The sequence below is a fragment of the Leclercia sp. LSNIH8 genome (assembly GCF_002920195.1).
GTDB lineage: Bacteria > Pseudomonadota > Gammaproteobacteria > Enterobacterales > Enterobacteriaceae > Enterobacter.
Genome location: NZ_PQJY01000007.1, coordinates 173,015 through 230,685, shown reverse-complemented (window position 1 = coordinate 230,685; position 57,671 = coordinate 173,015). Strand labels below are relative to the sequence as shown.

Genomic DNA, 57,671 nt, shown 5'->3' with positions numbered 1-57,671 from the left:
CTTTGTTGCGTTTGAAGTAGTGCCAGAACTCCTGCATCGGCGTCATTGGCACCGGTGCAGCTTTATTTACAGTAACTTGTGACATGATGGCCCCTTACTTCTTATGACGAATACGCGGGTTCACCACGCCGTACAGCAAATCGACCAGCAGGTTGACGAGGATAATCATCGTCGCCACCAGCAACACACCGCCCTGCACCACCGGATAGTCACGGCGCTGCAGCGCGTCAATCAACCAGCGGCCCAGGCCCGGCCAGGAGAAGATGGTTTCGGTCAGAATCGCCCCTGCCAGCAGCGTTCCCACTTGCAGGCCGATAACCGTGACCACCGGCAGCATGGCGTTGCGCAGGGCATGAATGATGATCACCCGCATACGGGTCAGTCCTTTGGCGCGGGCAGTACGGATATAGTCCTCGCCCAGCACTTCCAACATCGACGAACGGGTCATACGCACGATGACCGCCAGCGGGATTGTCCCGAGCACCATCGCAGGCAGGATCATGTGCGCCAGCGCATCAATAAAGTTGCCCTCTTCACCCCAGATAGCCGTGTCGATCAGCATAAAGCCGGTCAGCGGATTGGTGTCATCGAGGAAGACCATATCGCTGACGCGCCCTGAGACAGGCGTCAGGTTCAGCTGCACCGAAACCAGCATAATCAGCATCATGCCCCACCAGAAGATAGGCATGGAGTAGCCGGTCAGCGCCAGGCCAACGGCAGTATGATCAAAGATGGAGCCACGTTTCACCGCAGCCAGCACGCCCACCGGAATACCAACGGCGACAGCAAAAATCATGGCGCAGACACCGAGCTCCAGCGTCGCTTTAAAACGTGGTACGAACTCTTCCCACACCGGAAGACGGCTTTTCAGCGAAATGCCCAAATCACCATGCATCACACCCCAGATATAGTGGAGATACTGCTGCCACATCGGCTTATCCAGCCCCAGTTCGGCCAACAGCTGTGCATGACGTTCAGGAGAAATGCCACGCTCGCCCGCCATAATCATTACCGGGTCACCGGGGATCATATGGACAAAAGCGAAGGTGAGAAGGGTGATACCGATAAACGTGGGGATAACAAGTCCCAGACGTCGGAGGATGAACTGCAACATAACCCGGATTCTCTCTAATGACGTACGCCTGGAGGCGCGACGTCTGTATTGCTCACAAAACTACTGCCGGGTGGCGCTGCGCTTACCCGGCCTACATTTGTAGGCCCGCGCAAGCGCAGCGCCGCCGGGCATGGGGTGCTGTCGCACCCCTTACGCTTTTAATTATTCAACAGAGACGTTTTCGAAGTGGTGTTTGCCCAGTGGATCAACCACATAGCCTTTAACTTCTTTACGCACTGGTTCGTACACGGTTGAGTGAGCCACGATCAGCGCTGGCGCCTGCTCATGCATGACAACCTGAGCCTGTTTGTACAGTTCGATACGCTTGTTGTGATCTTCTGCAGCACGCGCCGGCTGAATCAGATCTTCAAACGGCTTGTAGCACCAGCGAGAGTAGTTAGAACCATCTTTCGCCGCGGCGCAGCTGAACAGGGTCGCGAAGAAGTTATCTGGATCCCCGTTGTCGCCGGTCCAGCCCATCATCACAGCCTGGTGCTCACCCGCTTTAGCACGCTTCAGGTACTCGCCCCACTCGTAAGTCACGATCTTGGCCTGAACGCCAATCTTAGCCCAGTCAGCCTGAACCATTTCGGCCATACGGCGCGCGTTCGGGTTGTAAGGACGCTGTACTGGCATCGCCCACAGCTCAACGGTAAAGCCTTTATCCTGGCCCGCTTCTTTCAGCAGTGCTTTCGCTTTCTCAACGTCATAGGTGTAATCCTTAACGTCGTCGTTGTAGCCCCACATGGTTGGTGGGATCAGGTTCTTGGCAGCAACGCCAGCGCCCTGATAAACGGCCTTGATGATCGCTTCTTTGTTCACCGCGTAGGTCAGCGCCTGACGCACTTTCACGTCATCAAATGGTTTCTTCTCGGTGTTGAAGGAGAGATAGCCGACGTTCAGACCCGCCTGCTCCATCAGGTTGATGTTTTTATCCTGCTTCATGCGCGCGATGTCAGCCGGGTTCGGGTACGGCATCACCTGGCACTCGTTCTTCTGCAGCTTGGCGTAACGCACGGAGGCGTCAGGCGTGATGGAGAAGACCAGACGGTCGATCTGCGGCTTGGTGCCCCAGTAACCTTCAAACGCTTTGTACAGGATGCGGGAGTCTTTCTGATACTGCAGCAGCTGGAACGGACCGGTACCGATTGGGTTCAGGTCAACTTTCTCCGGGGTGCCAGCTTTCAGCATGTTATCCGCATACTCTTTAGAGAGAATAGAGGCGAAGTCCATAGCCAGGTCAGCCAGGAATGGCGCTTCCGGACGGGTCAGCACGAACTGAACGGTGTTGTCGTCCACTTTCTTGATTTCGCTGATCAGATCCGGCAGACCCATCCCTTCAAAGTATTCATAGCTGCCGCCGGATACTTTGTGATACGGGTTCTGGGCATTTTTCTGACGGTCAAAGGAGAACACCACGTCGTCGGCATTAAAGTCGCGCGTAGGTTTAAATTCTTTGCTGTCCTGCCACTTCACGCCCGGGCGCAGGTGGAAGGTGTAGGTCTTGCCGTCTTCGCTGATGTCCCACTTCTCTGCCAGACCCGGAATAACTTCCGTAGTACCGGTTTTGAATTCAACCAGACGGTTATAGATAGGTACAGAGCTTGCGTCGTACGTTGTACCAGAGGTAAAGAGCTGTGGGTTAAAGCCTTCCGGCGAGCCTTCAGAACAGTAGACCAGGGTTTTTGCCTGTACGCTTGCTGCGACAGTCATGGCTACCAGGCTCAGACCAAGCTTCAGCATCCCTGACTTCTTCAAGGAAATACTCATTGTTATTCTGCTCCAATGTGATGTTTTTGTTGTGTTACTCCGCCTGACCTTTAATTTTTTTTTACCCGGTCTGGTCGGTGTTGCCCTAAGGCGTGATAAGGGATGGAGATTCCTTTCAGAAGAGCGACTGAGTTGCAGCGCAGATCCTCCCTGAAATGCCCCTCGTGCCCTACAATCTGTCAACAGAATGTGAAAACGTCAATACAGGTGACGGGGATTTACGCTAAGTGTGAGAATTGGCAAACAAAGATTAAAAAAACCACCGGGGCCTATTTTCAGCAGGGAAATTTATGCTACCCGCCATGATGCAGCACAACTCTCTATGCATTCTGCTACAACCAGTGATTAACATTTATTCAACCGGGGTAAATTTTCTTACGGAATGGCGATTATCTGCGCACTAAATGCCGTGAACGTTAAAACGCACAGGGGAAAATGCTGAGGTTATGTATAAGCAACGCGAAAAAAGATCATTCCATATATAAAAAAATACAATGGAATATGTCACATAATCGTTAACAGGCAGGGGGAAAGCGCGGTAACCGCTATTTTGATTACTTTTGAATAATAACGTTCTGATGGGGCGTATTACTGTAACCCGTAAAAGCAAAAAACCCCGCTCAAAGAGCGGGGTTTTCGAATGTGGTCGGCGAGAGAGGATTCGAACCTCCGACCCACTGGTCCCAAACCAGTTGCGCTACCAAGCTGCGCTACTCGCCGAATGCGGAGCGCATCTTACTGCTACGCTCTGCCTCCGTCAATCCCTTATTTTGCAAAAGCCTTTCGATCGGCTATAAAGTCGCCAGACCTGTTACTTTGCGGCTTTCGCCGTGCTGTCCGGCACTTTACACCAGTTGTTATTCTCGTTAATTCCACCGTCCGGCGAGGTATAACCGAGGCAACCGAGAATGGTGTCGTACAGCTCAACATGACGACGCGCCACTTTCATATCCGCCTGCGCTTTAAGATGCGCAAACATTTTGGCTTTCTCCGGGTTCTCCAGATACTTATCAGACATCCACACCATCATCGGTACGCGGAACTGCTCCGGCGGGGCCATCTTGCGCGGCGTACCGTGCAGGTGCTCTTTCTCGTTAATCGACTCACCGTGGTCGGCGGCATAGAAAACAATGGCTTTCTTATCGCGCACCTGGTCAATCACGCTGTCGATAAAGTGATCCACATAGGTCACCGAGTTGTCGTAGGAATTGATCAACTGCTGTTTACTGCAGTCTTTATCCACGCCTTTACACTCCGGCGTCCATTTCGCAAAGCTGCGTGGATAACGCTGGGTATAGTTAAAGTGCGACCCTTTGGTATGCAGGATGATCATATGCTTACCGTCCTGGTTGCCCTCCAGCGAGCGTTGCATCTCGTCGATCAGCAGCATGTCGTCCACGCTCTTACCGCGGTTACGCGGCTCAGCGCCGATCTGCTCACGGTAGGCGATGTTATTGGCCATGGTGTTGCTGTAGAACCACATCTCGCTCTGCATCGCATAGAGATCGGAGGTAAAGCCCAGCTGACGCAGCACTGAGAAAACGTTCTGCTCTTTCAGCGTCCGCTGTGGGTTATCGCTCGCCCCGCCCTCACGCACAAACATGCAGCGCAACGAGAGTTTGGTCGCGGTATCGCATGAGTAACCGCGGAAGGCGACAAGGTTTTTCTCCTGCGCCAGCTTCGGCGTGGTATCCCGCTCATAGCCCAGAAGACCCATGTGATCCCAGCGCGTGGTTTCACCGATAATGAAGACAACGTAGGTGTCATCAAGATCTGCAGGCGCCTGATAGGTGAATTTCTTCGCCGGATTCATCAGCGATTTATTGTCGGAAGACTCATCCACCTGCGCCCAGGCGTATAACCCCAGCGCGGAGATCCAGTTGGAAGGCAGATAGGAGTTCGCCACCACGCCGCCATAGCTCGGCATATCCACGCCGGAGGTACGCTCAACATTCTTCTGCTGTAAATCCAGCAGGCGGATAGGTCCCCAGACCATTAAGCCTGCCAGCACCACCACCGCGGCGCTTCTGGTGCGCTGTCCGGGAGTACGCAGCTGGCGCAACAACGTATAGCGGCAGCGGTTGTTCCAGATAAGCAGCAGCGGCAGGATGCTCACGCAAACCAGCCAGAGAATAAAGTGTAAACCGACCACCTCTTTCGAGAGGTCGATATCTGTGGTCATCACCGAGGCAATAATGCCGTAGCCGATCACCACGTTCATAAAGGTCATGTAATAGCTGGCACCCGCCGAGCACAGCACCACCAGCGTGGCGAGTACCCGCCAGACACGGCGGCCAAACAGCGACAGCAAACGCAGTAAAAAGAAGGTAACCAGTACCGTGGCAACCAGTTCAACGACCGCAGCGATTCCTTTCCAGGCGGTAAAGTCTTGCGCATAACCATCAAACCGACGGAAAAAAACTGCGCCATTCATAAACAGGCCGATGTACAACGCAAGTAAAAAGCTGAGCTTTTGTTGCGTCATCGCTTTGATATATTTCATTAATGCAACCTGGAAAAAGGTAAAGTAGAGCCGCTTCACTCTTGGTCAAAAAAGTGAACAGGTTATTTCATTGCCTGGGAGTACGTTGTCAGAAACGTCTTTAAGCGCGGTAAGTAGACCACAGGGAAAAGAAAAAGTGGCAGCAGAGAATGTGATCCCTGCAAATATTTACAAAAAAACAAGTCCGATGGCATACCAACGGCCTGTTCTTTACACTCTACAAAAACAAAAAAGGCCGGAATATCCGGCCCTTAGAGGAAGTTTCAATCAAGCATGCGCTTGTTGCAATGCTTCACGCTGCGGCTGACGAATAGTGGTGGACAGGGCCAGCGAAATGATAAGTAAGGCGAATATTACGCAGAAAGTCACATAAAAACCGCCGAACAGCGAAGCAATAAGCGAACCGCAAATACTGCCGATACCAAAACCTAAATAAATGACGCCGTAGTTTTTCGCCAGATTATTCAGGCCGAAGAACTCACTGACCAGCGACGGGAAGACGGTGATGGTGCCGCCGAAGTTAAACGCGACGCAGGCGATAGCCGCAAAGAAGGTCACTTCGTTGAGCGGGGCGAAAAGCAGAGCCGCCATTCCCACCAGTGAAACCACCTGGCCGAGGGTAATGACACGGATACGGGCAATTTTATCGGAGAGGATCCCCAGCACCAGGCGACCAGAGAGGTTAGCAATAGAGATAATGGTTACCGCGTTGGCCGCTGTTGCCGCATCCAGTTTCACCATCCCCTGGGCGATATCTTTCGCCACGCCAATCACATACAGACCGCTCATACAGGCCGTCAGGAACATCACAGCCAGCATCCAGTACTGCGGCTTACGCATCGACTGGGCCAGCGTAAAGTCATTCTCGACTACGCCATTGACCGTCTGCACCTCCTGCTGCGGCGCATCTTTCATCAGGGTAGCACCAAACAGGATCATCACCAGCACGATTGCGCCCCAGATCATAAAGGTCTTTTCAAGGCCGACGGTGGCGAGTAACTGGCTGTCGATAAATTTGAAGCCCAGGCTGCCAAGGCCATAAGAACCGATGGCAAAGGCGGAGATCAGCCCTTTACGCTCCGGGAACCATTTCACACAGTTCGACAGGGTTAAGAGATAACCTGCGCCATCTGCCAACCCGACCAGCACCCCGGCGCTCAGCCACAGCATCATCAGATTGTTGGAATATGCGGTCAGGAAGAAGCCCAGCCCCAGCAACACACCGGAAGCCATCGTGACGCGCTTCACGCCGAAGCGTTCCTGCAATTTACCGGCGATGGACGAAGAGAGCGCCAGGCCCAGGCTCAGCAAACCAAAGGAGAAAGCCACCTGGCTTATCGGGGCATTGAGTTTGTCGGAAAGGGCGCTGTTAAACAGGCTCCAGGTATAGACCGACCCCAGAGCGAACTGGGTCACGATAGTACCGAAGAGGGTCAGCCAGCGGGTGCGGTTGTAAGTTGAAGTGTTCATGGCAGTTGTCCTGCAGCAGAAAAAAGGGAAATTCACTGCTGACAACGATATCCAAAACCTTACCTTACCAGGGGTAAAACGGCATGAAATGCAGAGGGCGCGGAATGAAATGCCGAAAATCAGGAATGAATGGCCTGGACAACCGTCTGAACCGCACCGGAGAAGGCTCGCTTCCGGTGCTGCACAGGCGATTTACGTGGCTAATTCAGAATCTGGCGCTGACGCCGAGGGTATAGAGATAATCCTCGCCGGCGGTCATATTTTCAGCCTGCGACATCGAGGCATAGGCCGCCATATAAGGATTGATCAGCATATCGGCCCCGACGGTGACATCCATCCAGTTACCGTATTGGGTGGACGGCATCAGGCGTCCCAGGCCGGACTGCATTTTCCACTGGTTATCACCGAACTGCTGGTTATAGCTGATTTGCGCCCACGGTCGCACATCGCCGACGCGCGTGTCCACGCGCCAGCCGAGCGTACTTACGCTGGCGTGCCACAGCGGGTCGATCAACGACTGCGTGTTCACGCTATCGCCAAACTCGTTGTACATATTGGGCGTGGAGCCGTCATAGTGCCAGGCGGCAACCGGTCCGGTCGTGAAACGGCGGGCCACGGGAATACTCCAGCCCACACTCATTGAGCTGGTCGCCTCCACAGGAGAAGAATCAGGTAAATTCAGCGCTAAACCGGGCGTATTCTGCGAGGAGAGGATCCGCTCTTTGAGAATGTCCTCATAACGCGGTTGGTGATCGTCGTCCCATGTATAACGCTCGGTGGTATTACTTTTTGTATCCGAAACGATATATTCCTGTTGCCAGGCGTTTGCTGTGTTGCCTGAAATCAGACAGGCCAACAAGCTCGCCATACCTGTCACGGCATGGCGGCCACTGATATTTTTTATCATCATCAAAGCGACTCCAGAGAAGAGCCGAGTTCGGCGACATTTGTGTTTGTTTAATTGAGGCCAGGTTGCAACATGAGGGATGTTGCGTATCAACCTGTATTAACTATTGTCTCTTTAGGTGACACGTCAAGCCGGGTCGATTGAAATTTTTGTAATTTCAGGAGCAAATAGGGAGAGAAACGATGCAACGTTGTGGCTGGGTTAGCCAGGATCCGCTTTATATCGCCTATCACGATCAAGAGTGGGGTGTACCGGAAACTGACGGAAAGCATTTATTCGAGATGATCTGTCTCGAAGGTCAGCAGGCCGGTTTATCCTGGATCACCGTGCTTAAAAAACGGGAAAACTATCGTCAGGCCTTTCACCAGTTTGATCCGGTCCTTGTCGCCGGGATGACTTCCGCCGATGTCGACAGGTTAGTACTGGACGCGGGGATTATCCGCCATCGCGGCAAAATCGAAGCTATTATCGGCAACGCCCGGGCCTATCTGGCGATGGAAGAGAACGGCGAGCGCTTTTCCGATTTCGTCTGGTCTTTTGTCGATAACACCCCGCAGGTGACCCAGGCGACGACGCTTGCAGAGATCCCCACCTCTACGCCAGCCTCAGATGCCCTGTCGAAGGCGCTGAAAAAGCGCGGCTTTAAATTCGTTGGCACCACCATCTGTTACTCCTTTATGCAGGCCTGCGGACTGGTCAACGATCACGTCACCGCCTGCCACTGTCACCCCGGAGGTCAACATGATCCGCAAATGGCTCAATGACGATGTCGAGCCCCTGCTGGCACTCTGGCTGGAGAGCACCACCGTCGCCCATCCGTTTATCGATGCGCAATACTGGCTGGAGAGCAAAGCGGTGGTGCGAGAGGTTTACCTGCCGTCGGCCGAGACATGGGTATGGGAAGAGAAAGGCCAGCTTCGCGGGTTTATCAGCGTGATGGAATTGCGGTTTATCGGCGCGCTGTTTGTCGATCCGGCCTTTGCGGGTAAAGGGATCGGGCATGCGCTGATAAAACATGTTCAGCAGCGCTACCCCTCTTTAAGTCTTGAGGTCTACCAGAAGAACAATCGGGCGGTGAATTTCTATCACGCTCAGGGCTTTCGCATTGAAGACAGCGCCTGGCAGGAAGATACCCAACACCCGACCTGGCTTATGAGCTGGCAGGCGGATCAAACGCCGTCAGCGTAAGCGCTGGCCCCTGATATTTTTCCAGCCACGCCAGCGCGGTATTTCCCGCGCAGCCATTCCCCAGCTTCGAGCTGGGGAGATCTTTGGTCAGCACATTGACCGCCCCGTTCTTACAAATCCCGTCGTTATCAGGATCCAGATCCGGCCATGCCCCCTGATGAATGCAGATCACCCCCGGCTTAATGCCCTCGCTGACCACCGCGCCTGCCAGCACCTGGCCGCGATGGTTCCAGACGCGGACCACGTCGCCATCGGCAATGCCGCGCGCTTTCGCATCATCCGGATGCAGCGTCACCGGCTCGCGTCCGGCCACCGCATACTGCTCGCGCAGGGCAGAGTAGTTCAACTGGCTGTGCAGACGATGCGCCGGATGGGCAGAGAGAATTTGTAACTGCCCCGGCTCAGCATTGCCATGCCACTCGTCCGGCGCCAGCCACATCGGGTGAGGTGGACAGTCGGCATAGCCAAAGCTGGCGATGCGCTCTGAGTAAATCACGATTTTGCCGCTTTCGGTTTTAAGCGGATGGCCCTCGGGATCACGACGGAAATCCGCAAAGCGCACGAACCTGGCGTTCTCCTCAGATTCCGGCATTTCAACGATAGCATTGGCTTCCCAGAACTCGGCAAAGGGTGCCAGGGTCACTCCCTGTGCCGCGCCGCGCTGCCCGGCAATCTCATAAAACGTCTCCAGCCACTCCAGATCGGTTTTACCTTCGGTGAAACGCTCGCCGCCGCCCTGCTCCCAGCGCTCGCTCAGCTCGGCAAACACATCAAGATCGTCACGCGCTTCATCGCGCGGCGGTACGACCCGCTTCATCGGCACCATATGCTGGTTGCTGTAGTCGCCGGTCATGGTCATGTCGTTACGTTCAAACGAGGTGGTCGCCGGCAGCACGATATCGGCATGCTTCGCCGCCGCGGTCCAGAAGCACTCGGAGATCACCACCAGCTCCGGTTTTTGCCAGGCGCGGATCAGGCGGTTGGTATCCTGATGATGGGTAAAGTTGGCCCCGCCTGCCCACCAGACAAAGCGAATATCCGGAAAGTGGCGATCCAGGCCGTTGTGCTGATAAAAACCGCCGGGGTTTTCCAGGGCTTCCACAATGCGGGCGACCGGGATCTTATCCACCGCGTCGGTACCGCCCTTGACCGAGCCCTGCATTGAGGCCAGCACCGCCGCCCGACGCGTCGGGTTACCGCCATTGGCAAAGTGATACGACAGGCCAAAGCCGCCACCCGGCGTACCAATCTGGCCGAGCATCGCCGCGAGGGTGACCAGCATCCAGTGTTTTTGCTCACCAAACTGCTGGCGCTGCATCCCCCACCCCGCCATCAACATGGTGGTGTTATTGTGGAACAACGCCGCCAGTTCACGAATTTTATCTGCCGGAACGCCACAAATATCGGCGGCCCACTCGGCGGTTTTGGCGATACCGTCCGTCGTTCCGAGCAGGTAGTCAGCAAACTTTTCATACCCGGAGGTACAGCGGGCAAGAAACGCTTCATCCTGCCAGCCGTTCTCAACCAGCGTATGGGCGATGCCGAGCATCATCGCCACATCGGTGCCCATATGCGGGGCGATCCACTCGGCGCGCTCGCCAAAGAAATCCATGGTTTCGGAGCGCATCGGATCGATGCAGATCAGGCGCTTGCCGCTTTTACGCAGCGCGTCGAAATAGGAGATGCCCTGCTCGTCGCTGGCGTTCCAGGCGATCTTAAGGGTGTTGAGCGGGTTGGCGCTCCAGAGCACCACCACCTCGCTGTGCTCCAGCACCAGCGGCCAACTGGTCTGCTGCTGATACACTTCGTTACCGCCCACCACATACGGCATGATGGCCTGCGCCGCACCGGTGGAGTAGTCCCCCAGATGGCCGGTATAGCCACCCGCCAGGCTCATATAGCGCTGGAGCAGGGTTGCGGCTTTGTGCAGCACGCCATTGGAACGCCAGCCGTACGAACCGGCGAAAATCGACGACGGGCCATAATTTTTACGAATACGTTTATGCTGCGCATCGATAAGCGTCAGCGCCTCATCCCAGCTTACGCGCACAAACTCATCCTGCCCGCGCACCCCCTGCGGATTATCCGGCGAGGCGAGAAAGCCCTTACGCACCATCGGCCAGCGCACACGCGTTTTGCTGTGCACCTGGTCGCGCACCGCGGTCTGCAAGGAGTTGGGATACGTTGTCGGCAACGCGCCGCGGGATGACAGCACCGTCTCGCCGTCGGTCTCGACCAGCATCGGCCCCCAGTGGGCTGCAGTCAGAATGGTTTTCGTTGAAGTGGTCACAGCGTGTGCTCCTGGATTGCCTGTTGCAGGTTTTCTCAGCCTTCATTGAGGCTGTTTATGATTAGACACAAATTTAAGAGTTATCCCCGGAATTTTCTCCGTAACTGCACGTCATAATCAACCGCCACGCCCGTCGTGGCAAAGAATAAAAAAGCTTAAGGAAAGAAGATGAAAAAAAGCGCACTTATGATTGCCGCCGTGGTGAGCGGCGCACTGGTTGTTTCAGGCTGCACCACCAACCCTTACACCGGCGAACGCGAAGCGGGTAAATCAGGCATTGGCGCAGGCCTCGGCTCCCTGGTAGGCGCAGGTGTTGGCGCACTCTCCTCCTCAAAGAAAGATCGCGGCAAAGGCGCGCTGATTGGCGCCGCAGCAGGCGCAGCCCTGGGCGGCGGTGTCGGTTATTACATGGACGTGCAGGAAGCGAAGCTGCGCGACAAAATGCAGGGCACCGGCGTGAGCGTAACCCGCAGCGGCGATAACATTATTCTGAACATGCCAAACAACGTCACCTTCGACAGTAACAGCGCAACGCTGAAACCAGCTGGGGCTAATACCCTGACCGGCGTGGCGATGGTGCTCAAGGAGTACGAAAAAACCGCGGTGAACGTGCTGGGCTATACCGACAGCACCGGCAGCCAGGATCTGAATATGCGTCTCTCCCAGCAACGTGCTGACGCGGTGGCCAGCTCGCTGATCACCCAGGGCGTAGCGGCGACCCGTATTCGCACCAGCGGTATGGGCCCGGCGAATCCGATCGCCAGCAACAGCACGGCGGAAGGCAAAGCCCAGAACCGTCGCGTTGAGATCACCTTAAGCCCGATTCAGTAAGGGGTGTGCCGGGTGGCGGCATCGCCCTGCCCGGCCAGTCGTCCCGGTAAGCGTAGCGCCACCGGGCATTTTCGCGCTAAGGTATGCTCACCCAAGGCAAGGAAACCAGCGATGAGCAAATCAACACGGCCCACCATCAGCGATGTGGCGAAAGCCGCAAAAACCGGTAAGACCAGCATCTCCCGTTACCTCAACGGCGAAAAACACCTGCTGTCCGACGCGCTGTTAGCCCGCATTGAACAGGCCATCGCCGAACTCGACTATCGCCCCAGCCTGATGGCCAGGGGACTGAAGCGCGGGCGAACCCGCCTGATCGGGCTTATCCTCGCCGATATCACCAACCCCTACTCTGTGAACGTCCTCAGCGGCATCGAAGCCGCCTGCCGGGAAAAAGGCTTTACCCCGCTGGTGTGTAACACCAACAACGAACTTGACCAGGAGCTGCACTACCTCGATCTGCTGCGCAGCTATCAGGTAGAGGGCATTGTGGTGAACGCCGTGGGAATGCGTGAAGAGGGGCTGAACCGTTTGCAACAGTCCGCCCTGCCGATGGTGCTAATTGACCGCAAAATCCCGGATTTCGCCTGTGATGTGGTAGGGCTGGACAACACCCAGGCCGCCACCACCGCCACGGAACATCTGATAGAACAAGGCTTTGAAGCGATTCTGTTTCTGAGCGAACCGCTGGGGATGGTCAACACCCGTCGCGAGCGCCTCAGCGCGTTTCGCGCGACCCTCGCCCGTTATACTGGCGTGATCGCCGAGAACGTCGAAATCCCCCTCCATGAAGCCGGGCAGATGGATAATGCCCTGCGCCAGTTCCATACCCGTCATCGCGGCATGCGCAAGGCGGTCATCTCCGCTAACGGCGCTTTAACGCTACAGGTCGCCCGATCGCTTAAGCGCATCGGCCTGCACTGGGGCAGTGATATCGGTCTGCTGGGCTTTGACGAACTGGAGTGGGCCGAGCTGGCCGGCGTCGGCATCACCACCCTTAAACAGCCCACCTGGCAGATTGGCTTCGCCGCCGTCGAGCAGGTGGTTCGCCGGATCAACGGCGCCGATGAAGCGGTCCGGGAGCAGGTCTTCTCCGGGGAGCTGATCGTGCGCGGTTCCACGGCGCGTTAATCCCCCTTCGTGATGGCGATCATAAATCCGGCATCCTGAACTTTTCTTTGGAACCGGTTCCATCTAGCGTAAAGAGTATCAGCTACGTGATGGAGTCCGCCAATGGGCAGAAAAATTATTGTTGTCACCGCCGCGTATGGCGCTGACCAGGTACGGCAAGCGGGTGGGCAGCGCGCCATGCTGCCGGTTATCGCCGGGGCAGGCGCGGATGGCGTCGAGATCCGCCGGGAGTTATTCAGCGATGCCGAACTGGCAACCTTACCCACCCTTGCCGAGTCCATTGAACTGCTCGGCCTGTTGGCCTGCTACTCCGCTCCCGATGCGCTGTTTAGCACGGATGGCACCCTCAACCCTATGCTGCCCGGCTACCTTGCCGAGGCCGCGACGCTCAACGCCCTGTGGCTGAAGGTCTCCCTCGGCAACTTCAGCGATAAGCAGCAGCTCGATGCGCTGCGCGCCCTGCTCGATGAAACCGGCATGACGCTGGTGGTGGAAAACGACCAGACGCGTTGCGGCCAGCTGGCGCCGATGCAGCGTTTCAAGGCGGCCTGCCGGGTAATGAGCCTGCCGGTCACGCTGACATTCGATATGGGCAACTGGCTGTGGGTGGGTGAATCACCGGAAGAAGCCGCGAAGCATCTGGCGCCCGCGGTGAGCTATATCCACGTTAAGGCCGCCGTTCCTCATCAGCAGCAGTATCGCGCCGTGCCGCCGGACCAGGACAGCACCCGCTGGCAGGCCCTGCTGGAGCAACTGCCCGGCGATGTCCCACGCGGGATCGAGTTTCCGCTTGAAGGGCCCGATCTGACGGCGGTCACCCGTCATTACGTCAATTTACTGCGGGAGGCGTAAGCGATGCCGAATACTCTGGATGTCATCACCATTGGTGAAGCGATGGCTATGTTTGTGGCTACCCACACCGGTGACTTAAGCGAAGTCGATCACTTTATGAAGCGCGTCGCGGGTGCCGAGCTGAACGTTGCCACCGGGCTGGCACGCCTTGGCCTGAAGGTGGGCTGGGTGAGCCGCGTCGGCAATGACAGCTTCGGCCAGTTTGTGCTCGACACCCTGAAAAAAGAGGGGATCGAGACCGCAGGCGTGACCATAGACGACCGTTATCCGACGGGCTTCCAGCTTAAATCAAAAGTCACCGATGGAACCGATCCCATTGTGGAGTATTTCCGCAAAGGCTCGGCGGCCAGCCACCTCTCCGTTGAAGATTTCAATCCGATCGGGTTTACCGCAGCAAGGCATCTGCACCTGAGCGGCGTGGCAGCAGCGCTGTCCGCCAGCTCTTACGCCCTGCTCGATCACGCGGCGGGTGCCATGAAAGCCGCGGGGAAAACCATTTCGTTCGATCCCAATCTGCGCCCGGTGCTGTGGAAAAGCGAAGCGGAGATGGTGGAGAAGCTGAACCACCTCGCCTTCCAGGCCGACTGGGTATTACCCGGCCTGAAAGAGGGCCTCATCCTGACCGGGGAAAACACCCCGGAAGGGATCGCCGATTTTTACCTGAACCGGGGCGTGAAGGCCGTGATCCTGAAAACCGGTGCCGACGGCGCCTGGTATAAAACCGCCGATGGCGAGCAGGGTGCCGTGGCGGCAGTGAAGGTCGAGAACGTCGTCGATACCGTCGGCGCGGGAGACGGCTTTGCTGTTGGTGTGGTCAGCGCCCTGCTGGAAGGCAAAACGCTGCATCAGGCCGTCACGCGCGGCAATGTTATCGGCTCGCTGGCGATCCAGGTTCAGGGCGACAGCGAAGGATTACCCACCCGGGCGCAACTGGACGCATAAATTCCCTCTCCCTACAGGGGAGAGTGGGCTAACGATTAAACCACCGTGTACCCTACAGACAACGGCGGTAACCCCCTCAACGACAGAGGCAAGCCTATGAACAATGCAACAAACGCAGTAAAACGCTGGTGGTACATCATGCCTGTCGTGTTTATCACGTACAGCCTGGCGTACCTTGATCGTGCGAACTTTAGCTTCGCGTCTGCCGCAGGCATTACGGAAGACCTGGGGATCACCAAAGGCGTCTCCTCGCTGCTGGGCGCTCTCTTCTTCCTCGGTTACTTCTTTTTCCAGATCCCTGGCGCCATCTATGCCGAACGCCGCAGCGTCCGCAAACTGATCTTCATCTGCCTGATCCTCTGGGGTGCCTGCGCCTCCCTCACTGGGGTGGTGAATAACATCCCGGCGCTGGCGGCCATTCGTTTTATTCTCGGCGTAGTGGAAGCGGCGGTCATGCCCGCGATGCTGATCTACATCAGCAACTGGTTTACCAAATCCGAACGCTCGCGCGCCAATACCTTCCTTATTCTCGGCAACCCGGTCACGGTACTGTGGATGTCGGTGGTCTCCGGGTATCTGATCCAGTCCTTCGGCTGGCGTGAGATGTTCATTATTGAAGGTGTGCCGGCCATTATCTGGGCCTTCTGCTGGTGGGTGCTGGTAAAAGACAAACCGGCCCAGGCCAAATGGCTCTCTGAAGATGAAAAAGCGGCCCTGCAGGCGCAGCTGGATAAAGAGCAGCAGGGACTGAAAGCGGTGCGTAACTACGGCGAAGCCTTCCGCTCCCGCAACGTGGTACTGCTGTGCATGCAATATTTCACCTGGAGTATCGGTGTTTACGGTTTCGTTCTGTGGCTGCCGTCTATCATCCGCAGCGCGGGCGATAACCTCGGCATGGTTGAAGTGGGCTGGCTCTCCTCCGTGCCTTATCTGGCAGCAACCATCGCCATGATTGTGGTCTCCTGGGCGTCGGACAAACTGCAAAACCGTAAGCTGTTCGTCTGGCCGCTGCTGTTGATTGCTGCATGCGCCTTTATCGGCTCGTGGGCAGTGGGCGCGAACCACTTCTGGGTTTCCTATACGCTGCTGGTGATTGCCGGTGCGGCGATGTATGCCCCGTATGGTCCGTTCTTTGCCATTATCCCGGAAATGCTGCCGCGTAACGTGGCGGGCGGCGCGATGGCGCTGATCAACAGCATGGGTGCGCTGGGTTCCTTCTTTGGTTCATGGTTCGTGGGCTATCTGAACGGTGTGACCGGCGGCCCGTCAGCCTCGTACATCTTTATGGGGGTGGCGCTTTTTGCCTCGGTGTGGCTTACTTTAATTGTTAAGCCTGCTAATAATCAGAACCTTCCCGTCGGCGCACGCCACGCCTGAACCCTTTTAAAATCAACGGAGATTAGCATGAAGCCGTCCGTCATTTTGTATAAAGCCCTGCCTGATGCCCTGCAGCAGCGCCTTGAAGATCATTTCACCGTTACCCGGGTTAACAACCTGAGCCCGGAGACGGTGGAGCAGCATGCTGAGGCGTTCGCCGGTGCCGTCGGGCTGCTGGGCTCCAGCGAAAAGGTGGATGCCGCACTGCTGGAAAAAATGCCTGCGCTGCGTGCAACCTCGACCATATCGGTAGGCTATGACAACTTTGACGTCGATGCGCTGAATGCCCGCAATATCCTGCTGATGCACACGCCAACCGTACTCACCGAAACCGTGGCAGATACGCTGATGGCGCTGGTGCTCAGCAGCGCGCGTCGCGTGGTGGAAGTGGCCGAGCGCGTTAAAGCCGGAGAGTGGACCAAAAGCATCGGTCCGGACTGGTTTGGTGTCGATGTGCATGGCAAAACGCTGGGTATTGTCGGGATGGGCCGCATCGGCATGGCGCTGGCCCAGCGCGCCCACTTCGGTTTCAACATGCCGATTCTGTATAACGCGCGCCGCCAGCATAAAGAGGCTGAAGAACGCTTTAACGCCCGCCCCTGTGATCTGGATACCCTGTTGCAGGAAGCGGATTTCGTCTGCCTGATCCTGCCGCTGACCGATGAAACTCACCATATGTTCGGCAAAGCGCAGTTTGAGAAGATGAAGAAATCCGCCATCTTTATTAATGCAGGACGCGGTCCGGTGGTGGATGAACAGGCGCTGATTGCAGCGTTGAAAAACGGTGAGATCCACGCCGCGGGGCTGGACGTATTTGAGCAGGAGCCACTACCGGTGAGCTCGGAACTGCTGAAAATGCCAAACGTGGTCGCGCTGCCGCATATTGGCTCCGCCACCCACGAAACGCGCTATAACATGGCGGCCTGTGCGGTGGAAAACCTGATCGACGCCCTGCAGGGCAAGGTGGATAAAAACTGCGTCAATCCGCAAGTTAAACCTTAAACGAAAAAAACCCGCCAGAGGCGGGTTTTTAAATTCTTTCGCTGAGTTGGAAGCTTACAGGCTTACAACGTTACCAGCTGCTGGGCCTTTAGCGCCGCTTTCGATGGTGAAGGAAACTTTCTGACCTTCGTCCAGAGATTTGTAGCCATCGTTCTGGATAGCAGAGAAGTGTACGAACACGTCTTTAGAGCCATCGTCAGGAGTGATGAAGCCGAAACCTTTATCAGCGTTGAACCATTTTACCAGACCAGTCATTTTACCAGACATAGATATTACCTTTTAAAAATTTGTTTTGCCTTCCGGCGCGATGATGGAATGTGTTACAGATTTTTAAGCGATGAAGGAAGGGTCACTACGAAGGGTATCTAAGATAACGCATCTGGACTGCTTAACTAAACTGCTCTAGGTCTGTGTAACAAACCGACGAGGTGTATTAAGACATAGTTCGCGGATCAAAGACAAGCTTTATTTTCTGAGAAGATAAAAAACCCCGCTTTGCAGCGGGGTTTTTTATTCTGGAATGTGCCCGGCAGCGTTTCGCTTGCGCGGGCCTACAGGTTTACGCAGCATTGCCCGGCAAAATGCGAGTACGCTTTCAGACGTTATTCCGTTGCGGCCATCGCCGCGCTCCACGCCTGGCTGAACGCCTGATGCTGCGCGGCCAGCGGCCCAATCAGCGCATTGTACTGGCTGGCCTGCTGCGAGGTCGGGAACTGAATACCGTTGGAGACAAAGCTCACCTGGGTACCCTGCTGGGAAATATAATCCGCTACCTGCACCAGCTGCTGTGTAAAGATCTGGGCTGCTGGAATAAGCGGCTGCAGAGCTTCGGCTGGTTTGGTCACCACTTTTTCATACACTTTGTCGAACACAGGCTTCAGATCTTCGCCCTGCTTCAGCGCAGAGCGCGCGCCATCGGCCTGCATTTTGGCGTTCTGCAGCTGCTGGCCCAGCACACCCAGTGCACCGTTTGACTGGCTCAGCGGTTCACGCTGGGTCACGTAATCCTGCGGTACGCGAATCGCATTCACGCTATCCACCACCGGACGCAGTCCGGCGTCCATCGCCTGATTCACCTGCTGTGAATAACCATACAAAATGGCATAGTCAGAAACGAAGGGACCAAACTGTTTTTTCTGATCCGCAGTCAGCGTTGGCAAACGCTCGCCACTACGCATCGCAGTATTTTGCAGGAAGTCGATAAACGCTTTGCGCTGATCCCCTTCCTTATCGAAACACCCACTCAGGCTAACTATCATTAATAACGCCGCAAGCGGCGCAAACCAGCGAGAGCAGGGCTTTCCTGTCGCCATTGTTATTACTCCTTTCACCCAAAAAAGCGCACACCGGCACACGCGTGCCCAACGGTGACAGAATAGTCTAGGTCAGGCCCGCAAGATACCCTTTTCATGTAAAACGATTATTGCCATATAAATTCTTACTATTTACAAAAAAATACCTGGTGCTATGGCGCTACTGAATAATCAAGTCATTAGCATACTCAGTCGGTTTGAAAAGCGAGCCAGCGAAACGTATCTCTAACAATTAATCACGCACGTTACGATCTGTTCTCAGTTTTAGCGACTATTCTTAAATTGCTCTCTAATGTTCACGATCCCGCAGTGTGATTTATGAGGAGTTCTCAATGGAATTAAAAGATCCTATGTTTGATCTGCTAAGCAGTCTGGAACAGATTGTTTTTAAGGATGCACCGCAGACGGTGACCCGTTCGCAAAAGTCTAACCCCTTTACGGAATTTGAGCGCTTACGCAAAGGGACAGGGATGAAAACCGATGATTTCGCACGAGCAATGGGTGTCAGCGTAGCGATGGTTCAGGAGTGGGAATCAAAAAGAGTGAAGCCCTCCATGACCGAGCTGAAGCTGATGAGCCTAATTCAGGCTAACCCGGCACTCCGCAAGCAGTTGACTGAGTAGTAATGTTTAGCCCCCGCATTTGCGGGGGTTTGTGTTTTTATTACCGCCTTTCACCGCGCCACTCCCCCTCCAGCCATGCCAGTTCATGGGTCAGCTTCAGACCATCCAAAAAAGCGTCGTCATGCGATACCACCAGCAGTGCGCCTGTAAAGCCAGCCAGCGCCGCCTCGATAGCACGTGTCGAAGCCAGATCCAGATGGTTAGTCGGTTCATCGAGCAGCAAGAGCTGCGTCGCCTCTTCCCGCCACAGCACACAGGCCAGCGCCGCTTTTAAGCGTTCGCCGCCGCTGAGCGCTGAAAGCGGGAGCGTCACCCGATCGGCGCCCAGCTGCAACTGGGCCAGACGGCTGCGCAGTATCCCCTCTTCCAGCGGCGTGTTATGCAAATTGAGGTGGGAGATAACGGATTGCGACAAATCCAGCTGCGATAAGTGCTGATCGAGATACGCCACCGTGACCGACGTCCGGCAATGCCCCGAAACAGGCAGGCACTGGCCGAGGATGGCTTTCAGCAAGGTGGATTTCCCGCAGCCATTCGGCCCCCGCAACGCCACCCGCATCGGCCCATCCATGCGCCAGTTAAGCGGCGCCATCGTGACGTGCGGCAGCACCAGATCTTCCAGCACCAGCACCTGTTTTCCCTCCGCAATCTGGCTGCCTGGCAGGGTAAACATCACCGGGTTTTCCTCTTCCACCCGCTCCCGCGCCTGATTGACCGCCGCGTTCATCGCATCCTGTTGCTCATGATGCTGTTTGCGCCACGCGCCCGGACGCTCCTTTGCTGCCCCTTTATACTTAACGCGCTCAAACGAGGCGATATTAAGGCTATCCACCGTGCGCAGGGTTTTCGCCGACCGGCGCAGGCTGTCGTCATGCTCCTTTTGCTGACGCGCGCGGGTGCGTTTGCGCTCGTTCGCTGCATGCTCCAGCGCCGCACGGGCGGCCTGCTGTTCCGCATCCCGCTGACGCTGATAGTCAGCGTAATTGCCGCCATAACTGTGCAACCCCGACGCGCTGAGTTCCAGAATGCGCGGCACCTGTGCCAGCAGCTCACGATCGTGTGAAGCGACCAGCACGCAACCGGCATGCCGGGCAAGTTGCTCGTAAAACCACGCCCGCCCCTGCCTGTCGAGGTGGTTGGTGGGTTCGTCCAGTAGCAGAGAGTCCGCATTCGCCGTAAACGCGCCGCACAGCAGAGCGCGAACTCGCTGGCCGCCGCTCAGTTCAGCGGCCAGCCTGTTGGGATCAAACGGCGCAAGCCCGGCGCCGATAAACGCCTCGCTCAGTCGTTCCGTTAAATCCCAGTAACCGTCGAGACGCTCCAGATCCTCAGGCAGATAATCACCACTGTCGATACGCTCGCGGGCTGCGAAAAGATTTTCATAGCCAAGCAGCTGGGCCAGCGTGGTGTGGGGAGAAATATCGTGCTGTTGCGCCACATAGCTGTGCGTGCCGAAACGCTCAATATGGCCGCTGGCAGGCACGTCCAGCCCGGCCAGCAGGCGCAGGAGACGGGTTTTGCCGCTGCCGTTACGGCCAACCAGCGCGCACAGCGAGGGCTCCAGCGAGAGATTCAGCGGGCCAAAAAGGGTATCGCCTGTCGGAAACTGACAGGTGACCTGATGCAAAATAAAAGAAGGGGATTGCGCAAAATGAGCCATAAGCACTCCTGAATGAAATCAAAACATCCCCTGCCGACGCGGTGGCGTTTAGCAAGGATCGAAATTCATCAGTCGTGTTTATTCATTTTTGGGGGGCGCTCCAGAGGGAGAAAAGTAACCGGAGAAAGGATAGCCGGTTTTTGTTCAGGGTTTCAAGGTTAAATTTTCAACGGCACGCCATAAAAAAACCCGCCGAAGCGGGTTTTTTAGCAAGCGTAGCGCCGCCGGGCAAAAGCCTCTTACTGCAGCAGAGAAATATCCGCCACACGCAGGAACAGCTCGCGCAGTTTTTCGAGCATGGTCAGGCGGTTAATACGCAGATCTTTATCCTCTACGTTCACCATCACTTTCTCGAAGAAGGCGTCGATAACGTCGCGCAGTTCAGCCAGTTCCACCAGCGCTTCCTGGTAGCGACCTTCAGCGAAGGCCGGCTCCAGCTTGTCGCGCAGCACCACAACCTGCATCGCAAGAGCGATCTCTTCCGGCTCTTTCAGCGTCGCGGCATTTACGCGCTCGTTCAGCGTCTCATCGGATTTCGCCAGGATGTTGGAGACACGCTTGTTGGCCGCAGCCAGCGCCGATGCCGCTTCCAGGGTACGGAAGTGGGAGACCGCCTTCATACGGGCATCGAAATCGGCCGGACGGGTTGGACGACGCGCCAGCACCGCCTGAATGGTGTCCACGCTGTAGCCTTCGTCCTGATACCAGGCGCGGAAACGGCCCAGCATAAAGTCGATAACCTCATCCACCACGTTGGCGTTGGTCAGCTTGTCGCCGTACAGACGCACCGCTTCTTCCGTCAGGGTCTGCAGATCGAGGTTGAGGTTCTTCTCAACGATGATACGCAGCACGCCCAGCGCAGCACGACGCAGCGCGAACGGGTCTTTATCCCCTTTCGGATGCTGACCGATACCGAAGATACCCGCCAGGGTGTCCATCTTGTCGGCGATCGCCACGGCACAGGCAACCGGGTTGGACGGCAGATCGTCACCGGCAAAGCGCGGCTGATACTGCTCGTTCAGGGCGACGGCTACATCTTCCGCTTCGCCATCGTGACGCGCGTAGTGCATGCCCATCACGCCCTGGGTGTCGGTAAATTCAAACACCATGTTGGTCATCAGGTCGCACTTGGAGAGCAGACCCGCGCGGGTGGCATGGTTAACGTCGGCACCGATTTCACGGGCGATCCAGCCGGCTAGCTCCGCGATACGGTCGGTCTTGTCGCGCAGGGTACCCAGCTGCTGCTGGAACAGCACGGTTTGCAGGCGCGGGAGGTGATCTTCCAGACGCTTTTTACGGTCGGTATTGAAGAAGAACTCCGCATCCGCCAGACGCGGGCGAACCACTTTTTCGTTACCGGAGATGATCTGCACCGGATCTTTCGATTCGATGTTCGCCACGAAGATGAAGTTTGGCAGCAGCTTGCCGTCGTTGGCATAGACCGGGAAGTACTTCTGGTCACCTTTCATGGTGTGAACCAGCGCTTCCGCCGGAACCGCGAGGAACTTCTCTTCGAACTTCGCGGTCAGCACAACCGGCCATTCTACCAGGGAGGTCACTTCTTCCAGCAGGCTGTCGCTCAGATCGGCTTTACCGCCAATCTGGCGGGCCGCTTCTTCCGCGTCCGCTTTAATTTTGGCTTTACGCTGTTCGTAGTCAGCAATGACTTTACCGCGTTCCAGCAGGATTTCAGGGTACTGATCGGCGTTGTCGATGGTGAACTCCGGCTCGCCCATAAAGCGGTGGCCGCGGATCACGCGATCGGACGCAACGCCCAGAATGGTGGCAGGAATAACGGTATCGCCCAGCAGAAGAGTCACGGTGTGAACCGGACGCACGAAGTGCACGTCGCTTGCGCCCCAGCGCATCAGCTTAGGAATTGGCAGCTTCGCCAGCGAGGTGGCAATCATGTTTGGCAGCAGCGCTTCTGCGCTTTCGCCTTTCACGTGGGCGCGATAGAGCAGCCATTCGCCTTTGTCGGTGGTCAGACGCTCGGCCTGGTCAACGGTGATACCGCAACCACGCGCCCAGCCTTCTGCCGCTTTGCTCGGTTTGCCTTCGGCGTCGAACGCCTGGGCAATCGCCGGGCCGCGCTTTTCAACTTCGCGATCGGGCTGAGACGCCGCCAGGTTAGCCACTTTCAGCGCCAGACGACGCGGAGCAGCAAACCACTCAATTTTACCGTGCGCCAGGCCAGCGTTATCCAGCTCAGCAGTCACGTTCGCAGCGAAAGATTCAGCCAGGCTGCGCAGGGCTTTTGGTGGCAGCTCTTCGGTGCCAATTTCCACCAGGAAAGTTTTCTCAGACATGGCCGCCTCTTATTTGTTTCGGTTGCACATCGGGAAGCCAAGGGCTTCACGGGACGCATAGTAAGCTTCTGCAACGGCTTTGGTCAGGGTACGAATACGCAGAATGTAGCGCTGACGTTCAGTCACGGAGATCGCTTTACGGGCGTCCAGCAGGTTGAAGCTGTGGGCGGCCTTCAGAATACGCTCGTAGGCAGGCAGCGGCAGCGGAGTCTCCAGCGCCAGCAGCTGCTGGGCTTCTTTCTCGTACTGCTCGAAGCAGGTGAACAGGAAGTCCACGTCCGCGTATTCAAAGTTATAGGTGGATTGTTCCACTTCGTTCTGATGGAACACGTCGCCGTAGGTGGTTTTACCCAGCGGGCCGTCGCTCCAGACCAGGTCGTAAACGCTGTCTACGCCCTGAATATACATGGCCAGACGTTCCAGACCGTAGGTGATTTCACCGGTGATCGGTTTACATTCCAGACCGCCAACCTGCTGGAAGTAGGTGAACTGCGTCACTTCCATTCCGTTCAGCCACACTTCCCAACCCAGACCCCAGGCACCCAGCGTTGGGTTTTCCCAGTTATCTTCCACGAAACGAATGTCATGAATGGTCGGATCCATACCCAGCTCTTTCAGCGACCCGAGATACAGTTCCTGAATGTTGTCTGGCGATGGCTTAATCACCACCTGGAACTGATAGTAATGCTGTAAACGGTTCGGGTTTTCACCGTAGCGACCATCGGTCGGGCGGCGGGATGGCTGTACATAGGCGGTAGCCATCGGCTCTGGCCCCAGTGCACGCAGGCTGGTCATCGGGTGTGAAGTGCCGGCGCCCACTTCCATGTCCAAAGGTTGAACAATGGTGCAGCCCTGGCGAGCCCAGTAATCCTGTAAGGTCAGGATCAGGCCCTGGAAGGTCTTAGTATCAAACTTTTGCATAGTATTTCGTGCTGGATACGTGTGGTTTTAAATGGAAGGGTTCAGTATACCCGCTGAGTGCAAGATATACAGTACGAAACGGGGTTGTTTAGGGAAAATTGGGAAATAAGCATAGCTGACAGCACCCTGCAGGCGCAGCCAGCGCATTAAGCGGCTATCTCAACGCATCGAAAGGTGTAAAAAATGGCCATCTGCATCAAAAGAACAGATGAAACTCTCATTGCGGGCAGTGAAGCCCTGCATCTCGTAGCTACCCTGAAACTGCTCAAAGGCGGTGACGTCGATTTTTTGCGCGCCGGTATTGTAGCGCTGGGCCGCCCGATCCTTACACAGCTGTTCCATATCCAGGGAATGCTCCGGGCTGACCTTTTGGGTTTGCGCTTTTTGCGCCGGGGAGGTCTCCTGAGCCGCGCAGCTGGCCAGTAGCGCGGGTAGCAAGAGCCATATCGCACGCATCATCATTTATATTACCGCCCTCTGCTGTGGCTGTTATTTTAAACTCTAAACTTTATAGATTATGGCCCGGCATTCTGCGAATCTCACCGCCCCGGCACAAGCAGGACGATGCAAACTCAGAATTTTCCAACGAGCGTCTGAATCAATATCACAGTCAGACTCTTTTTAATGTGTAAACAGAGGGATGGATGCAGGAAAAAATTAACTGGATTGATAATTTGCGGGGAATCGCCTGTTTGATGGTGGTGATGATCCATACCACCACCTGGTATATCACCAACGCCCCCGCCGTCAGTCTTATAAACTGGGATGTCGCCAACGTGCTCAACTCCGCATCGCGGGTGAGCGTGCCGCTCTTTTTCATGATCTCCGGCTATCTCTTTTTTGGAGAACGCAGCGCGCAACCGCGCCACTTTTTACGCATCGGTCTGTGCCTGCTGTTTTACAGCACCGTGGCGTTCCTCTATATCGTGCTTTTTACCTCGATTAACAGCGAGCTGTCGCTGAAATACCTGCTGCAAAAGCCGGTCTTCTATCACCTGTGGTTTTTCTTCGCCATTATCGTGATTTATCTGCTCTCCCCGCTGGTGCAGGTGAAAAGCACGAGCGGCAAAATGCTGCTGGCGCTGATGGTCGTGATTGGCATCGTGGCGAACCCCAATACGGTCTCGCAAAAAATGGGCGGGTTTGAATGGCTGCCCATCAATCTCTATATCAACGGCGACACCTTCTATTACGTGCTGTACGGCATGCTGGGCCGCGCCCTGGGAATGATGGATACCCGCAAACGCTGGCTGAATGCCCTGTGTGCCGCCCTGTTTATTGCCGCGGTGGCGATTATCTCTCGCGGTACGCTGCATGAGCTGCAGTGGCGCGGCACTTTCGCCGATACCTGGTATCTCTACTGTGGCCCGATGGTCTTTATCTGCGCGGTTTCGTTATTTACCCTGGTGAAAAACACGCTCAATGCGCGCCCCCTGCCGCTGCTGGGGTTAATTTCACGGAACTCGCTGGGGATCTACGGTTTTCACGCGCTGGTGATCCACGCCCTGCGCACGCGCGGGGTGGAGTTAAAGAGCTGGCCGCTGCTGGATATCGTCTGGATCTTCTCCATAACGGTGGCGGTCAGCCTGTTGCTGTCGATGCTGTTACAGCGCGTTGATACGCGCAGGTTTGTGAGCTGAGTGTGCGGCTTGTTTGCCCGGCGGCGCTTCGCTTGCACGGGCCTACAAGGCTGTGCAAACGAAACGCCACCGGGCGCTTTTTCAGACGATCTCTTTCTGTTCTGCGATCGTATCAGACGAAGTGTGCGCCGCACTGTCCCGCACGTTTTTTTGCACAGCCACCGCACCAAATAAGCTTAAGAAGAACGCAAGACCATAAAAGCCCTTCTCGCTCAGCAACAGAGTGGCATTCCACAAACCCACCACTAAAAGCGCGACGGCGATAATGAATGCCGTCAGGCACGTCATATAGTAGAGCGACGTCGTCGGGATCCCTTCATATTTGTCACGAACGGTTTTCTGATAAGAGGCGGCAGAAAACAAGCCAAGGATAATGACCGCAAAGTAATACCCTTTCTCATTGAGCTGCATATCCGCATTCCATAAACCAACCAGATAGCTAATGATCCCACCAAGAAGGGCAAGCCAGGATACGGCATTAAAAGCAGGGGAGCTATTTGTCACGTCTCTTTCCATTTTCACGTAAACCTCACCAGGGAACTAAACGAGGCATTATGGATGAAGTCTTGCGATCCACTGTAATGAAGGGCGCGGAGAAGTCCGAATTCGGAAAAAAACCATACAAATAAATAATTATTTAGAATCAATCATTTAAAATATAAAGATGGGTAGGCCGGGTTAGGCGAAGCCGCCACCCGGCGCTGTTTCACGACATCAGTGGCAGAAGCTGCTGATAGATTTTGCGGAACACTTCGCGTCGCCCGGCATAGCGGGCATGGCGATCGGCATTCGGAATGTGCTGCTGTTCCAGCGCCAGCTGTGGCAACAGCGACGACAGCGGTTTACCCGGGTTCATCGCAATCTGTGCCAGCCGCGCCGCGCCCAGCGCAGGCCCGACGTCACCGCCAGTGCGGTAATCCAGCCGCTGCCCGCTGATATCCGCCAGCATCTGACGCCAGTAAGGGCTGCGCGCCCCGCCGCCGATCAGCGTAATGCTGGTCGGAGTGAGTCCGCACTCATGCACCACATCCATACCATCAGCAAGAGCATAACCCACCCCTTCCAGCACGGCGCGCGCCAGTTCAGCCGGGCCATGCTGATGGGTTAAACCAAAAAAGACCCCTTTCGCCTGCGGATTGTTATGCGGCGTACGCTCGCCGGAAAGATAGGGGAGGAACCAGAGAGTGCCTGCATTTTCATCCGCCTGCTGCGCGGCATCGAGCAGGGCCGGTACGTTCTCCAGGCCGGTGAGCTTCGCCGCCCAGTCCAGGCAGGATGCCGCGCTGAGCATCACCGACATCAGGTGCCATTTGCCCGGTAACGCATGGCAGAAGCTGTGCACCGCGTTGTCAGGGTTACTGCGATAGCCGTCGCTCACGGCAAAATAGACGCCGGAGGTGCCGAGAGACAGCATCGCCTGTCCGGCATCGGCCATCCCCACGCCAACTGCGCCCGCGGCATTATCCCCGCCTCCCGCCACGACCGGAACGGCTGGCATATTCCACTGCTGCGCGACCGACGGCAGCAGCGTGCCGGTTTGCTCACAGCCCTCGAACAGGGCGGGCATATGGTCGCGGGTGAGATGGCAGGCGTCGAGCATTGTCTCGCTCCAGTCGCGTTTTGCGACGTCGAGCCACAGGGTACCTGCCGCATCGGACATATCGCTGGCGTACTCGCCGGTCATACGCAGACGCAGATAATCTTTTGGCAGCAATACCTTCGCCACCTGGCTAAAAATCTCGGGTTCATGACGCTGTACCCACAGCAGTTTTGGCGCGGTGAAGCCCGGCATCATCAGGTTGCCGGTGATCGCCCGCGATGTCGGCACGCGTTCTTCCAGCAGGGCGCACTCTTCCGCGCAACGGCCATCGTTCCATAAAATGGCCGGGCGCAGCACGCGGTTGTTTTTATCCAGCAGCGTGGCGCCATGCATCTGTCCGGCAATCCCCAGGGCTTTGACGTCCTGCAGCGCGTGCTGCTTGCCAAGCGCTTTCAGGGCGCGATCCGTTGCCAGCCACCAGGCTTCAGGATCCTGTTCAGACCAGAGTGGGTGTGGCCGTGAAACCTGCAATTTTTCTGTTTGCGATGCCAGCACTTCGCCCTGTTCATTTAACAGAATGGCTTTCACACCGGATGTGCCAAGATCGATCCCGATATACATACCCTGGGCTCCTTAAAAAATGTAGGCCGGGCAAGCATAGCGCCGCCCGGCGATACCCGTTACTTGTCGAACAGGTAATGATTCACCAGGTTTTCCAGCAGCTCCTGATGACCACTCTGGTGCTGCGGCGCCAGGTTATGCTGTTCAGCGTACTTCGCCAGTTCCGTCAGTGATAACTGGCCTTTCAAAATTTGCTGGCCCAGCTCACTGTTCCAGCCGCCATAGCGTTTCGCCACGCGCTTATCCAGCTCACCGTCTTCAATCATGCGCGCAGCCACTTTCAGCGACAGCGCCATGGTATCCATCGCCCCAATATGACCATAGAAGAGATCGTATTTATGGGTACTTTGACGGCGCACTTTGGCATCAAAGTTCAGACCGCCGGTGGTGAACCCACCCGCTTTGATAATTTCGTACATCACCAGCGCGTTTTCTTCCACGCTGACCGGGAACTGATCGGTATCCCAGCCCAGCTGCGGATCGCCGCGGTTGGCATCTACGGAGCCGAAAATGCCCAGCGCGATAGCAGAGGCGATCTCGTGATGGAACGAGTGACCCGCCAGCGTCGCGTGGTTGGCTTCGATATTCACCTTGATCTCTTTTTCCAGCCCGAACTGCTTCAGGAAGCCGTAGACCGTCGCCACGTCGTAGTCATACTGATGCTTGGTCGGCTCCTGCGGTTTTGGCTCAATCAGCAGCGTGCCCTGGAAGCCGATTTTGTGTTTATGCTCGACAACCATCTGCATGAAGCGGCCAATCTGCTCGCGCTCCTGACGTAAGTCGGTATTGAGCAGCGTTTCGTAGCCTTCACGCCCGCCCCACAGCACATAGTTTTCCCCGCCCAGCTTATGGGTAGCATTCATTGCCGTCACCACCTGCGTGGCCGCCCAGCTGAAGACTTCCGGGTCCGGGTTGGTGGCAGCGCCTGCGCCATAGCGCGGATGAGTAAAGCAGTTGGCGGTGCCCCACAGCAGCTTCACGCCGCTCTGCTGCTGTTTTTCGGCCAGCACATCGACCATCTGCGCAAAGTTATTCAGATACTCTTTCAGCGATGCGCCTTCCGGTGAAACGTCCACATCGTGGAAGCAGTAATAAGGGACATTCAGCTTGTGGAAGAACTCAAAGGCGACATCCGCTTTGCGTTTTGCCAGCTCCAGCGCTTCGCCTGGCTGCTGCCACGGACGATCGAATGAGCCCACGCCAAACATATCGGCACCGTTCCAGCAGAAGGTGTGCCAGTAGCAGGCAGCAAAACGCAGGTGATCTTCCATGCGCTTACCCAGCACCAGCTCGTCCGGGTTGTAATGACGAAACGCTAAAGGATTTGAGGATTTCGGACCTTCATAACGAACGCGATCGAGTTGATCGAAATAAGCTTGCATAGTGAGCTCCATAATCAGGGATACAGCAAAGAGTTGATACTGGAGTAATACTGAATAGGGATCGCAGGTTGCTCAATTACGTTATTTCACACTGCTATTGAGAGAATGCACAAACGTGCGCTGGCTCGCAAAATCAATTTGCAGACAAACAAATTTCACAGCACAAATTCCATAATCACGTGTAATTAAGAGCTTATAGAATTTAAAATTCGATCGCGGTCATAAATTCGAAAATAAACCAAATATCATAACGAGAAGATAAAAATCTGTAATTGCCAGCCTGCCATTCCCCGTTAAGAATTTGCTACGTCTCTTGCAATGATTGTTTCTTTTATCTCAGCAACCTAACCCTACAAAAGGCAATACAATTATGAAGATAAAGAACCTGTGCCTCACTCTTTGTGCATCGCTGCTGCTGGCGAGTACGGCGAGTCATGCAAAAGAAGTCAAAATCGGCATGGCGATAGATGACCTCCGTCTGGAGCGCTGGCAAAAAGATCGCGATATTTTTGTCAATAAGGCAGAAGCATTAGGTGCGAAAGTTTTTGTCCAGTCTGCCAATGGCAATGAAGAAACGCAAATGTCGCAAATCGAAAATATGATAAACCGCGGCGTCGATGTGCTGGTTATTATTCCTTATAACGGTCAGGTTTTAAGTAACGTGGTAAAAGAAGCCAAGCGCGAAAGGATTAAAGTGCTGGCCTACGACCGCATGATTAATAATGCGGACATTGATTATTATATTTCCTTCGACAATGAAAAGGTCGGCGAATTACAGGCGCAAAGCCTGGTCGCCAAAGTACCACAGGGCAATTACTTCCTGATGGGCGGCTCCCCGGTGGATAACAACGCCAAACTCTTCCGCGCCGGACAGATGAAGGTGCTGAAGCCCTATATTGATGAAGGCAAAATTAAGATCGTTGGCGATCAGTGGGCGGACGGCTGGTTACCTGAAAACGCGTTAAAAATTATGGAAAACGCCCTCACCGCCAATAATAACAAAATCGATGCCGTAGTGGCCTCTAACGATGCGACCGCAGGCGGCGCTATTCAGGCACTCAGCGCCCAGGGACTGGCCGGAAAAGTGGCGATCTCCGGGCAGGATGCGGACCTTGCCGGGGTGAAACGTATTGTGGCAGGTACCCAGACCATGACGGTATATAAGCCGATCACCGAGCTTGCCACCACCGCCGCAGAAATTGCCGTTGAGCTCGGCAATGGCCAACAGCCTAAAGCGGATGCCAGCTTAAACAACGGCCTGAAAGATGTGCCTTCCCGACTGCTCACCCCTATCGAAGTCAATAAAGAGAACATTGACGCCACCGTTGTGAAAGACGGTTTCCATAAAAAGAGCGAACTGTAATCCATCATCGCCCCCGGCTTGCGGGGGCACATCGACTTGTACTGTTTTCCTTCGGGTCATGTGGAGCAGTTATGTCTTATTTACTTGAAATGAAAAGTATCACCAAAGCGTTTGGCGCGGTGAAGGCCGTCGACAACGTCAGCTTGCGCTTAAACCCCGGCGAGATCATGTCGTTATGCGGCGAAAATGGCTCGGGAAAATCCACCTTAATGAAGGTTTTGTGCGGCATCTATCCTCACGGCAGCTACGAGGGTGAAATTGTCTTTTCCGGCGAAACGCTGCAGGCCACACACATCCGCGACACCGAGCGCAAAGGGATCGCCATCATTCACCAGGAGCTGGCGCTGGTGAAGCATCTGACCGTGCTGGAAAATATCTTCCTCGGCGCCGAGATAACCCACCACGGCGTCCTGGATTACGACACCATGACCTTGCGCTGCGAAAAGCTGCTGGCGCAGGTCAGTCTGACGATCTCCCCCGACACCCGGGTGGGTGATTTAGGTCTGGGACAGCAGCAACTCGTGGAGATCGCCAAGGCCCTGAACAAACAGGTGCGTCTGCTGATCCTCGATGAACCAACAGCATCGCTGACGGAACAGGAAACCGCGGTATTGCTGGACATCATTCGTGACCTGCAAAACCACGGGATTGCCTGCATTTATATCTCCCACAAGCTCAACGAAGTGAAAGCGATTTCGGACACGGTGTGCGTAATTCGCGACGGGCAGCATATCGGCACCCGGGAAGCGCAGGGGATGAGCGAGGACGACATTATTACCATGATGGTGGGCCGTGAGCTCACCGCACTCTACCCGAACGAACCCCACACCCTGGGGGAAGAGGTGCTGCGCGTGGAGCACCTTACCGCCTGGCATCCGGTGAATCGCCATATTAAACGGGTTAATGATGTCTCCTTCTCCCTGCATCGCGGTGAGATCCTTGGCGTGGCCGGTCTGGTCGGTGCCGGGCGCACCGAGGCCGTACAGTGCCTGTTCGGGGTCTGGCCCGGGCGCTGGGAAGGCAGCATCTTTATTGACGGGCAGCAGGTCGATATCAAAAACTGTCAGCAGGCCATTGCCCACGGCATCGCGATGGTGCCGGAAGATCGCAAGAAAGACGGCATCGTGCCGGTAATGGCGGTAGGTAAAAACATCACCCTCGCCGCGTTGGATCAGTTCAGCGGCACGCTGAGCAGCCTGGACGACGCCGCCGAGCAGCACTGCATTCTGCAGTCCCTGCAGCGTCTGAAGGTTAAAACCTCCTCTCCGGATCTCGCCATTGGTCGTCTCAGCGGCGGCAATCAGCAGAAGGCGATCCTCGCCCGCTGTCTGTTACTCAACCCGCGCATCCTGATCCTCGATGAGCCCACTCGCGGGATCGACATCGGAGCGAAATATGAAATCTACAAGCTGATCAACCAGCTGGTCCAGCAGGGTATCGCGGTGATTGTGATCTCCTCGGAACTGCCCGAAGTGCTGGGTCTGAGCGACCGGGTGCTGGTGATGCACGAAGGAAAACTGAAAGCCAACCTGATAAACCAGAACCTGACGCAGGAACAGGTGATGGAAGCCGCACTAAGGAGCGAACGCCATGTCGAAAAGCAACCCCTCTGAGTTAAAAGCCACGGCACCCGCACCGGGTCTGTTTTCCGGGCTAAAAGCGCTCAATCTGCAGGTGTTTGTCATGATTGCCGCTATCGTGGCGATCATGCTGTTCTTCACCTGGATGACCGACGGCTCCTATCTCAGCGCGCGTAACGTCTCCAACCTGCTGCGCCAGACCGCCATTACCGGCATTCTGGCGGTGGGAATGGTGTTTGTGATTATCTCCGCGGAAATCGACCTCTCCGTGGGCTCAATGATGGGCCTGCTGGGGGGCGTGGCGGCGATTTTCGACGTCTGGCTGGGCTGGCCGCTGCCGCTCACTATCGTGGTCACCCTGCTGCTCGGCTTGCTGCTCGGCACCTGGAACGGCTGGTGGGTGGCCTACCGCAAAGTACCGTCATTTATCGTCACGCTGGCGGGAATGCTGGCCTTCCGTGGCATTCTGATTGGCATCACCAACGGCACCACCGTCTCCCCCACCAGCGCCTCCATGTCCCAGATTGGGCAGAGCTATCTCTCCGGCGGAGTGGGTTTTACCCTCGGCGCGATTGGCCTGATGGCGTTTGTTGCCTGGCAATGGCGCGGCAGAATGCGCCGTCAGGCATTAGGGTTAGCCACAACGCCTTCCACCTCTGTCGTTGGGCGTCAGGCGCTGACGGCGGTGATCGTGCTGGGGGCAATCTGGCTGCTGAACGACTATCGTGGCGTGCCAACGCAGGTGCTGATACTGGTTCTGTTATTACTGGCAGGCATGTTTATGGCGACCCGCACCGCCTTTGGTCGGCGTATTTATGCCATCGGCGGCAACCTCGAGGCTGCACGTCTGTCAGGTATTAATGTTGAACGCACCAAACTTGCCGTCTTTGCCATTAACGGCCTGATGGTTGCCGTAGCGGGCCTGATCTTAAGCTCGCGTCTGGGTGCGGGCTCGCCGTCTGCCGGGAATATTGCCGAACTCGATGCCATCGCCGCCTGTGTCATCGGCGGAACCAGCCTTGCAGGAGGTGTCGGTAGCGTCGCAGGGGCAGTTATGGGGGCATTTATTATGGCGTCGCTGGATAACGGAATGAGTATGATGGACGTCCCGACATTCTGGCAGTATATCGTCAAGGGTGCCATTTTGTTGCTGGCGGTATGGATGGATTCCGCTACCAAACGGCGCGCCTGAGGATGCCTTTTCATCTGTCACTGATACTGGAAAAATAGCGCCATGTTTGAGAAGCGTCACCGCATTACGTTGTTATTCAATGCCAACAAAGCTTATGACCGTCAGGTCGTTGAGGGCGTTGGGGAATATTTGCAGGCGTCGCAATCCGAGTGGGATATTTTCATCGAAGAAGATTTCCGCACGCGAATCGAAAATATCAAAGACTGGCTGGGCGACGGCGTCATCGCGGATTTTGACGACGCCGTTATCCAGCAACTGCTGGTCGATGTCGATGTGCCCATCGTCGGCGTCGGCGGCTCTTATCACCAGCCGGAACACTACCCTGCCGTTCACTATATCGCCACCGACAATCACGCTCTGGTAGAGAGCGCGTTTCTCCATCTCAAAGAAAAAGGGGTTCACCGCTTCGCCTTTTATGGCCTGCCCACCTCCAGCGGAAAACGTTGGGCGGCGGAACGGGAATACGCATTCTGTCAGCTGGTCGCAAAGGAGAAGTATCGCGGCGTGGTTTATCAGGGGCTGGAAACGGCCCCGGAAAACTGGCAGCACGCGCAGAACCGTCTCGCCGACTGGCTGCAAACCCTGCCACCGCAGACCGGCATTATCGCCGTGACCGATGCCCGCGCCCGGCACGTGCTGCAGGTGTGCGAACATCTGCATATTCCGGTGCCGGAAAAGCTGTGCGTCATCGGGATCGATAATGAAGAGCTCACCCGCTACCTGTCACGCGTGGCGCTGTCGTCCGTGGCGCAGGGCACACGTCAGATGGGCTATCAGGCGGCCAAGCTGCTGCACCGGCTGCTGGATAACGAAAATCTTCCCCTGCAACGTCTGCTGGTGCCACCGGTTCGTGTGGTGGAGCGACGCTCAACGGATTACCGCTCGCTGAACGACCCGGCCGTCATTCAGGCCATGCACTACATTCGTAACCACGCCTGCAAAGGTATCAAAGTGGATCAGGTGCTGGATGCGGTAGGGATTTCGCGTTCAAATCTGGAGAAGCGCTTTAAAGAAGAGGTGGGCGAGACGATCCATGCGGTTATCCATGCGGAAAAACTGGAGAAAGCCCGCAGCCTGCTGATTTCGACCTCGCTCTCCATTAACGAGATTTCGCAGATGTGCGGTTATCCGTCGTTGCAGTATTTCTATTCGGTATTTAAAAAAGAGTATGACACCACGCCGAAAGAGTATCGCGATCGCTACAGTGAAGTACTGATATAAATAAAAAAGGCCTTCCGGATGGAAGGCCTTTTTTAAGATTACATATGAGCGGCAATTAAGCGCTGGTTATCCTGGTACATCGCAAACAGATAGTTGTTATAGCGTTGGCCCTGGGTTGAGTAACCTTTCAGCTTGTGGATCATATTGCTCGCCGTCACTTCCTGGTCTGCTTTACGCAGCTGCGCGCGCGACTTACGGAAGGATTTATAGGCCGGATGCGTGTTCAGGTTAACAACATACGCATTCACGGAATCTTTTACCGATTCAAACTGCGAGTAGCCTTTCACTTTGCCCGGCGCATTAGTACAACGACCTTTCGCACATTTCATGCCGAACAGGTTGTTATTGCTACGGGCCAGCTTAGAGGTGCCCCAGCCACTTTCGGCTGCTGCCATCGTTGCGACCATGCTGCCTGGGATGATATCCACACGCTCAAGCAAGGTGTTCCACGGTACACGACGTGTGTTCCCGTTCCAGCTCACTTTATAGTTTTTGGCTATCTCTTTCAGGCGCGCACGCTCGGACGGCGACCAGCGGCTGTCGTACTGCTTGGAAATAAGCCAGTTACGATCCGCCGTAATCGCGGCATTTTGACTTGTGATGTAAGGCATTACCGTCCGGAGAAACGCTTTTTTCCTTGGTGTTCCGGAAGGGTATTTTCGCAAATCAGGAAGTGAACTACTCTTTGCACTATTGCGAGAATACTCTTGTTTACTGCTAACCTTACTACTTGTTGTCGTCTTTATGACGTGGGCTTTCTTACTCGTTGTATCCGTGTGCGTCTTTGCAAGCACCCCACCAGAAAATGCCGTGGTGAGTAACATGAGTATCGCAGCCCCATATCGTCGAATGGGAGTCGATATCATTAGGTCTCCTGGTCGGATAGAAACATTCCAACACCTTATTTTTTTCGAAAATTGAGAGGCGAATCTCAAATCCTAGCAAAAATAGACGAGAAGAGCATCCTTAGAAATAGTCCAAATCCGAAACCCTGTCACCTGGAATCTGCGCGTTTCAGCATCATTTTCGCGAAAACGTGCTCAATATCGCAGTTAAACAGCGTACTTAGCGTGAGATCACTCACCCTCTTTGCTCCTCCCTGCGCGATAGCGCCAGGGGATGAGTTTGCCCACTAAAATAGATGGCAAACTGAGCAAAATGCTGTGACAGGAAAATGGTATGAAACGTTCTGCTCTCGCTCTTCTGTTCTTGCCTGCACTGGCCAGCGCCGACTGGTCCGCCCCCGGCTTTCCGGCCTTTACCGCTGAAGGATCGGGGGTCTTCACGGCACAGGCAAAGCTGACGAAGGGTACCCGCCCGCTAACGTTGAGTTTTGACAAGGCGTGCTGGCAACCCACTAACGCCATAAAACTCAACGAGATGATGTCACTGAAGCCGTGCGAAGGCGATCCGGCGCAGTGGCGCATCTTCCGCGACGGGGATTATCAGGCACGAATTGATACCCGCTCCGGCACGCCAACGCTGATGTTGACCGTTGCCAGCGCCAGCGAACAGGCGGTGGCATCGGTGGTGCGCCAGTGTCCCAAATGGGACGGCAAACCGTTAACGCTCGATGTCAGCAATACCTTCCCGGAAGGGAGCGTAGTGCGTGATTTTTACAGCAAACAGACCGCGACGGTGCAGCAGGGTAAAATTACCCTGCAACCCGCACCGGGGAGCAACGGCCTGCTGTTACTTGAGCGGGCAGAAACGGACAAGCCCGCCCCGTTCAGCTGGCAAAACGCCACCGTCTATTTTGTTCTCACCGACCGGTTTGAGAATGGCGATCCGGCCAATGACAACAGCTACGGGCGCCATAAAGATGGCATGCAGGAGATCGGCACCTTCCACGGCGGCGACCTGAAAGGGCTCACCAGCAAACTGGATTATCTGCAACAGCTTGGCGTTAACGCCCTGTGGATCAGCTCCCCGCTGGAGCAGATCCACGGCTGGGTCGGCGGCGGAACGAAAGGCGATTTCCCCCATTACGCCTATCACGGTTATTACACTCAGGACTGGACCCGGCTCGATGCCAACATGGGTACGGAGGATGATTTACGTCAGCTGGTGGATGAAGCCCATCACCGGGGGATTCGCATCCTCTTTGACGTGGTGATGAACCACACCGGTTACGCGACGCTGGCCGATATGCAGGAGTACCAGTTCGGGTCGCTCTATCTGCAGGGCGAAGAGCTGAAGAAAACCCTCGGCGAACGCTGGACCGACTGGAAACCGGGCACCGGACAGAGCTGGCACAGCTTTAATGACTACATCAACTTCAGCGATAAAGCGGGCTGGGAAAACTGGTGGGGCAAGAAGTGGGTACGCACCGATATCGGTGATTATGACAACCCCGGCTTCGACGATCTGACCATGTCGCTGGCCTTCCTGCCGGACCTGAAAACGGAATCGACCACCTCATCAGGCTTACCGAATTTTTATCGCCACAAGCCCGACACCCGGGCGAAGGCCATTGACGGTTACACGCCCCGGGATTACCTCACCCACTGGCTGAGTCAGTGGGTGCGTGAATACGGCATCGACGGTTTCCGCGTAGATACCGCCAAGCATGTTGAGCTGGCGGGCTGGCAGCAGCTGAAAGACCAGGCCAGCGATGCCCTTAAAGCATGGAAAGCGGCCAACCCGGAGAAAAAACTCGACGATGCCCCGTTCTGGATGACCGGTGAATCCTGGGGGCACGGGGTAATGCAGAGCGATTACTACCGTCACGGCTTCGATGCGATGATCAATTTTGATTACCAGGAGCAGGCGGCCAAAGCGGTAGATTGCCTGGCCGACATCGACCTGACCTGGCAGCAGATGGCGGAAAAGCTGCAGAGCTTTAACGTCCTGAGCTATCTCTCCTCCCATGACACCCGTCTGTTCCGCGAGGGTGACCAGCGTGCGGCAGAGCTGCTGTTGCTGGCGCCGGGCAGCGTGCAGATCTTTTATGGCGATGAATCTGCAAGACCGTTCGGCCCGACGGGTTCCGATCCTTTACAGGGCACGCGCTCGGACATGAACTGGCAGGATATCAGCGGCGCGCAGGCTGCAACCGTCGCCCACTGGCAGCGGCTCGGGCAGTTCCGCGCCCGCCATCCGGCGATCGGTGAAGGCAGACAAACCACGTTAACCTTGCCTCAGGGCTACGGCTTTGTACGCGAGCATCAGGGCGACAAAGTGATGGTGGTGTGGGCAGGCAATCACTGATCGGCAGGGGCAAAATCCCTCTCCCACGGGAGAGGGAAGCAGGATAACTTGCTGCCTGATGGCAAACTAACAACATAAAGTCACACATCTTCGTTTCGACGCTGATTTGCACCTGCGCAGCTGTAGCGTTATGGTGAGCCACACTTAGAACACGCTCGACAGATCACCTGCTATGACTTTTTCACTTTTCGGCGACAAATTCACCCGCCATTCAGGCATTACCCGCCTGATGGAGGATCTCAACGACGGGCTGCGCACACCGGGCGCCATCATGCTCGGCGGCGGTAACCCGGCACAAATCCCCGAGATGAACGCCTATTTTCAGACGCTCCTCGCAGACATGCTGGAAAATGGCAAAGCCAGAGATGCGCTGTGCAATTACGACGGCCCGCAGGGCAAAACCGAGCTGCTCGCTGCCCTTGCGGAGATGCTGCGCGACACCCTCGGCTGGGAGATTGATCCACAGAACATTGCTCTGACAAATGGCAGCCAGAGCGCGTTTTTCTACTTATTTAACCTCTTCGCGGGACGACGTGCCGACGGCACCACCAAAAAAGTGCTCTTCCCGCTGACGCCGGAGTACATCGGTTATGCCGACTCCGGCCTTGAGGACGATCTTTTCGTCGCCGCGCGCCCGAACATCGAGCTACTGCCGGAAGGCCAGTTCAAGTATCACGTCGATTTTGAGCATCTGCATATTGGCGAAGAGACCGGGATGATCTGCGTCTCGCGCCCCACCAACCCGACCGGCAACGTCATCACCGATGAAGAGCTGATTAAGCTGGATGCGCTGGCGAACCAGCATGACATTCCGCTGGTGATTGATAACGCCTATGGGGTGCCCTTCCCGGGCATTATCTTCAGCGAAGCGCGTCCGCTGTGGAACCCGAACATTGTCCTGTGCATGAGCCTCTCCAAGCTGGGTCTGCCGGGTAGCCGCTGCGGGATTATCATCGCCAATGAGAAAATCATCACCGCTATCACCAACATGAACGGCATCATCAGCCTCTCCCCTGGCGGGATCGGCCCGGCAATGATGTGCGAGATGATTAAGCGCAACGATCTGCTGCGCCTGTCCAACGAGGTGATTAAGCCCTTCTACTATCAGCGCGTCCAGGAGACCATTGCGACTATCCGCCGTTATCTCCCGGAAGAGCGCTGTCTGATCCACAAACCCGAAGGGGCAATTTTCCTCTGGCTGTGGTTTAAGGATCTACCGATCACCACCGAGCTGCTCTATCAGCGTCTGAAAAAGCGCGGAGTATTGATGGTGCCGGGGGATTACTTCTTCCCGGGGCTGGACAAGCCGTGGCCGCATACCCACCAGTGCATGCGCATGAACTATGTCCCGGACCCGGAAAAAATCGAAGCGGGCGTGAAGATCCTCGCCGAGGAGATCGACCTCGCCTGGCGGGAAAACGGTCAGTAAGGATTTATGCCAGATAACGCAGCCGTTCGGCACGTAATCTGGCAGGATCGACGCAACTTAACGCGCGGGTTGGACAGGCCTCCACGCAGGCGGGTCCACCTTCGCGGTGCGCGCAACGGTCGCACTTCAGTGCCTGCACCGCTTCTGCCTCTCCCGTCACCTGCATCGCCCCGAACGGGCAGGCAATCATGCAGCTTTTACAGCCGATACAGCGCTGTTGCTCCACCCGCCAGACCCCCTGCTCACGCTGGATCGCCTGCGTCGGGCAGACGTTGGCGCAGGGGGCATCTTCACACTGGTGGCAAGTAACCGCCGTAGTGAACGTCCCGCCTTTCACCACCCGGATGCGGGAGGTAAAGGTCTTTGCCGTCACAGCGGCACAATTCTGATTCTCCTGGTGCGAGACCACGCAGGCCACTTCGCAGGTGCGACAGCCAATACATTTCGCCGGGTCCGCAACAATAAACGGGTTCATCGCCTGCTCCATCCTTGTTGAAAAAGTCAGGTTGCCAGAGTGTTCAGGGCACGCGCTTTGATCAGACGGGGCAAAAAGTCACTTTTGTGCACCCTGCCGCGAATACTGGCCATTTGCCACAGCGCTCAGGCGGAATTGATGTGCTCCTTGCAGTAGCGGCGTTTCCAGACGCCGGGCGTTAACCCGGTATGCTTACGAAAAATTTGCCGGAAATATCCGGTGTCGTTAAACCCGCAGCGCACCGCCACCTCCTTGAGCGACACGGCATCATTAAGCAGTAACTTCTCCGCGGCCCGGACGCGCTGACGGTGGATAGCCTCGGTGAGCGTCAGATGAAAGACCCGACGAAACACCCGCCCCAGATAATCGGCGTTGCAGTGCAGCTCCCGGGCAAGCTGCGACGTAGAGAGCGGCCGGTGAAACTGCGTGCTGATCAGTTGCCGCGCCTTCCATGCCAGGCTGACGCCCGCTTCGTCCGAGGCGAGCTCCTGCCCGGGCATGACTGAGAGCTGTTGCAGGATCAGCAGCAGAATAAATTCCAGCGCCGGGCTGCGCTGGAGCTTCTCCTGTTCGGTCAGAAATTGCCGGAACAGGGCAATCATTGCCTGCGGATCGCCGGTTTTGCCGTGCTGCTGCACCGACAGCAGCGTGCTTAGTGATGACGGCGCGGCCTGCTCGTGAACTTCAAAATGCAGCCAGTAAAAGCGTAAATCGGCGGGAAAATCCTCGATGCCCTTATGCCGACGATGCGGCCAGAGGAGCAGACTTTCTCCGGCATGGACCTCAAACAGCGTCGTATCCTCCTGGATCGTTAATGTCCCCTTTTCCACAAAGATGACCTCCCAGGAGTCGAGCCTGCGCGCCGGATGTCGCCCGACGCCCCGGGAGATAAAATAGCCGCCATTCTGCACCCTGATCGGAAGCGCTATGGATAATTCGAACATGGTTATTCAATTTCTCGCTATTTATGAGCAGATTCTTTCTCTTTATCACTGATTATTAACAGCTATTTGTCATTCGTCCCGATCAAAATCACATTTTACGAACAAGGTCGGAATCGTCACCTTTTTATACTTTTCCCTTCCCTTGTTGCCCCCAGGGAACAGTGCAAAATTAGTCAGGTACTCTGCAAAACAACATAAAAAATCCAATAACCCGAGGAGTTACCTCATGACTTCCACCCCGATTACACAGACAGAGATCGCCCAGCAGGCCATCAACGATCGCCTGACGGTGCGAGAAAAAATAGGCTACGGCCTGGGTGATGCCGGCGGCACGGTGATCACCTGTTTGATCATGAACTTTCTCACTTTTTTCTATACCGATGTCTTTGGCTTAACCCCGGCGCTGGTCGGCACGCTGTTTATCGCCCTGCGCATCTTCGACGCGATATCCGACCCGGTGATGGGGATCATCGCCGACCGTACCCAGAGCCGCTGGGGACGCTTTCGCCCCTGGCAGCTGTGGGTCGCCCTGCCGATTGGCATTATCGGCGTGCTGACCTTCACCGTGCCGGACGCGGGCATGGGAGTCAAAATCGCCTGGGCCTTCGGCACCTATCTGCTGCTCTCGGTGGGCTATACCGCCATCAACGTGCCCTATTGCGCGCTGATCAACACCATGACCACCCGCCACAGCGAAGTGATCTCCTGCCAGTCATGGCGTTTTGTGCTGTGCGGCGTGGCCGGTTTTCTGGTCTCCGTTGGCCTGCCTTGGCTGGTTGAACTTCTCGGCCAGGGCAACGTGGCACAGGGATATCAGTTCGGCGTGGGTGTGCTGTGCGCCATTGCGGTGGTGATGTTCCTGTGCTGCTTCTTCTGGGTTCGCGAGCGCGTACCGCTGGCGATGATGGGAAAATTTACCCTTAAGGAGCACCTCGCCGGTCTGCGTAAAAACGACCAGCTGCTGCTGATGCTGGTGATGTCTTTCCTGCTGATTAACGTCTTCAACATTCGTGGCGGCGGCTACATGTATTTCATCACTTACGTGCTGGAAGGGAGCACCGCCTACACCTCGCTCTTCTTCACGATGGTGACCTTTGCCTCCATTCTGGGCGCGGTGATCGTTAACCTGCTGTCGCGTCGCAGCGACACCGTCAAACTTTACTACTACACCAACCTGGTGCTGGCAGCCCTGGCGGTGGGGATGTGGTTCCTGCCCGGCGGTCCGGCTTACCAGACCCTGTGGCTGGTGGTTATTCTGGCGAACGGCGTGATCCTCGGTTTTACCCTGCCGCTGCACTTCGCGCTGATGGCCTTTGCCGACGACTACGGCGAGTGGAAAACTCGCGTACGCTCCTCCGGCATGAACTTCGCCTTTAACCTCTTTTTCATCAAGCTGGCCTGGGCTTCCAGCGCCGGGATCATCAGCCTGGTGTTTATTTTCGTCGCCTACCAGCCGGGCGCGGGCAACCAGACGCCCGCCTCATTACAGGGCATTACCGCCATGGAGACCCTGCTGCCCGCCCTTTTCCATCTGCTGCTGGCGTTAGCGATCCGCAAGTGCCGACTCAATAACCCGATGATGACGCGCATTGCCACCGACCTGCGCCAGCGTCACGCTCACGCCTGAGGAGAACATGATGTCCATAATGGAACCCGACCTGCATAAACTGAAAATCAGCGACCCTTTTCTGGGTCAGTATCAACAGCTGGTGCGCGATGTGGTTATCCCCTACCAGTGGGATGCCCTGAACGATCGCATTGAGGAGGCTGAACCGAGCCATGCCATCAGTAACTTTCGCATCGCGGCAGGTCAGCAAAATGGTGAATTCTACGGGATGGTCTTTCAGGACAGCGACGTGGCGAAATGGCTGGAGGCGGTCGCCTGGTCGCTGTGCCAGAAGCCCGACGCGGAGCTGGAAAAAACCGCCGATGAGGTGATTGAGCTGGTAGCCGCCGCGCAGTGCGACGATGGCTATCTCAACACCTGGTTCACGGTAAAAGCGCCGGAGGAGCGCTGGACAAACCTGGCGGAGTGCCACGAGCTTTACTGCGCCGGGCATATGATTGAAGCGGGCGTGGCCTGGTTCCAGGGCACCGGCAAACGCCGTCTGCTGGAGGTGGTCTGTAAGCTGGCCGACCATATCGACAGCGTCTTTGGTCCGGGCGAGCAGCAGCTGCACGGCTATCCCGGCCACCCGGAGATCGAGCTGGCGCTGATGCGCCTGTTTGATGTCACCCAGGAGCCGCGCTACCTGGCGCTGGCGAAATATTTCGTCGAAGCGCGTGGCACCCAGCCGCACTACTACGACATCGAATATGAAAAGCGGGGCAAAACCTCGTACTGGAACACCTATGGCCCGGCGTGGATGGTACAGGATAAAGCCTACAGCCAGGCGCATCAGCCGCTGGCGGAACAGCAAACGGCGATTGGTCATGCGGTGCGTTTCGTCTATCTGATGACCGGCGTCGCGCACCTGGCCCGTCTGAGCCAGGACGAGAGTAAACGCCAGGACTGCCTGCGCCTGTGGAACAACATGGCCCAGCGCCAGCTCTATATTACCGGCGGGATTGGTTCCCAGAGCAGCGGCGAAGCCTTCAGCAGCGATTACGATCTGCCGAACGACACCGTCTATGCCGAGAGCTGCGCCTCCATCGGCCTGATGATGTTTGCCCGTCGCATGCTGGAAATGGAAGCCAACAGCCAGTACGCCGACGTCATGGAGCGGGCGCTGTACAACACCGTGCTTGGCGGCATGGCGCTGGACGGAAAACACTTCTTCTACGTCAACCCGCTGGAAGTGCATCCGAAGACGTTGAAATTTAACCATATCTACGATCACGTGAAGCCGGTTCGCCAGCGCTGGTTCGGCTGCGCCTGCTGCCCGCCGAACATCGCCCGCGTTCTGGCCTCGATTGGTCACTACATTTATACCGTTCGCGACGATGCCCTCTTTATCAACCTCTACATCGGCAACAGCATGGCTTTCCCGGTGGGTGAGCAGGAGTTGCAGCTGCGGATCAGCGGCAACTACCCGTGGCAGGAGCAGGTCGTCATTGAGATCGCCTCCTCGGTGGACGTCGACTATACCCTGGCCTTACGTGTGCCGGACTGGTGCGACAACCCACAGCTCACGCTGAATGGCAAACCCATCACGGGTGAGATGCGTCAGGGCTATATCTACCTGACCCGCCGCTGGCAGAAAGGCGATAAGCTGGTGTTAACCCTGCCGATGCCGGTCCGCCGGGTTTACGGTAATCCGCAGGTGCGCCAGCAGGCCGGAAAAGTAGCTTTGCAGCGCGGACCGCTGGTCTACTGTCTTGAAGAGGCGGATAACGGTGCGGGGCTGCACAACCTTACCCTGCCAGCCGACAGCGAATTCAGGCTCGTTGAAGGCAAAGGGATTTTTGCCCATAAGATACTGATCCAGACGCAAGGGTATGCCCGCCACGCCGCGGACGCTGAACACCAACCGCTGTGGCAGTACGATCGCGCCCCTACCACGCAGCAGGCGCGGACCCTAACCTTTATTCCGTGGTTTAGCTGGGCTAACCGGGGCGAAGGGGAGATGCGGATCTGGGTGGATGAGGCGAGTTGACCTCAACATCTACGCCGTTTTTTTGCTTTATTTAAGATCAATTAAACCCGACTACATTGTCGGGTTTAATTCATTTTAAGATGAATTATTCAATATCTGTGAGCTGTTTCTCGGAAAATCTAATTTCCTGAAAAGGTTTAAATTTCCATATTGAATATCAAGCCTTTTAATGTTATCTCATCAATACACACAGCAATAATAAGGTCTTATCATGGATTTCAATGAAAGGCTAAATGCCTTAGCCAATAAAATAAAACAGCAAATTAACTCTATTGAAACAGAAGAGGCGACTAAAACTGCTTTTGTAATGCCATTTATTCACAATGTATTAGGCTATGATGTTTTCGACCCCAGGGAAGTCATTCCTGAATTTGTCTGTGACGTAGGCACAAAAAAGGGTGAAAAAATTGATTATGCTATAATGAAGAACGATGAAGTACAAATACTCATCGAATGTAAAAAAATAGGCGAGCCGCTAAATGTTAATCATGCATCTCAACTCTTCAGATATTTTCATGTAACTAACGCCAGGATTTCAATTCTGACAAATGGTCAAATTTATAAATTTTTTACAGATCTTGATGCACCAAATAAAATGGATGAGAAGCCATTTTTAGAAGTTGATTTATTAGAAATAGATGAAAATATCATCCCAGAACTCAATAAATTAACAAAATCATCTTTTGACTTAGAATCAATAATAAACGCAGCAGGCGAACTTAAATACGTTAGCCAAATTAAAAAAATACTACACACACAACTTAATAGTCCTGAAGATGAATTTGTTAAATTCTTTGCATCTAGAGTTTATGATGGAATTTTAACACAAAAAGTTAGAGAATTATTCCTGACTTTGACTAAGAAAGCCGCCAGTCAGTATATCAATGATCAAGTTAATGAAAGACTGAAATCAGCTATAACTGGAACTGCACCTTTAGAGGTTAATTCTGGACCAGAAATGCATTCGGAAGAATCATCCAGCATTATCGAAAAAGAAGATACTGACGTTGTAACAACCGATGAAGAACTCGAAGGATTCCACATTGTAAAAGCAATAACCAGAGCTGTACTTGATGCTCCGCGAATAACCCATAGAGATACTAAAAGCTACTTTGGTATTTTAGTGGATGATAATAACCGTAAACCTATATGCCGCTTGCATTTTAATCGCACACAAAAATACATAGGCCTTTTTGATATTGAAAAAAATGAAACACGACATCCTATCGCGTCTGTCGATGATATTTACTCATTCGCCGATATACTAAAAGCCACAGCTGCACTTTATAACTAATGATGCTTAATTGAGGGTGTACCCATTATATTTTATTTAGCATCAAAAACCGGGCTACACTATCTATACTTAGCCTGTTATTCCAGTCAATTATAGGTAGCGACCACGAGTAATGAGCATCAGCCCTCATATCTGAGGGCTGATTTTTACTTCCTTAAAACCTCCAGGAGAGACCGGTCATCAGCGCGAAGCTGTCGTCACGGTCGATCATCGGGCTGTTTTTCACATCGTCAGGCAGCACGGTATAGACGGCGCTGGCATTCAGAGAGAGATTTTGTGTCAGCGGGTATTTAGCTGCCACACCCACATAAGGGGTCACGGTTTCGCCTGCGTTGTACTGCTCTAAACCGCTGCGACGGGACTCTTTCTGCGACACACCGTAGTAGTAATCGTTGAAGCTTTCATCGTAGTAAAAGACCCCCACCGATGGCGTCAGGGTCAGGCGCGCCATGCGGAACGGGCGGAAATAAGAGATTTCACCCATCACGCCGCCGCTCTCATCCATCGCATCGGCGGCAATCGCCAACTTCAGGCTACCCCAGCTTTCGTGGCGATAGTATGCCCCGCCCAGCATCGCGGAGGCTTTGCGCTCGTCCAGCTGCTTCATCGCAGAGTCGTCGTTATCGTCCGGATCGAAATGCAGCGGCATCCAGGAGGCGGTCAGGCTGAGTTCGTTTTTGGCATCTTTCCAGGCAATCCAGCCGCCGGTAGCCTGACGCACGTAAAAATGTTCCCCTTCGTAGGGCATTAATGGAACAGCGGAAACATTCTCGTTATAACCTTTATACGGTGATTCATTAAAAACGGCGCCCGCGCCAATTGAAAATTCATCAGCCATTGCGGGAGTAGCCGCAAATAAAACCGTGGCGATGAGTAAACTCTTTTTAAACGTCATTGTTTGTAATCCATTAAATTTCCTGCGACCCGGCGCATAATAATGGTTACAAAAATCGCAATGCAATTTTGATATTTGTATAATATTATATATAAATTCATATAGATGAGCATCAGGCAATGAACAAGCTGCAAATCAAACCGCGCGAATTAAAAATTATTTCCGTCATTGCCGCCACTCACAGCATTGGTGATGCTGCCGCGTTGTTGGGTATGGCCCAGGCCAACGTCAGTAAATATCTCTCGGATTTCGAAACTCGCGTCGGGCTGAAGATTTTTGAGCGCACCACCCGCCACCTGGCGCTGACCCAGTTTGGCCAGTCGCTGCTGCCCTTTATCAACGCCTCGCTCGAAAAGAACGAACAACTAGTTAATTTTATTGCAGATTATAAGCATGAAAAACGCGGTAAAGTGACTATTTACGGACCAACGGGTATCATTACCTGGCTGGCCCGCCACGTGATTCATGAGATCGAAAATATTGGCGATATTCGCATTAGCCTGAAAACCTATAACCTGAGTGGCAGCGAGTTTCTCGAAGGCGTCGTGTTCCCCGACGATTGCGATATTTTAATTACCTATGCTCTACCCAAAGATGAAAGTCTGGTCGCCACGACCTTAACCAAATATTCGGTTACCGCATTCGCTACCCCGGAATATATTAAAAAGCACCCTATTAGTTATCCTGAAGATTTAATTAACCACTCCTGTATTCTTATTGATTCAATGGTTATCGACGATGCCAATATCTGGCGTTTCCGCTCGAATCACAGCAATCAGATACATGACTATAAAGTCACCGGGAACTATATTTGCGACAATACCCAGACGGCGCTGGAGCTGGCGCGCAATCATCTGGGATCGTTTTTGCGCCCAAACAGAGCCTGCAGAAAGAGATCGAATAGGGTGTTCTGGTGCCCTGCTTCGCGCATCAGGAGGAGTGGTGGCTGGATCTGGTGGCTATCTTCCGTAAACGTGACTATCAACCATGGCGGGTACAGTATGTGCTCGACGGTGTGCTGAATACCCTGCGTAAGCAGATTGCGCAGGCCACCCAGCGGCGGCCTGCGCTGAAGGGTCAGAACAGCCCGAGCGGCTTGTCGGAGTAGCTCACCAGCAGGCACTTGGTCTGCTGGTAATGTTCCAGCATCATCTTGTGCGTTTCACGGCCAATACCCGACTGTTTATATCCGCCAAACGCGGCATGGGCCGGATAGGCGTGATAGCAGTTGGTCCATACGCGTCCTGCCTGGATCCCGCGTCCCATCTGATAGGCCAGATTGCCGTTGCGGCTCCAGACACCTGCGCCCAGGCCATACTGGGTATCGTTGGCCAGCTCCAGCGCCTCCTCCATGGTTTTGAAGGTGGTCACCGCCAGCACCGGGCCAAAGATCTCCTCCTGGAAGACACGCATGTTGTTTTTACCGGACAGGATGGTCGGCTCCAGGTAGTAACCCTCTTTCAGCTCCCCGTCCAGCATCTTGCGCCGCCCACCGGTTAAGATGTCCGCCCCCTCTTTCTTCCCGATATCAATGTAGTTGAGGATCGTCTCCAGCTGCCCGTGGGAAACCTGGGCCCCCATCTGGGTACCGTTGTCCAGCGGGTTGCCGCTGCGGATCGACTCCACGCGGCGGATGGCGCGCTCCATAAAGCGTTCGTAAATGGACTCCTGCACCAGCGCCCGGCTTGGACAGGTACAGACTTCACCCTGGTTGAAGGCAAAAAGCGCAAATCCTTCCAGCGCCTTGTCAAAGAAAGCATCCTCTTCGTCCATCACATCGGCGAAGAAGATGTTCGGGGATTTTCCGCCCAGCTCCAGCGTGACCGGGATGATGTTCTGGGTGGCGTACTGCATGATCTGCTGGCCCACTTCGGTGGAGCCGGTAAAGGCCACCTTGGCGATCCGTTTGGAGGTCGCCAGATATTCACCAATCTCCCCGCCCGCACCGTTGACCACGTTCACGACACCCGGCGGGAGCAGGTCGCCCACCACTTCCATCAGCAGCAGGATCGACAGCGGAGTTAAGCGCGCCGGTTTCAACACCACACAGTTGCCTGCCGCCAGCGCGGGCGCCATTTTCCAGGCAGCCATCAGCAGCGGGAAGTTCCACGGAATGATCTGTCCGACCACGCCCAGCGGCTCCTGGAAGTGATAGGCCACGGTATCTTTGTCCACCTCGCTGATCCCCCCTTCCTGCGCACGAATACAGGAGGCGAAGTAGCGGAAATGGTCGATAGCCAGCGGCACGTCGGCGGCCATGGTTTCGCGGATCGGTTTACCGTTGTCCCAGGTCTCCGCCGTGGCTAAAAGCTCCAAATTCTGCTCCATGCGATCCGCGATTTTGAACAGGATCGCCGCGCGATCCTGTACCGAGGTGTGCGCCCACTTCTCTTTCGCTTTATGGGCGGCATCCAGCGCCAGATCGATATCGCGTTTCCCGGAGCTGGCGATCTCGCACAGCGGCTGGCCGGTCACCGGGGTGAGGTTCTGATAATAGTCGCCGTCGGCAGGAGGAACCCAGTCGCCGCCGATAAAGTTGTCATAACGGGCTTTAAGTTTGAGAGGAAAACCATATTCGCCAGGCAGGATACGTGCTGATGGAGGGTTATTCGTCATGACTGTCTCCTTGTGTGTAGTGTCCTTCAAAGGTAGACCGCGGCGGTGAAAATATCGCCAGTCGTCGCCTGCTTTGCGAGCCCCTTCACGCATTACCTTACTTTACGTTTGGTTTCCGGCGCTGAGCCATACTTAAAGCGCACAACCCGGGCGGAGGTAAGGATAAATGCGGCTTTTTATCGGCTTTGACGTGGGCGGAACCCACATTAAACACGGCGTGATCGACGAGAACGGCAACGAAATCGCCACCGATCAGTTTGATACCCCAGAGGATGAGGAGAGCTTTAAGCAACAATGGCGCGAGGTGGTCGAGGCTTACCAGAATGAACACGAGATCGCGGCTATCGGCGTGAGTTTTCCTGGCCACATCAATACCCATACCGGCGAAGCCGCAAAGGCGGGCGCGCTCGACTATCTGGATAACGTCAACCTGTATGCGCTTTTCTCAGAGCTGACGGACCTGCCGGTTATCGCCGAGAATGACGCTAACTGCGCTGCACTGGGCGAACGCTGGCGCGGCGCGGGGCGTGAATATGAAAATTTTGTCTGCATTACGCTCGGCACCGGCATCGGCGGCGGTATTGTGGTGGAGGGCGATCTCTGGCGCGGCTCGCACCACCGCGCCGGGGAGTTCGGGGTGATCCCGGTCGGCAAGAACGGCGAAGGGATGCATGAAGTCGCCTCGGCCAAAGGGCTGATGGAGACTTGCCGCCGGGCGCTGGCGGTCTCCGAAGAGGAGATGCCGAAAGGCGAAGAGCTATTCGAGCGTATGGAGAACGACCTGCACCTGCGCGAAGCCGTCGAAGAGTGGGCGCTGTTTCTGGCCCGCGGGGTCTACAGCGTCATCTCCATGTTTGATCCGCAGGTGGTGCTGATTGGCGGCGGCATCAGCGAGCAGGAGAAAATTTATAAGCTGCTCGACAGGCACCTGCAGACCTTTGAAGAGTGGGAATCGTTGCAGGTGCCCATCCTGCCCTGCCAGTTGGGTAACCAGGCTGGCAGGCTGGGCGCCGTATGGCTGGCAAAACAGAAACTTGCCAGAAGCGAGGCTTAAGGCTGCGGCGACTCGCCGGTAAAGAGCTGCGCGTCACGCAGGAGATGATCGTTACCGCGGCGGCGGGTAAAGCCAATGCGGTTGAAATACTCCAGGATCTGGATCGCCAGTTTACGCCCGACGTTCAGCCGATCGCGGAAATCTGCCGCGCAGGTCGAGCCGCGCTCGCTATCCAGCGCCCGGATCAGATTCGCAAAGGTGACGATACGATCGTGGCGATAGTAACGGTCTTTGACGATCGCGGTGATCAGCCCCTGCTGCGCCGCATGCTTCAGCACCTGACGCATGGTCTGTTCCTCAGTGGCGGTTTCACGCGCCAGGTCGCGTACCCACCACGGCTCGTCGCGGAACAGCGCCTGCGCTTTTTGCCAGACAGCCTGCTGCTCTGGGGTAAAGCCCGCTTTATGATCCGGCAGATGCAGCCAGCCATGGTAGCTGTGTAGCTCCCCGCTCTCGCGCATCCGCTCGATCAGCAGCAGCACCAGCGCCTCATCCTCCATCGGCAGCGCCATACGGCGCAGGCGCTCGCGCCCGGGGCCAGGTTCATCCTGATGCTGCTGATGATAGGTTGCCAGCACATCGAGAATTTTACGCTGCCAGCGGGCGGCAACCGGGGTGTTTAACAGACCGTTTCCGGCCTGGATGAACGTCGGCTGCTGCGTCAGCTGACGCAGCCCTTCTCCGCTGAGCTGGCGTGCCCAGCCAAAGTCATCCAGATTCACCGCCCCACGCTCCAGGTGCGCCAGCAGGGCGCTGCGGTCATCCGTTGCCGTCTCAAGCGTCGCCAGCCAGTGCAGGTACTCCGGCTTACGCTTACCGCGACGTGGGGGGTTAAGCGTCACGACCCGCGCCCCGGCCAGGGTGACGCGGGCAGAAATATCGCGCAGCACCAGCCGATCGTTGTCGGCGAGCCACAGAGGGGTGTCAAAGACCAGCTCCGCCAGCGCTCCCTCCAGCAGCGAGACACGCCCCGTCACGTGGCTGGCGGCATGGTGAATATGCAGCGGTTGCCACTGCGCGAGCGGTACGTCGCCCTGCAGGGAGACAATCACCCGCGTGGCAGGCTCCGGCGGCGCTTCGGCCAGCAGCCAGTCGCCGCGGTTCAGCTCGGCTTTTTCCGTATCGCCCACCAGGTTCAGGGCAATACGCTGTCCGGCGTGCGCCTGTTCGACAGGCTGATTCTGCGCGTGCAATCCGCGAATACGTACCGGCTTGTTGACCCCGGTCAGCCACAGGTTGTCACCCACGCGCACTTCGCCAGACAGCGCTGTGCCGGTCACCACCAGCCCCGCCCCTTTCACGGTAAAGGCGCGGTCGATAGCCAGCCGAAAACGGTGATGGTCAGCATGGGCGCGCTCAGGGAGCTGTTGCAGATGATCGCGCAGGGCATCGATTCCCCGCCCTTCGGTGGCGACGGTGACAAACAGCGTGGCATCCGCGAAGCCATAATCGCGCAGGGTCGCCAGCACCTCCTCGCGCACCGCCTCCACCTGCTCCTCATCGACGCGATCGGCTTTGGTCAGGGCCACCGTCAGTTGCGGGTTGCCGGTCAGACTGAGGATCTGCAGATGCTCGCGCGTCTGCGCCATCACCCCGTCATCACAGGCCACCACCAGCAGGGCGTGATCGATACCGCCCACCCCCGCCAGCATGTTGGATAAAAACTTTTCGTGCCCCGGCACGTCAATAAACCCCAGCACCCGGCCATCCGGCTGCGGCCAGTAGGCATACCCCAGATCGATGGTCATGCCGCGCTTTTTCTCTTCCGGCAGTCGGTCGGCGTTGACGCCGGTGATCGCCTGCAACAACGTCGTTTTGCCATGGTCAACATGACCGGCAGTGGCAATAATCATTTCAACAACATCTCCAGAAACAGTGCTTCATCTTCCAGGCAACGTAAATCCAGCCACAGGCGCCCGTCCTTGATCCGTCCGAGCACCGGCACGGGCAGCGAGCGCCAGCGCAATGCCAGCGCATCCAGCTGGCCGCCGCGCCCGTCGCGCGGGGTAAAGGTCAGTGCCGCGCCGGGCAGACGATCCACCGGCAGCGACCCGCTGCCCGGCTGCGACAGGCAATCTTCCACCCGCACCTCGAAGTCAGGATAGTGTGCAGCAATGTGTGTCAGCAGCCGCTCTCCCTGACGATGAATGGAGGCGGCATCGCGGCTCAACAGGCGTAGCGTCGGCAGCCGTTCGGCCAGCGTCTCCGGATGAAGATAGAGGCGCAAGGTCGCTTCCAGCGCGGCGAGGGTCATTTTATCCGCCCGCAGGGCGCGTTTCAGTGGATGCTGTTGCAATCTGGCAATCAGATCGCGCTTGCCGACAATAATCCCCGCCTGCGGACCGCCTAACAGCTTATCCCCCGAGAAGCTCACCAGGCTGACACCAGCGGCAATCAGCGCCTGGGGCATCGGCTCTTTCGGCAGGCCATAGCGGCTGAGATCCACCAGCGAACCGCTGCCCAGATCGACAACCACCGGCACCTCTTTCTCCTGCCCGATGCGCACCAATTCGGCTTCGTCGACGGCATGAGTAAAGCCTTCGATGTGGTAGTTACTGGTATGCACCTTCATCAGCAGAGCGGTGTTTTCATTGATGGCTGCGGCGTAATCCCGGTCGTGGGTACGGTTGGTGGTGCCCACCTCGCGAAGCTGGCACCCGGCCTGGGTCATCACATCCGGGATGCGAAACGCGCCGCCAATCTCCACCAGCTCACCACGGGAGACCACCACCTCTTTGCCGCTCGCCGTCGCGGCCAGCATCAGCAGCACCGCCGCAGCGTTGTTATTCACAATGCAGGCATCTTCCGCCCCGGTGAGCTGGCACAGCAGCGCCGCCAGCGCGCGGTCGCGGTGGCCGCGTCCGGCACCGTCGAGATCGTACTCCAGGGTCACTGGCACCTGCATCGCCTGGGTGACCGCGGCAACCGCCTCCTCTGCCAGCAGCGCGCGTCCCAGATTGGTATGCAGCACGGTGCCCGTCAGGTTCAGCACCTGCCGCAGCCCCTGTTCGTCATCCTGCGTCAGCCGCTTTTCGGTCTCCAGGGCCCAGTCGTCGCACCACGCTGGCAGGCGGTTGTCGGCGCGGATCCCGGCGCGGGCTTCGTCCTGCAACAGACGCAAGGTTTCCACCGTTCGGCTGTGACCAAAACGGGCAATAATGGCAGTAAGACGGGCATCGCGAAGCAGACGATCGGTCGCGGGGAGTTGGCTGTAGAGAGCGTGCTGAGTAGTCATGAATATGCCTGACGGTTAGGTATTTTCCCCCCTCCCGACGGGAGAGGGAGTCAATGTCAGGGCGATTGTACCGCGTCCGGCAAGGAAGTGTTATCGACGACATCAAGCCTTTGGCGGTTCGGTACGGGCGAAACTTTCACGCTGGAAGAGGGTTTCCGCCAGCTTAACCAGCAGCGGACGATCAACGCACCAGCCCGGTGAAACCCGGCGGAAATTGAGGTAGCCGATGGCGCAGGCAATGGCGATGGTCGCCAGATTGACGCTGTCGGTGGCAATTTTCCCCTCGCGGATCAGCTGCTCACAATGATCGAGACTGCGAGCGATTTTCTCGCGCTGGCGCAGCAGCTCGGTCTCAGATTGCTGCGCCGCCGGGCGGGCCTGTTCACGCACGGAGGCTAACGCCGCATCCATGATCCCGTCCGCCAGCGCCTCGATTTGCCGGATAGCCAGCGCCGCTTTCGGTTCACGGGGGATCATTGCCGGGGCGATACCCAGCAGTTCGATATAGCTGGCAATGATGGGGGAATCGAACCAGTGTTCACCGTCATCGGTTACCAGCGCCGGGACTTTGCCCAGGGGATTGTACTGCGCGACACCGCTTTCAGCCTGATAGGGCTGTTCATTAACAAATTCAAAAGTGATGCCTTTCTCCAGCAGGAGAATGGAGATTTTACGTACAAAGGGACTGGTATAACTGCCGATGAGTTTCATTGCCTGCTCCTTATCCGCCAACAAAAGCATAAGTATGGCTCAGGCAAAGAAAAAAGGCAGGCGATGCATCGCGCATCCAGCGGGTTATGCGCAGCAGGAATTTACGCAGCATCGACATGTACGAATTCACTGTGTTGCTGACTTACATACCGGCGTCGAGCGGTAATGCAGATGTTACCGACGAGTGCCTCCAGAGTATTCCGTATAAAAATTTTTTGTGGATTTGATCACACTCCAGAAACAAACAGACGATAACAAAATGTGATTTATTTCACATTTCACGGGTCAAAATGCCGCTTTTACGTCCATTGTATTTTTTTTACACTTCAATTTTGTGATGTATATCACTTCATTCATTGACTCACCCCCTACCTTTACGTGACTCAGATCACACTATTTTTGCCTGTCTGGACAGTTAAAGTATTAAGTGCCAAATTTCACGACATCAGAACAGGGCTGGGCAACCTCTGCCACCGCATTAACAACAAACCTCGGGCCGAAGGCCTGCGTAAACAAAAAGAAGGGGTGTTTTATGTCATCCGATTTCAAGATCAAAGTTCAAAGCTTTGGTCGTTTCCTCAGCAACATGGTGATGCCAAATATCGGCGCGTTTATCGCGTGGGGTATCATCACCGCGTTATTTATTCCGACAGGGTGGTTGCCTAACGAAACGCTGGCGAAACTTGTTGGCCCAATGATCACCTATCTGCTGCCGCTGCTCATCGGTTATACCGGTGGTCGTCTGGTAGGCGGTGACCGTGGCGGCGTGGTCGGTGCTATCACCACCATGGGTGTTATTGTCGGTGCGGATATGCCGATGTTCCTCGGCGCAATGATTGCCGGTCCACTGGGCGGCTGGGCAATTAAGAAATTTGACGTCTGGGTTGATGGCAAGATCAAATCCGGCTTCGAAATGCTGGTGAACAACTTCTCTGCCGGCATCATCGGTATGATCCTGGCGATTCTGGCGTTCCTCGGCATTGGCCCGGCAGTTGAAGTGCTCTCCAAACTGCTGGCGGCAGGCGTTAACTTCATGGTTGCCCACGACATGCTGCCGCTGGCGTCCATCTTTGTTGAACCGGCGAAAATCCTGTTCCTTAACAACGCCATCAACCACGGTATCTTCTCACCGCTGGGTATTCAGCAGTCTCATGACCTCGGCAAGTCTATCTTCTTCCTGATTGAAGCGAACCCGGGTCCAGGTATGGGTATCCTGCTGGCGTACATCTTCTTCGGTCGTGGCAGTGCGAAACAGTCTGCGGGCGGTGCGGCAATCATCCACTTCCTGGGCGGTATCCACGAAATTTACTTCCCATACGTGCTGATGAACCCACGTCTGATCCTCGCCGTTATCCTCGGCGGTATGACCGGTGTGTTCACCCTGAGCGTGCTGGGTGGCGGTCTGGTTTCTCCAGCCTCTCCGGGTTCTATCCTGGCAGTACTGGCGATGACCCCGAAAGGTGCTTACTTCGCTAACCTCGCGGCAATCTTTGCAGCAATGGCGGTTTCCTTCATCGTGGCGTCTATCCTGCTGAAAACCAGCAAAGTGAAAGAAGAGGACGATATCGAAGCGGCAACCCGTCGTATGCAGGACATGAAAGCCCAGTCTAAAGGCGCAACGCCGCTGGCTGCGGGCGATGTCTCTAACGACCTGAGCCACGTACGTAAAATCATCGTTGCCTGCGACGCCGGTATGGGTTCCAGCGCCATGGGTGCAGGCGTACTGCGTAAGAAAGTGGCGGATGCCGGTCTGTCTCAGATCTCCGTTACCAACAGCGCCATTAACAGCCTGCCGCCGGATGTTGACCTGGTCATCACCCACCGCGACCTGACCGAGCGTGCGATGCGCCAGGTACCGCAGGCGCAGCACATTTCGCTGACCAACTTCCTCGACAGCGGCCTGTATACCAGCCTGACCGAACGCCTGGTGGCGGCACAGCGTCACGAAGAAAACGAAGTGAAAGTGCGTACCAGCCTGCAGGACAGCTTCGATGAGAGCAACAGCCACCTGTTCCGTCTGGGTGCTGAGAACATCTTCCTTGGCCGTACCGCGAGCAATAAAGAAGAAGCGATTCGCTTTGCCGGTGAGCAGCTGGTGAAAGGCGGCTACGTTCAGCCAGAATATGTTGAAGCGATGCTGGAACGTGAAAAACTGACCCCGACCTACCTGGGCGAATCCATTGCGGTACCGCACGGTACGGTTGAAGCGAAAGATCGCGTTCTGAAAACCGGCGTGGTGTTCTGTCAGTACCCGGCAGGCGTGCGCTTCGGTGAAGAAGAAGATGACATCGCCCGTCTGGTGATTGGTATCGCGGCCCGTAACAACGAGCACATTCAGGTGATTACCAGCCTGACCAATGCCCTGGACGATGAGAGTGTTATCGAACGTCTGGCTAACACCACCAGCGTAGAAGAAGTTCTGGCGCTGCTGAACAAGTAAGTTAAGCAAACCTCCCTCTCCCCGTTGGGGAGAGGGCTAGGGTGAGGGGAAATTCGCGTGGTTCCTCACCCCAGCCCTCTCGGGTAAAAACATTGATGAAGGTTAATACTATGAAAGCATTACATTTTGGCGCAGGTAACATCGGTCGTGGCTTTATCGGCAAACTGCTGGCAGACGCAGGCATTACGCTGACATTCGCCGATGTCAATCAGACGGTACTTGATGCCCTGAATGCACGTCATAGCTATCAGGTGCATGTAGTTGGCGAAAACGAGCAGGTTGAAACCGTGACCGGCGTCAACGCGGTCAGCAGCATTGGCGACGACGTTATCGACCTGATTGCCGGGGTTGACCTGGTGACGACAGCCGTCGGTCCGGTGGTCCTGGAGCGCATTGCGCCAGCGGTGGCGAAAGGTCTGGCCAAACGTAAGGCCCAGGGTAACGACGCCCCGCTGAACATCATCGCCTGTGAAAACATGGTGCGCGGTACCAGCCAGCTGAAAGGCCACGTGATGGCCGCGGTAGCCGATGAAGACAAAGCCTGGGTTGAAGAGCACGTTGGCTTTGTTGATTCCGCCGTAGACCGTATTGTGCCACCGTCCGCCTCTGCCACTCACGATCCGCTGGAAGTGACCGTCGAGACCTTCAGCGAATGGATTGTCGATAAAACCCAGTTTAAAGGCCCACTGCCTGACATTGCTGGCATGGAATTAACTGATAACCTGATGGCATTTGTCGAACGTAAGCTCTTCACGCTGAACACCGGGCATGCTATAACCGCCTACCTCGGTAAATTAGCCGGTCATCAGACCATTCGTGACGCCATTCTCGATGAGAAGGTCCGCGCCGTGGTAAAAGGTGCAATGGATGAGAGCGGCGCGGTATTGATTAAACGCTACGGTTTTGATGCCGATAAGCATGCGGCATACATTCAGAAAATCCTCGGTCGTTTTGAAAACCCGTATCTGAAAGATGACGTTGAGCGCGTTGGCCGTCAGCCGCTGCGCAAACTGAGTGCGGGCGATCGCCTGAT

At 55.8% G+C, this 57,671-nt stretch carries 46 protein-coding genes, 1 tRNA gene and 1 pseudogene (2 of these 48 running past the window's edge); 23 read left to right on the top strand and 25 right to left on the bottom strand.

The window, feature by feature from the left end; translation table 11 throughout:
• From dppC to C3406_RS19465, 7 genes are all read right to left on the bottom strand, one after another.
• Positions 1-85: the start of a dipeptide ABC transporter permease DppC gene (dppC, locus tag C3406_RS19505; protein WP_103177794.1), read on the bottom strand. It extends 812 nt beyond the left edge of the window; the window shows 85 of its 897 coding nt (coding positions 1-85); the start codon lies at positions 83-85; its stop codon lies off the left edge, out of view.
• A gap of 9 nt (positions 86-94) precedes the next feature.
• Positions 95-1,114: a dipeptide ABC transporter permease DppB gene (gene dppB, locus C3406_RS19500; protein ID WP_103177793.1), complete on the bottom strand. Its 1,020-nt coding sequence runs from the start codon at positions 1,112-1,114 to the stop codon at positions 95-97.
• 162 nt (positions 1,115-1,276) lie between these two features.
• Entirely contained in the window at positions 1,277-2,884 is a 1,608-nt protein-coding gene (dppA, locus tag C3406_RS19495) for a dipeptide ABC transporter periplasmic-binding protein DppA (RefSeq protein ID WP_103177792.1), read from the bottom strand.
• 643 nt (positions 2,885-3,527) lie between these two features.
• Positions 3,528-3,604, bottom strand: a tRNA-Pro gene (locus tag C3406_RS19480).
• 91 nt (positions 3,605-3,695) lie between these two features.
• Positions 3,696-5,387, bottom strand: a complete 1,692-nt coding sequence (eptB, locus tag C3406_RS19475) for a kdo(2)-lipid A phosphoethanolamine 7''-transferase (protein WP_103824369.1) — start codon at positions 5,385-5,387, stop codon at positions 3,696-3,698.
• A 267-nt stretch (positions 5,388-5,654) separates the two neighbouring features.
• Complete coding sequence (locus C3406_RS19470) at positions 5,655-6,857, bottom strand: L-lactate MFS transporter (RefSeq protein ID WP_103824368.1); 1,203 nt, start codon at positions 6,855-6,857, stop codon at positions 5,655-5,657.
• Between the two features lie 205 nt (positions 6,858-7,062).
• Positions 7,063-7,767 carry an autotransporter domain-containing protein gene (locus tag C3406_RS19465; RefSeq protein WP_103824367.1) on the bottom strand — a complete coding sequence of 235 codons (705 nt, stop codon included), beginning with the start codon at positions 7,765-7,767 and terminating at the stop codon, positions 7,063-7,065.
• A gap of 179 nt (positions 7,768-7,946) precedes the next feature.
• On the opposite strand from C3406_RS19465, the gene tag reads away from it, so the two are divergent.
• The gene (tag, locus tag C3406_RS19460; protein ID WP_103824366.1) at positions 7,947-8,528 is read left to right on the top strand and encodes a DNA-3-methyladenine glycosylase I; all 582 of its coding nucleotides are present in this window, start codon (positions 7,947-7,949) and stop codon (positions 8,526-8,528) included.
• Positions 8,506-8,952, top strand: a complete 447-nt coding sequence (locus C3406_RS19455; protein ID WP_103824365.1) for an N-acetyltransferase — start codon at positions 8,506-8,508, stop codon at positions 8,950-8,952. The genes tag and C3406_RS19455 overlap by 23 nt, the downstream gene beginning before the upstream one ends.
• On the opposite strand, the gene C3406_RS19450 is transcribed toward C3406_RS19455, so the two are convergent.
• Positions 8,915-11,242: a molybdopterin guanine dinucleotide-containing S/N-oxide reductase gene (locus C3406_RS19450; RefSeq protein WP_103824364.1), complete on the bottom strand. Its 2,328-nt coding sequence runs from the start codon at positions 11,240-11,242 to the stop codon at positions 8,915-8,917. The two genes, C3406_RS19455 and C3406_RS19450, sit on opposite strands and share 38 nt — an antisense overlap.
• A gap of 168 nt (positions 11,243-11,410) precedes the next feature.
• Between C3406_RS19450 and C3406_RS19445 the strand changes: the two genes are divergently transcribed.
• From C3406_RS19445 to ghrB, 6 genes are all read left to right on the top strand, one after another.
• On the top strand, positions 11,411-12,073 hold the full coding sequence (locus tag C3406_RS19445) for an OmpA family lipoprotein (RefSeq protein WP_103824363.1): 663 nt from the start codon (positions 11,411-11,413) through the stop codon (positions 12,071-12,073).
• A gap of 111 nt (positions 12,074-12,184) precedes the next feature.
• Positions 12,185-13,201 (top strand): LacI family DNA-binding transcriptional regulator, encoded by a 1,017-nt coding sequence (locus tag C3406_RS19440; RefSeq protein WP_103824362.1) that lies wholly within the window; start codon positions 12,185-12,187, stop codon positions 13,199-13,201.
• A 102-nt stretch (positions 13,202-13,303) separates the two neighbouring features.
• Positions 13,304-14,053, top strand: a complete 750-nt coding sequence (locus C3406_RS19435; RefSeq protein ID WP_103824361.1) for a sugar phosphate isomerase/epimerase family protein — start codon at positions 13,304-13,306, stop codon at positions 14,051-14,053.
• 3 nt (positions 14,054-14,056) lie between these two features.
• On the top strand, positions 14,057-14,995 hold the full coding sequence (locus C3406_RS19430; protein ID WP_103824360.1) for a sugar kinase: 939 nt from the start codon (positions 14,057-14,059) through the stop codon (positions 14,993-14,995).
• 96 nt (positions 14,996-15,091) lie between these two features.
• A complete protein-coding gene (locus C3406_RS19425) occupies positions 15,092-16,372 on the top strand; it encodes an MFS transporter (RefSeq protein WP_103824359.1) in 1,281 nt (426 codons plus the stop codon).
• Between the two features lie 27 nt (positions 16,373-16,399).
• Positions 16,400-17,374, top strand: coding sequence for a glyoxylate/hydroxypyruvate reductase GhrB (gene ghrB, locus C3406_RS19420; RefSeq protein WP_103824358.1), 975 nt, complete (start codon positions 16,400-16,402; stop codon positions 17,372-17,374).
• Positions 17,375-17,428: 54 nt separating this feature from the next.
• Here ghrB and cspE read toward each other — a convergent pair whose 3' ends face one another.
• Both cspE and C3406_RS19410 read right to left on the bottom strand, forming a co-directional pair.
• Positions 17,429-17,641 (bottom strand): transcription antiterminator/RNA stability regulator CspE, encoded by a 213-nt coding sequence (gene cspE / locus C3406_RS19415; RefSeq protein ID WP_032615822.1) that lies wholly within the window; start codon positions 17,639-17,641, stop codon positions 17,429-17,431.
• Positions 17,642-17,976: 335 nt separating this feature from the next.
• On the bottom strand, positions 17,977-18,687 hold the full coding sequence (locus C3406_RS19410) for a DUF3053 domain-containing protein (protein ID WP_103177778.1): 711 nt from the start codon (positions 18,685-18,687) through the stop codon (positions 17,977-17,979).
• A gap of 332 nt (positions 18,688-19,019) precedes the next feature.
• Between C3406_RS19410 and C3406_RS19405 the strand changes: the two genes are divergently transcribed.
• Positions 19,020-19,310, top strand: a complete 291-nt coding sequence (locus C3406_RS19405) for an HTH-type transcriptional regulator (RefSeq protein ID WP_103177777.1) — start codon at positions 19,020-19,022, stop codon at positions 19,308-19,310.
• A 40-nt stretch (positions 19,311-19,350) separates the two neighbouring features.
• Here C3406_RS19405 and C3406_RS19400 read toward each other — a convergent pair whose 3' ends face one another.
• The 4 genes from C3406_RS19400 to C3406_RS19385 form a co-directional block, all read right to left on the bottom strand.
• Positions 19,351-20,970 carry an ABC-F family ATP-binding cassette domain-containing protein gene (locus C3406_RS19400; protein WP_103824357.1) on the bottom strand — a complete coding sequence of 540 codons (1,620 nt, stop codon included), beginning with the start codon at positions 20,968-20,970 and terminating at the stop codon, positions 19,351-19,353.
• 239 nt (positions 20,971-21,209) lie between these two features.
• Positions 21,210-23,279, bottom strand: coding sequence for a glycine--tRNA ligase subunit beta (gene glyS, locus C3406_RS19395; protein WP_103824356.1), 2,070 nt, complete (start codon positions 23,277-23,279; stop codon positions 21,210-21,212).
• Between the two features lie 9 nt (positions 23,280-23,288).
• A complete protein-coding gene (glyQ, locus tag C3406_RS19390; protein ID WP_003860141.1) occupies positions 23,289-24,200 on the bottom strand; it encodes a glycine--tRNA ligase subunit alpha in 912 nt (303 codons plus the stop codon).
• Positions 24,201-24,359: 159 nt separating this feature from the next.
• Positions 24,360-24,656, bottom strand: a complete 297-nt coding sequence (locus C3406_RS19385; protein WP_476629943.1) for a YsaB family lipoprotein — start codon at positions 24,654-24,656, stop codon at positions 24,360-24,362.
• Positions 24,657-24,844: 188 nt separating this feature from the next.
• On the opposite strand from C3406_RS19385, the gene C3406_RS19380 reads away from it, so the two are divergent.
• Complete coding sequence (locus C3406_RS19380; protein ID WP_103824354.1) at positions 24,845-25,840, top strand: acyltransferase; 996 nt, start codon at positions 24,845-24,847, stop codon at positions 25,838-25,840.
• Between the two features lie 81 nt (positions 25,841-25,921).
• On the opposite strand, the gene yiaA is transcribed toward C3406_RS19380, so the two are convergent.
• From yiaA to xylA, 3 genes are all read right to left on the bottom strand, one after another.
• Positions 25,922-26,356: an inner membrane protein YiaA gene (gene yiaA, locus C3406_RS19375; protein ID WP_103824353.1), complete on the bottom strand. Its 435-nt coding sequence runs from the start codon at positions 26,354-26,356 to the stop codon at positions 25,922-25,924.
• 190 nt (positions 26,357-26,546) lie between these two features.
• Positions 26,547-28,001, bottom strand: coding sequence for a xylulokinase (gene xylB, locus C3406_RS19370; protein WP_103824352.1), 1,455 nt, complete (start codon positions 27,999-28,001; stop codon positions 26,547-26,549).
• 59 nt (positions 28,002-28,060) lie between these two features.
• Positions 28,061-29,383 carry a xylose isomerase gene (gene xylA / locus C3406_RS19365; RefSeq protein WP_103824351.1) on the bottom strand — a complete coding sequence of 441 codons (1,323 nt, stop codon included), beginning with the start codon at positions 29,381-29,383 and terminating at the stop codon, positions 28,061-28,063.
• 370 nt (positions 29,384-29,753) lie between these two features.
• Between xylA and xylF the strand changes: the two genes are divergently transcribed.
• The 4 genes from xylF (at position 29,754) to xylR (ending at position 34,739) form a co-directional block, all read left to right on the top strand.
• A complete protein-coding gene (xylF, locus tag C3406_RS19355; RefSeq protein ID WP_103824350.1) occupies positions 29,754-30,746 on the top strand; it encodes a D-xylose ABC transporter substrate-binding protein in 993 nt (330 codons plus the stop codon).
• Positions 30,747-30,817: 71 nt separating this feature from the next.
• Positions 30,818-32,359, top strand: a complete 1,542-nt coding sequence (locus tag C3406_RS19350; RefSeq protein WP_103824349.1) for a xylose ABC transporter ATP-binding protein — start codon at positions 30,818-30,820, stop codon at positions 32,357-32,359.
• A complete protein-coding gene (gene xylH, locus C3406_RS19345; RefSeq protein ID WP_103826499.1) occupies positions 32,337-33,518 on the top strand; it encodes a xylose ABC transporter permease XylH in 1,182 nt (393 codons plus the stop codon). The genes C3406_RS19350 and xylH overlap by 23 nt, the downstream gene beginning before the upstream one ends.
• A 42-nt stretch (positions 33,519-33,560) precedes the next feature.
• Complete coding sequence (gene xylR, locus C3406_RS19340) at positions 33,561-34,739, top strand: D-xylose utilization transcriptional activator XylR (protein WP_103177765.1); 1,179 nt, start codon at positions 33,561-33,563, stop codon at positions 34,737-34,739.
• Between the two features lie 38 nt (positions 34,740-34,777).
• On the opposite strand, the gene C3406_RS19335 is transcribed toward xylR, so the two are convergent.
• The gene (locus tag C3406_RS19335; RefSeq protein WP_103824347.1) at positions 34,778-35,605 is read right to left on the bottom strand and encodes a protein bax; all 828 of its coding nucleotides are present in this window, start codon (positions 35,603-35,605) and stop codon (positions 34,778-34,780) included.
• Positions 35,606-35,918: 313 nt separating this feature from the next.
• Here C3406_RS19335 and C3406_RS19325 point away from each other — a divergent pair, with 313 nt between their 5' ends.
• Together C3406_RS19325 and avtA are read left to right on the top strand one after the other, a co-directional pair.
• Entirely contained in the window at positions 35,919-37,949 is a 2,031-nt protein-coding gene (locus C3406_RS19325; protein ID WP_103824346.1) for an alpha-amylase, read from the top strand.
• Between the two features lie 172 nt (positions 37,950-38,121).
• Positions 38,122-39,378 (top strand): valine--pyruvate transaminase, encoded by a 1,257-nt coding sequence (gene avtA, locus C3406_RS19320; protein WP_103177762.1) that lies wholly within the window; start codon positions 38,122-38,124, stop codon positions 39,376-39,378.
• 4 nt (positions 39,379-39,382) lie between these two features.
• On the opposite strand, the gene C3406_RS19315 is transcribed toward avtA, so the two are convergent.
• Together C3406_RS19315 and C3406_RS19310 are read right to left on the bottom strand one after the other, a co-directional pair.
• Positions 39,383-39,853, bottom strand: a complete 471-nt coding sequence (locus tag C3406_RS19315; protein ID WP_103824345.1) for a 4Fe-4S dicluster domain-containing protein — start codon at positions 39,851-39,853, stop codon at positions 39,383-39,385.
• A 125-nt stretch (positions 39,854-39,978) separates the two neighbouring features.
• Complete coding sequence (locus C3406_RS19310) at positions 39,979-40,797, bottom strand: AraC family transcriptional regulator (RefSeq protein WP_103824344.1); 819 nt, start codon at positions 40,795-40,797, stop codon at positions 39,979-39,981.
• Positions 40,798-41,023: 226 nt separating this feature from the next.
• On the opposite strand from C3406_RS19310, the gene C3406_RS19305 reads away from it, so the two are divergent.
• The 3 genes from C3406_RS19305 to C3406_RS19295 all read left to right on the top strand — a co-directional run bounded on the left by C3406_RS19305 (position 41,024) and on the right by C3406_RS19295 (position 45,687).
• On the top strand, positions 41,024-42,424 hold the full coding sequence (locus C3406_RS19305; protein ID WP_103824343.1) for an MFS transporter: 1,401 nt from the start codon (positions 41,024-41,026) through the stop codon (positions 42,422-42,424).
• Between the two features lie 10 nt (positions 42,425-42,434).
• Positions 42,435-44,393, top strand: coding sequence for a glycoside hydrolase family 127 protein (locus C3406_RS19300; RefSeq protein WP_103826498.1), 1,959 nt, complete (start codon positions 42,435-42,437; stop codon positions 44,391-44,393).
• 211 nt (positions 44,394-44,604) lie between these two features.
• A complete protein-coding gene (locus tag C3406_RS19295; protein ID WP_103824341.1) occupies positions 44,605-45,687 on the top strand; it encodes a type I restriction endonuclease in 1,083 nt (360 codons plus the stop codon).
• A 154-nt stretch (positions 45,688-45,841) separates the two neighbouring features.
• On the opposite strand, the gene C3406_RS19290 is transcribed toward C3406_RS19295, so the two are convergent.
• Entirely contained in the window at positions 45,842-46,582 is a 741-nt protein-coding gene (locus C3406_RS19290; protein ID WP_103824340.1) for a MipA/OmpV family protein, read from the bottom strand.
• 119 nt (positions 46,583-46,701) lie between these two features.
• Between C3406_RS19290 and C3406_RS19285 the strand changes: the two are divergent.
• Positions 46,702-47,690, top strand: a pseudogene (locus C3406_RS19285) (LysR family transcriptional regulator).
• On the opposite strand, the gene aldB reads toward C3406_RS19285, so the two are convergent.
• Complete coding sequence (gene aldB, locus C3406_RS19280) at positions 47,660-49,198, bottom strand: aldehyde dehydrogenase AldB (protein WP_103824339.1); 1,539 nt, start codon at positions 49,196-49,198, stop codon at positions 47,660-47,662. The pseudogene C3406_RS19285 and the gene aldB overlap by 31 nt on opposite strands.
• A gap of 166 nt (positions 49,199-49,364) precedes the next feature.
• Here aldB and C3406_RS19275 point away from each other — a divergent pair, with 166 nt between their 5' ends.
• Positions 49,365-50,252 (top strand): ROK family protein, encoded by an 888-nt coding sequence (locus tag C3406_RS19275; protein WP_103824338.1) that lies wholly within the window; start codon positions 49,365-49,367, stop codon positions 50,250-50,252.
• Here the strand turns inward: C3406_RS19275 and selB are convergent.
• From selB to C3406_RS19260, 3 genes are all read right to left on the bottom strand, one after another.
• On the bottom strand, positions 50,249-52,105 hold the full coding sequence (gene selB / locus C3406_RS19270; protein ID WP_103824337.1) for a selenocysteine-specific translation elongation factor: 1,857 nt from the start codon (positions 52,103-52,105) through the stop codon (positions 50,249-50,251). The two genes, C3406_RS19275 and selB, sit on opposite strands and share 4 nt — an antisense overlap.
• A complete protein-coding gene (selA, locus tag C3406_RS19265) occupies positions 52,102-53,487 on the bottom strand; it encodes an L-seryl-tRNA(Sec) selenium transferase (RefSeq protein ID WP_103824336.1) in 1,386 nt (461 codons plus the stop codon). Before selA ends, selB begins: the two co-directional genes overlap by 4 nt.
• 102 nt (positions 53,488-53,589) lie before the next feature.
• On the bottom strand, positions 53,590-54,198 hold the full coding sequence (locus C3406_RS19260; protein ID WP_103824335.1) for a glutathione S-transferase: 609 nt from the start codon (positions 54,196-54,198) through the stop codon (positions 53,590-53,592).
• 532 nt (positions 54,199-54,730) lie between these two features.
• Between C3406_RS19260 and C3406_RS19255 the strand changes: the two genes are divergently transcribed.
• A complete protein-coding gene (locus C3406_RS19255) occupies positions 54,731-56,638 on the top strand; it encodes a PTS mannitol transporter subunit IICBA (RefSeq protein WP_103177748.1) in 1,908 nt (635 codons plus the stop codon).
• A gap of 110 nt (positions 56,639-56,748) precedes the next feature.
• On the top strand, positions 56,749-57,671 hold the 5' portion of the coding sequence (gene mtlD, locus C3406_RS19250; protein ID WP_103824334.1) for a mannitol-1-phosphate 5-dehydrogenase. The gene runs 226 nt beyond the window's last position; the window shows 923 of its 1,149 coding nt (coding positions 1-923); its start codon is at positions 56,749-56,751; the stop codon falls past the right edge of the window.

Excerpts from the sequence above, each read along its gene's own strand:
- C3406_RS19430 (WP_103824360.1), top strand. The coding sequence starts at position 14,057 with ATGCCGAATACTCTGGATGTCATCACCATTGGTGAAGCGATGGCTATG.
- C3406_RS19440 (WP_103824362.1), top strand. The coding sequence starts at position 12,185 with ATGAGCAAATCAACACGGCCCACCATCAGCGATGTGGCGAAAGCCGCA.
- yiaA (WP_103824353.1), bottom strand. The coding sequence starts at position 26,356 with ATGGAAAGAGACGTGACAAATAGCTCCCCTGCTTTTAATGCCGTATCC.
- xylB (WP_103824352.1), bottom strand. The coding sequence starts at position 28,001 with ATGTATATCGGGATCGATCTTGGCACATCCGGTGTGAAAGCCATTCTG.
- avtA (WP_103177762.1), top strand. The coding sequence starts at position 38,122 with ATGACTTTTTCACTTTTCGGCGACAAATTCACCCGCCATTCAGGCATT.
- C3406_RS19295 (WP_103824341.1), top strand. The coding sequence starts at position 44,605 with ATGGATTTCAATGAAAGGCTAAATGCCTTAGCCAATAAAATAAAACAG.
- C3406_RS19325 (WP_103824346.1), top strand. The coding sequence starts at position 35,919 with ATGAAACGTTCTGCTCTCGCTCTTCTGTTCTTGCCTGCACTGGCCAGC.
- C3406_RS19410 (WP_103177778.1), bottom strand. The coding sequence starts at position 18,687 with ATGGCGACAGGAAAGCCCTGCTCTCGCTGGTTTGCGCCGCTTGCGGCG.
- C3406_RS19300 (WP_103826498.1), top strand. The coding sequence starts at position 42,435 with ATGTCCATAATGGAACCCGACCTGCATAAACTGAAAATCAGCGACCCT.
- dppA (WP_103177792.1), bottom strand. The coding sequence starts at position 2,884 with ATGAGTATTTCCTTGAAGAAGTCAGGGATGCTGAAGCTTGGTCTGAGC.
- aldB (WP_103824339.1), bottom strand. The coding sequence starts at position 49,198 with ATGACGAATAACCCTCCATCAGCACGTATCCTGCCTGGCGAATATGGT.
- C3406_RS19315 (WP_103824345.1), bottom strand. The coding sequence starts at position 39,853 with ATGAACCCGTTTATTGTTGCGGACCCGGCGAAATGTATTGGCTGTCGC.
- C3406_RS19435 (WP_103824361.1), top strand. The coding sequence starts at position 13,304 with ATGGGCAGAAAAATTATTGTTGTCACCGCCGCGTATGGCGCTGACCAG.
- C3406_RS19290 (WP_103824340.1), bottom strand. The coding sequence starts at position 46,582 with ATGACGTTTAAAAAGAGTTTACTCATCGCCACGGTTTTATTTGCGGCT.
- C3406_RS19255 (WP_103177748.1), top strand. The coding sequence starts at position 54,731 with ATGTCATCCGATTTCAAGATCAAAGTTCAAAGCTTTGGTCGTTTCCTC.
- selA (WP_103824336.1), bottom strand. The coding sequence starts at position 53,487 with ATGACTACTCAGCACGCTCTCTACAGCCAACTCCCCGCGACCGATCGT.
- xylR (WP_103177765.1), top strand. The coding sequence starts at position 33,561 with ATGTTTGAGAAGCGTCACCGCATTACGTTGTTATTCAATGCCAACAAA.
- C3406_RS19425 (WP_103824359.1), top strand. The coding sequence starts at position 15,092 with ATGAACAATGCAACAAACGCAGTAAAACGCTGGTGGTACATCATGCCT.
- C3406_RS19380 (WP_103824354.1), top strand. The coding sequence starts at position 24,845 with ATGCAGGAAAAAATTAACTGGATTGATAATTTGCGGGGAATCGCCTGT.
- C3406_RS19465 (WP_103824367.1), bottom strand. The coding sequence starts at position 7,767 with ATGATGATAAAAAATATCAGTGGCCGCCATGCCGTGACAGGTATGGCG.
- glyQ (WP_003860141.1), bottom strand. The coding sequence starts at position 24,200 with ATGCAAAAGTTTGATACTAAGACCTTCCAGGGCCTGATCCTGACCTTA.
- C3406_RS19310 (WP_103824344.1), bottom strand. The coding sequence starts at position 40,797 with ATGTTCGAATTATCCATAGCGCTTCCGATCAGGGTGCAGAATGGCGGC.
- xylA (WP_103824351.1), bottom strand. The coding sequence starts at position 29,383 with ATGCAAGCTTATTTCGATCAACTCGATCGCGTTCGTTATGAAGGTCCG.
- C3406_RS19445 (WP_103824363.1), top strand. The coding sequence starts at position 11,411 with ATGAAAAAAAGCGCACTTATGATTGCCGCCGTGGTGAGCGGCGCACTG.
- cspE (WP_032615822.1), bottom strand. The coding sequence starts at position 17,641 with ATGTCTGGTAAAATGACTGGTCTGGTAAAATGGTTCAACGCTGATAAA.
- glyS (WP_103824356.1), bottom strand. The coding sequence starts at position 23,279 with ATGTCTGAGAAAACTTTCCTGGTGGAAATTGGCACCGAAGAGCTGCCA.
- ghrB (WP_103824358.1), top strand. The coding sequence starts at position 16,400 with ATGAAGCCGTCCGTCATTTTGTATAAAGCCCTGCCTGATGCCCTGCAG.
- C3406_RS19470 (WP_103824368.1), bottom strand. The coding sequence starts at position 6,857 with ATGAACACTTCAACTTACAACCGCACCCGCTGGCTGACCCTCTTCGGT.
- C3406_RS19305 (WP_103824343.1), top strand. The coding sequence starts at position 41,024 with ATGACTTCCACCCCGATTACACAGACAGAGATCGCCCAGCAGGCCATC.
- C3406_RS19275 (WP_103824338.1), top strand. The coding sequence starts at position 49,365 with ATGCGGCTTTTTATCGGCTTTGACGTGGGCGGAACCCACATTAAACAC.
- dppB (WP_103177793.1), bottom strand. The coding sequence starts at position 1,114 with ATGTTGCAGTTCATCCTCCGACGTCTGGGACTTGTTATCCCCACGTTT.
- C3406_RS19400 (WP_103824357.1), bottom strand. The coding sequence starts at position 20,970 with ATGGCTCATTTTGCGCAATCCCCTTCTTTTATTTTGCATCAGGTCACC.
- C3406_RS19405 (WP_103177777.1), top strand. The coding sequence starts at position 19,020 with ATGGAATTAAAAGATCCTATGTTTGATCTGCTAAGCAGTCTGGAACAG.
- C3406_RS19455 (WP_103824365.1), top strand. The coding sequence starts at position 8,506 with ATGATCCGCAAATGGCTCAATGACGATGTCGAGCCCCTGCTGGCACTC.
- C3406_RS19385 (WP_476629943.1), bottom strand. The coding sequence starts at position 24,656 with ATGCGTGCGATATGGCTCTTGCTACCCGCGCTACTGGCCAGCTGCGCG.
- C3406_RS19260 (WP_103824335.1), bottom strand. The coding sequence starts at position 54,198 with ATGAAACTCATCGGCAGTTATACCAGTCCCTTTGTACGTAAAATCTCC.
- xylF (WP_103824350.1), top strand. The coding sequence starts at position 29,754 with ATGAAGATAAAGAACCTGTGCCTCACTCTTTGTGCATCGCTGCTGCTG.
- C3406_RS19350 (WP_103824349.1), top strand. The coding sequence starts at position 30,818 with ATGTCTTATTTACTTGAAATGAAAAGTATCACCAAAGCGTTTGGCGCG.
- selB (WP_103824337.1), bottom strand. The coding sequence starts at position 52,105 with ATGATTATTGCCACTGCCGGTCATGTTGACCATGGCAAAACGACGTTG.
- C3406_RS19335 (WP_103824347.1), bottom strand. The coding sequence starts at position 35,605 with ATGATATCGACTCCCATTCGACGATATGGGGCTGCGATACTCATGTTA.
- xylH (WP_103826499.1), top strand. The coding sequence starts at position 32,337 with ATGTCGAAAAGCAACCCCTCTGAGTTAAAAGCCACGGCACCCGCACCG.
- tag (WP_103824366.1), top strand. The coding sequence starts at position 7,947 with ATGCAACGTTGTGGCTGGGTTAGCCAGGATCCGCTTTATATCGCCTAT.
- eptB (WP_103824369.1), bottom strand. The coding sequence starts at position 5,387 with ATGAAATATATCAAAGCGATGACGCAACAAAAGCTCAGCTTTTTACTT.